The 55,029-nt window shown below is 56.4% G+C and carries 59 protein-coding genes and 1 tRNA gene (1 of these 60 only partly in view); 21 read left to right on the forward strand and 39 right to left on the reverse strand.

Translation table 11 applies throughout. The features are described 5' to 3' along the window. The 5 genes from FC75_RS13260 to FC75_RS11185 all read right to left on the reverse strand — a co-directional run. On the reverse strand, positions 1 to 92 hold a 92-nt coding region (locus tag FC75_RS13260; RefSeq protein WP_420843325.1), incomplete at its 3' end, for a helix-turn-helix domain-containing protein. After that, positions 89 to 502 (reverse strand): helix-turn-helix domain-containing protein, encoded by a 414-nt coding sequence (locus tag FC75_RS12745; protein ID WP_156403621.1) that lies wholly within the window; start codon positions 500 to 502, stop codon positions 89 to 91. The genes FC75_RS13260 and FC75_RS12745, both read right to left, overlap by 4 nt. Before the next feature lie 107 nt (positions 503 to 609). Then, positions 610 to 1,263, reverse strand: coding sequence for a TetR/AcrR family transcriptional regulator (locus FC75_RS11175; protein WP_054662939.1), 654 nt, complete (start codon positions 1,261 to 1,263; stop codon positions 610 to 612). 8 nt (positions 1,264 to 1,271) lie between these two features. Then, positions 1,272 to 5,537, reverse strand: coding sequence for a 2-hydroxyacyl-CoA dehydratase (locus FC75_RS11180; protein ID WP_056989929.1), 4,266 nt, complete (start codon positions 5,535 to 5,537; stop codon positions 1,272 to 1,274). 22 nt (positions 5,538 to 5,559) lie between these two features. Continuing rightward, positions 5,560 to 6,006 (reverse strand): flavodoxin, encoded by a 447-nt coding sequence (locus FC75_RS11185; RefSeq protein WP_056989930.1) that lies wholly within the window; start codon positions 6,004 to 6,006, stop codon positions 5,560 to 5,562. 460 nt (positions 6,007 to 6,466) lie between these two features. On the opposite strand from FC75_RS11185, the gene FC75_RS11190 reads away from it, so the two are divergent. After that, entirely contained in the window at positions 6,467 to 7,288 is an 822-nt protein-coding gene (locus tag FC75_RS11190) for a Cof-type HAD-IIB family hydrolase (protein WP_056989931.1), read from the forward strand. 48 nt (positions 7,289 to 7,336) lie between these two features. Here FC75_RS11190 and FC75_RS11195 read toward each other — a convergent pair whose 3' ends face one another. The 7 genes from FC75_RS11195 to FC75_RS11225 form a co-directional block, all read right to left on the reverse strand. Further along, positions 7,337 to 8,026, reverse strand: coding sequence for an ABC transporter ATP-binding protein (locus FC75_RS11195; RefSeq protein WP_225350712.1), 690 nt, complete (start codon positions 8,024 to 8,026; stop codon positions 7,337 to 7,339). Positions 8,027 to 8,049: 23 nt separating this feature from the next. Then, complete coding sequence (locus FC75_RS11200; protein WP_056989932.1) at positions 8,050 to 9,165, reverse strand: hypothetical protein; 1,116 nt, start codon at positions 9,163 to 9,165, stop codon at positions 8,050 to 8,052. 12 nt (positions 9,166 to 9,177) lie between these two features. Next, entirely contained in the window at positions 9,178 to 10,302 is a 1,125-nt protein-coding gene (locus tag FC75_RS11205) for an ABC transporter permease (RefSeq protein WP_056989933.1), read from the reverse strand. Then, entirely contained in the window at positions 10,299 to 10,550 is a 252-nt protein-coding gene (locus FC75_RS11210) for a hypothetical protein (protein WP_054662925.1), read from the reverse strand. The genes FC75_RS11205 and FC75_RS11210 overlap by 4 nt, the downstream gene beginning before the upstream one ends. Before the next feature lie 167 nt (positions 10,551 to 10,717). Next, a complete protein-coding gene (locus FC75_RS11215) occupies positions 10,718 to 11,191 on the reverse strand; it encodes an S-ribosylhomocysteine lyase (protein ID WP_054662922.1) in 474 nt (157 codons plus the stop codon). A gap of 30 nt (positions 11,192 to 11,221) precedes the next feature. Then, entirely contained in the window at positions 11,222 to 12,082 is an 861-nt protein-coding gene (locus FC75_RS11220; RefSeq protein ID WP_056989934.1) for a MetQ/NlpA family ABC transporter substrate-binding protein, read from the reverse strand. 334 nt (positions 12,083 to 12,416) lie between these two features. Beyond that, entirely contained in the window at positions 12,417 to 13,367 is a 951-nt protein-coding gene (locus tag FC75_RS11225) for a hypothetical protein (protein WP_056989935.1), read from the reverse strand. Between the two features lie 140 nt (positions 13,368 to 13,507). Here FC75_RS11225 and nrdI point away from each other — a divergent pair, with 140 nt between their 5' ends. Next, positions 13,508 to 13,972 (forward strand): class Ib ribonucleoside-diphosphate reductase assembly flavoprotein NrdI, encoded by a 465-nt coding sequence (gene nrdI, locus FC75_RS11230; RefSeq protein WP_054662916.1) that lies wholly within the window; start codon positions 13,508 to 13,510, stop codon positions 13,970 to 13,972. On the opposite strand, the gene FC75_RS11235 is transcribed toward nrdI, so the two are convergent. After that, on the reverse strand, positions 13,969 to 14,889 hold the full coding sequence (locus tag FC75_RS11235) for an alpha/beta hydrolase (protein WP_056989936.1): 921 nt from the start codon (positions 14,887 to 14,889) through the stop codon (positions 13,969 to 13,971). The two genes, nrdI and FC75_RS11235, sit on opposite strands and share 4 nt — an antisense overlap. A 99-nt stretch (positions 14,890 to 14,988) precedes the next feature. Here FC75_RS11235 and FC75_RS11240 point away from each other — a divergent pair, with 99 nt between their 5' ends. Then, entirely contained in the window at positions 14,989 to 15,429 is a 441-nt protein-coding gene (locus FC75_RS11240; protein WP_054662913.1) for a MarR family winged helix-turn-helix transcriptional regulator, read from the forward strand. A gap of 110 nt (positions 15,430 to 15,539) precedes the next feature. On the opposite strand, the gene apf is transcribed toward FC75_RS11240, so the two are convergent. The 6 genes from apf to FC75_RS11270 form a co-directional block, all read right to left on the reverse strand. After that, positions 15,540 to 16,250, reverse strand: coding sequence for an aggregation-promoting factor (apf, locus tag FC75_RS11245; RefSeq protein ID WP_054662910.1), 711 nt, complete (start codon positions 16,248 to 16,250; stop codon positions 15,540 to 15,542). Positions 16,251 to 16,527: 277 nt separating this feature from the next. Next, positions 16,528 to 17,181, reverse strand: coding sequence for an HAD hydrolase-like protein (locus tag FC75_RS11250; protein WP_056989937.1), 654 nt, complete (start codon positions 17,179 to 17,181; stop codon positions 16,528 to 16,530). Beyond that, a complete protein-coding gene (locus tag FC75_RS11255; RefSeq protein ID WP_056989938.1) occupies positions 17,178 to 18,344 on the reverse strand; it encodes a cation:proton antiporter in 1,167 nt (388 codons plus the stop codon). Before FC75_RS11255 ends, FC75_RS11250 begins: the two co-directional genes overlap by 4 nt. 12 nt (positions 18,345 to 18,356) lie before the next feature. Continuing rightward, positions 18,357 to 18,875 (reverse strand): GNAT family N-acetyltransferase, encoded by a 519-nt coding sequence (locus FC75_RS11260; protein ID WP_054662907.1) that lies wholly within the window; start codon positions 18,873 to 18,875, stop codon positions 18,357 to 18,359. Between the two features lie 125 nt (positions 18,876 to 19,000). Further along, positions 19,001 to 19,321 (reverse strand): hypothetical protein, encoded by a 321-nt coding sequence (locus FC75_RS11265; protein WP_054662904.1) that lies wholly within the window; start codon positions 19,319 to 19,321, stop codon positions 19,001 to 19,003. An 83-nt stretch (positions 19,322 to 19,404) separates the two neighbouring features. Beyond that, positions 19,405 to 20,304, reverse strand: a complete 900-nt coding sequence (locus tag FC75_RS11270) for a proline iminopeptidase-family hydrolase (protein ID WP_054662901.1) — start codon at positions 20,302 to 20,304, stop codon at positions 19,405 to 19,407. Between the two features lie 128 nt (positions 20,305 to 20,432). Here FC75_RS11270 and FC75_RS11275 point away from each other — a divergent pair, with 128 nt between their 5' ends. After that, positions 20,433 to 22,778 (forward strand): cation-translocating P-type ATPase, encoded by a 2,346-nt coding sequence (locus tag FC75_RS11275; protein WP_056989939.1) that lies wholly within the window; start codon positions 20,433 to 20,435, stop codon positions 22,776 to 22,778. Between the two features lie 48 nt (positions 22,779 to 22,826). On the opposite strand, the gene FC75_RS12840 is transcribed toward FC75_RS11275, so the two are convergent. From FC75_RS12840 to FC75_RS11290, 3 genes are all read right to left on the reverse strand, one after another. Next, positions 22,827 to 23,276, reverse strand: a complete 450-nt coding sequence (locus FC75_RS12840; RefSeq protein ID WP_054662898.1) for a universal stress protein — start codon at positions 23,274 to 23,276, stop codon at positions 22,827 to 22,829. Positions 23,277 to 23,412: 136 nt separating this feature from the next. Further along, positions 23,413 to 23,760, reverse strand: coding sequence for a hypothetical protein (locus FC75_RS11285; RefSeq protein WP_054662895.1), 348 nt, complete (start codon positions 23,758 to 23,760; stop codon positions 23,413 to 23,415). Positions 23,761 to 23,860: 100 nt separating this feature from the next. Then, positions 23,861 to 24,355, reverse strand: a complete 495-nt coding sequence (locus tag FC75_RS11290; RefSeq protein WP_054662892.1) for a flavodoxin domain-containing protein — start codon at positions 24,353 to 24,355, stop codon at positions 23,861 to 23,863. A 139-nt stretch (positions 24,356 to 24,494) separates the two neighbouring features. Here FC75_RS11290 and FC75_RS11295 point away from each other — a divergent pair, with 139 nt between their 5' ends. After that, positions 24,495 to 24,995 (forward strand): thiol peroxidase, encoded by a 501-nt coding sequence (locus FC75_RS11295; RefSeq protein WP_054662889.1) that lies wholly within the window; start codon positions 24,495 to 24,497, stop codon positions 24,993 to 24,995. Positions 24,996 to 25,158: 163 nt separating this feature from the next. Here the strand turns inward: FC75_RS11295 and FC75_RS11300 are convergent, their stop codons facing one another. From FC75_RS11300 to FC75_RS11310, 3 genes are all read right to left on the reverse strand, one after another. After that, positions 25,159 to 26,652 (reverse strand): metallophosphoesterase family protein, encoded by a 1,494-nt coding sequence (locus FC75_RS11300; protein ID WP_056989940.1) that lies wholly within the window; start codon positions 26,650 to 26,652, stop codon positions 25,159 to 25,161. 221 nt (positions 26,653 to 26,873) lie between these two features. Further along, a complete protein-coding gene (locus tag FC75_RS11305) occupies positions 26,874 to 27,860 on the reverse strand; it encodes an AEC family transporter (RefSeq protein WP_054662881.1) in 987 nt (328 codons plus the stop codon). A 2-nt stretch (positions 27,861 to 27,862) separates the two neighbouring features. Continuing rightward, entirely contained in the window at positions 27,863 to 29,521 is a 1,659-nt protein-coding gene (locus tag FC75_RS11310; RefSeq protein WP_054662878.1) for a malolactic enzyme, read from the reverse strand. 266 nt (positions 29,522 to 29,787) lie between these two features. On the opposite strand from FC75_RS11310, the gene FC75_RS11315 reads away from it, so the two are divergent. Continuing rightward, the gene (locus tag FC75_RS11315) at positions 29,788 to 30,672 is read left to right on the forward strand and encodes a LysR family transcriptional regulator (protein WP_056989941.1); all 885 of its coding nucleotides are present in this window, start codon (positions 29,788 to 29,790) and stop codon (positions 30,670 to 30,672) included. Then, entirely contained in the window at positions 30,672 to 32,042 is a 1,371-nt protein-coding gene (locus tag FC75_RS11320; RefSeq protein WP_054662875.1) for a class II fumarate hydratase, read from the forward strand. The genes FC75_RS11315 and FC75_RS11320 overlap by 1 nt, the downstream gene beginning before the upstream one ends. On the opposite strand, the gene FC75_RS11325 is transcribed toward FC75_RS11320, so the two are convergent. Both FC75_RS11325 and FC75_RS11330 read right to left on the reverse strand, forming a co-directional pair. Next, positions 32,033 to 32,974, reverse strand: coding sequence for a magnesium transporter CorA family protein (locus FC75_RS11325; RefSeq protein WP_054662872.1), 942 nt, complete (start codon positions 32,972 to 32,974; stop codon positions 32,033 to 32,035). The genes FC75_RS11320 and FC75_RS11325 overlap by 10 nt on opposite strands. A gap of 58 nt (positions 32,975 to 33,032) precedes the next feature. Then, positions 33,033 to 33,965, reverse strand: coding sequence for a magnesium transporter CorA family protein (locus FC75_RS11330; RefSeq protein WP_056989942.1), 933 nt, complete (start codon positions 33,963 to 33,965; stop codon positions 33,033 to 33,035). 125 nt (positions 33,966 to 34,090) lie between these two features. On the opposite strand from FC75_RS11330, the gene FC75_RS11335 reads away from it, so the two are divergent. From FC75_RS11335 to FC75_RS11350, 4 genes are all read left to right on the forward strand, one after another. After that, complete coding sequence (locus FC75_RS11335; protein WP_054662864.1) at positions 34,091 to 34,447, forward strand: DUF488 domain-containing protein; 357 nt, start codon at positions 34,091 to 34,093, stop codon at positions 34,445 to 34,447. Continuing rightward, complete coding sequence (locus FC75_RS11340; RefSeq protein ID WP_054662861.1) at positions 34,447 to 34,989, forward strand: 5-formyltetrahydrofolate cyclo-ligase; 543 nt, start codon at positions 34,447 to 34,449, stop codon at positions 34,987 to 34,989. The genes FC75_RS11335 and FC75_RS11340 overlap by 1 nt, the downstream gene beginning before the upstream one ends. A gap of 62 nt (positions 34,990 to 35,051) precedes the next feature. Continuing rightward, positions 35,052 to 35,996, forward strand: a complete 945-nt coding sequence (locus tag FC75_RS11345; protein WP_056989943.1) for an AEC family transporter — start codon at positions 35,052 to 35,054, stop codon at positions 35,994 to 35,996. 7 nt (positions 35,997 to 36,003) lie between these two features. Continuing rightward, positions 36,004 to 36,480, forward strand: coding sequence for a hypothetical protein (locus FC75_RS11350; protein ID WP_056989944.1), 477 nt, complete (start codon positions 36,004 to 36,006; stop codon positions 36,478 to 36,480). Between the two features lie 47 nt (positions 36,481 to 36,527). Here the strand turns inward: FC75_RS11350 and lexA are convergent, their stop codons facing one another. Both lexA and FC75_RS11360 read right to left on the reverse strand, forming a co-directional pair. After that, on the reverse strand, positions 36,528 to 37,154 hold the full coding sequence (lexA, locus tag FC75_RS11355; protein WP_054662855.1) for a transcriptional repressor LexA: 627 nt from the start codon (positions 37,152 to 37,154) through the stop codon (positions 36,528 to 36,530). Between the two features lie 122 nt (positions 37,155 to 37,276). Beyond that, complete coding sequence (locus tag FC75_RS11360; RefSeq protein ID WP_054662852.1) at positions 37,277 to 37,468, reverse strand: hypothetical protein; 192 nt, start codon at positions 37,466 to 37,468, stop codon at positions 37,277 to 37,279. Between the two features lie 219 nt (positions 37,469 to 37,687). Here FC75_RS11360 and FC75_RS11365 point away from each other — a divergent pair, with 219 nt between their 5' ends. Together FC75_RS11365 and FC75_RS11370 are read left to right on the forward strand one after the other, a co-directional pair. Next, positions 37,688 to 38,866 carry an AI-2E family transporter gene (locus FC75_RS11365; RefSeq protein ID WP_054662849.1) on the forward strand — a complete coding sequence of 393 codons (1,179 nt, stop codon included), beginning with the start codon at positions 37,688 to 37,690 and terminating at the stop codon, positions 38,864 to 38,866. Continuing rightward, positions 38,863 to 39,333, forward strand: coding sequence for a hypothetical protein (locus FC75_RS11370; RefSeq protein WP_056989945.1), 471 nt, complete (start codon positions 38,863 to 38,865; stop codon positions 39,331 to 39,333). The genes FC75_RS11365 and FC75_RS11370 overlap by 4 nt, the downstream gene beginning before the upstream one ends. Before the next feature lie 67 nt (positions 39,334 to 39,400). On the opposite strand, the gene FC75_RS11375 is transcribed toward FC75_RS11370, so the two are convergent. Then, positions 39,401 to 39,835, reverse strand: a complete 435-nt coding sequence (locus FC75_RS11375) for a hypothetical protein (RefSeq protein WP_054662846.1) — start codon at positions 39,833 to 39,835, stop codon at positions 39,401 to 39,403. A gap of 85 nt (positions 39,836 to 39,920) precedes the next feature. Between FC75_RS11375 and FC75_RS11380 the strand changes: the two genes are divergently transcribed. Further along, positions 39,921 to 40,946: a zinc-binding alcohol dehydrogenase family protein gene (locus FC75_RS11380; protein WP_056989946.1), complete on the forward strand. Its 1,026-nt coding sequence runs from the start codon at positions 39,921 to 39,923 to the stop codon at positions 40,944 to 40,946. A 44-nt stretch (positions 40,947 to 40,990) separates the two neighbouring features. On the opposite strand, the gene FC75_RS11385 is transcribed toward FC75_RS11380, so the two are convergent. The 3 genes from FC75_RS11385 to FC75_RS11395 form a co-directional block, all read right to left on the reverse strand. Continuing rightward, a complete protein-coding gene (locus tag FC75_RS11385) occupies positions 40,991 to 41,284 on the reverse strand; it encodes a hypothetical protein (protein WP_054662840.1) in 294 nt (97 codons plus the stop codon). A gap of 27 nt (positions 41,285 to 41,311) precedes the next feature. Then, positions 41,312 to 41,731: a GNAT family N-acetyltransferase gene (locus FC75_RS11390; protein WP_056989947.1), complete on the reverse strand. Its 420-nt coding sequence runs from the start codon at positions 41,729 to 41,731 to the stop codon at positions 41,312 to 41,314. Positions 41,732 to 41,809: 78 nt separating this feature from the next. After that, positions 41,810 to 42,166, reverse strand: coding sequence for an iron-sulfur cluster biosynthesis family protein (locus FC75_RS11395; RefSeq protein ID WP_056989948.1), 357 nt, complete (start codon positions 42,164 to 42,166; stop codon positions 41,810 to 41,812). A 522-nt stretch (positions 42,167 to 42,688) separates the two neighbouring features. On the opposite strand from FC75_RS11395, the gene FC75_RS11400 reads away from it, so the two are divergent. Genes FC75_RS11400 through FC75_RS11415 form a run of 4 tightly spaced genes read left to right on the forward strand, consistent with a single transcriptional unit; the run spans position 42,689 to position 46,474 of the window. Continuing rightward, the gene (locus tag FC75_RS11400; protein WP_054662834.1) at positions 42,689 to 43,135 is read left to right on the forward strand and encodes a LytTR family DNA-binding domain-containing protein; all 447 of its coding nucleotides are present in this window, start codon (positions 42,689 to 42,691) and stop codon (positions 43,133 to 43,135) included. After that, on the forward strand, positions 43,135 to 43,899 hold the full coding sequence (locus FC75_RS11405) for a LiaF transmembrane domain-containing protein (RefSeq protein ID WP_056989949.1): 765 nt from the start codon (positions 43,135 to 43,137) through the stop codon (positions 43,897 to 43,899). Before FC75_RS11400 ends, FC75_RS11405 begins: the two co-directional genes overlap by 1 nt. Before the next feature lie 9 nt (positions 43,900 to 43,908). Continuing rightward, the gene (locus FC75_RS11410) at positions 43,909 to 45,189 is read left to right on the forward strand and encodes an MFS transporter (RefSeq protein ID WP_054666131.1); all 1,281 of its coding nucleotides are present in this window, start codon (positions 43,909 to 43,911) and stop codon (positions 45,187 to 45,189) included. A 19-nt stretch (positions 45,190 to 45,208) separates the two neighbouring features. Next, on the forward strand, positions 45,209 to 46,474 hold the full coding sequence (locus FC75_RS11415) for an MFS transporter (RefSeq protein WP_056989950.1): 1,266 nt from the start codon (positions 45,209 to 45,211) through the stop codon (positions 46,472 to 46,474). A gap of 59 nt (positions 46,475 to 46,533) precedes the next feature. On the opposite strand, the gene FC75_RS11420 is transcribed toward FC75_RS11415, so the two are convergent. The 3 genes from FC75_RS11420 to nrdD form a co-directional block, all read right to left on the reverse strand. Beyond that, on the reverse strand, positions 46,534 to 47,238 hold the full coding sequence (locus FC75_RS11420; protein WP_054666123.1) for an amino acid ABC transporter permease: 705 nt from the start codon (positions 47,236 to 47,238) through the stop codon (positions 46,534 to 46,536). 30 nt (positions 47,239 to 47,268) lie between these two features. Then, entirely contained in the window at positions 47,269 to 48,066 is a 798-nt protein-coding gene (locus tag FC75_RS11425; protein WP_054666120.1) for a transporter substrate-binding domain-containing protein, read from the reverse strand. Between the two features lie 178 nt (positions 48,067 to 48,244). Further along, on the reverse strand, positions 48,245 to 50,431 hold the full coding sequence (gene nrdD, locus FC75_RS11430) for an anaerobic ribonucleoside-triphosphate reductase (protein ID WP_056989951.1): 2,187 nt from the start codon (positions 50,429 to 50,431) through the stop codon (positions 48,245 to 48,247). Between the two features lie 269 nt (positions 50,432 to 50,700). Between nrdD and FC75_RS12750 the strand changes: the two genes are divergently transcribed. Continuing rightward, on the forward strand, positions 50,701 to 50,871 hold the full coding sequence (locus FC75_RS12750; RefSeq protein ID WP_156403622.1) for a hypothetical protein: 171 nt from the start codon (positions 50,701 to 50,703) through the stop codon (positions 50,869 to 50,871). Between the two features lie 643 nt (positions 50,872 to 51,514). On the opposite strand, the gene FC75_RS11435 is transcribed toward FC75_RS12750, so the two are convergent. From FC75_RS11435 to FC75_RS11440, 3 genes are all read right to left on the reverse strand, one after another. Further along, positions 51,515 to 51,587, reverse strand: a tRNA-Ala gene (locus tag FC75_RS11435). 12 nt (positions 51,588 to 51,599) lie between these two features. Next, positions 51,600 to 51,875: a hypothetical protein gene (locus FC75_RS12755; RefSeq protein WP_156403623.1), complete on the reverse strand. Its 276-nt coding sequence runs from the start codon at positions 51,873 to 51,875 to the stop codon at positions 51,600 to 51,602. A gap of 3 nt (positions 51,876 to 51,878) precedes the next feature. Then, entirely contained in the window at positions 51,879 to 53,036 is a 1,158-nt protein-coding gene (locus tag FC75_RS11440) for an MDR family MFS transporter (protein WP_056989952.1), read from the reverse strand. Positions 53,037 to 53,231: 195 nt separating this feature from the next. Between FC75_RS11440 and FC75_RS11445 the strand changes: the two genes are divergently transcribed. Continuing rightward, positions 53,232 to 54,071, forward strand: coding sequence for a hypothetical protein (locus FC75_RS11445; RefSeq protein ID WP_056989953.1), 840 nt, complete (start codon positions 53,232 to 53,234; stop codon positions 54,069 to 54,071). After that, on the forward strand, positions 54,064 to 55,029 hold the 5' portion of the coding sequence (locus tag FC75_RS11450) for a hypothetical protein (RefSeq protein WP_054666516.1). The gene runs 87 nt beyond the window's last position; only the first 966 of its 1,053 coding nucleotides appear in the window; it begins with the start codon at positions 54,064 to 54,066; its stop codon lies beyond the right edge, outside the window. The genes FC75_RS11445 and FC75_RS11450 overlap by 8 nt, the downstream gene beginning before the upstream one ends.

The raw sequence follows: 55,029 nt of genomic DNA on the forward strand, positions 1-55,029 counted from the left end.
TCTTTGGCCTTGAGTACCCAGGAACGAGCCTGCTGGTAGGAGACCTGGAAATGCTCCGCAGCTTCGCTGTAGGAGTGCTTATACTTAGTCACATACTGACCACTTCAATTCGCTCTTCGAATGTTGTTTTCCGACTCATAGTGGGGACCTGCTTTCTGAACGGCGATGCCGTCAAAGTCTTGTCCTCATTATACTTGGAAAGCCATCTGCGGAGTTGTGCCGACGAGCGAAGACCGAAACGCATGGTCAGTTCAGTCAACGTACCTTCACCAGCTTGATAAGCCAACACCGCTGCCAGTTTGAGCGATGATGTATAGTGCTTATTCTTCCTAGCTTCACTGAGGCCTTCAAGACCATCACGCTCATATCGCTTCTGCCATCGAGCTAGCAGGCAATGACCCAGACTGTGTTGACGCTCAAATGTCGTGGCTCCAAGACCTGACTGTCTGGAATCGTCCAGAAGAGCTAACTTCTCCTCTGCTGTGTACCTTGATCTAGGCATACAAATATCCCTCCATGATTGTCAGATGAATTATGATATTTCATCTGACAACCACAAAGGGATTATCGCAGCCGCATCCAAACGGCGCGAGATTTTTTTGTCTACGGTTACGCCTGGCCGCCGGTGAATGCCGGCAGTAGCGTCGCAACAATTTCTGCCGTGGTTTGCTCCACATCCAGTGACTCCTCAGACAGCATGATATTCGGCATGACATAGCCCAGCGCCAGACCGGAGACGCTGCGCACGATCCGCATCGTCGGCCAATCGTTCAACTCGCCGCTCTGGCGAAAATGATTCAGGATCGCATCCAGGCGCTGCTCGATCAGATCCTGCAACCGTGCCGTCAGCCGCGTGAGAATTTCCGGGTGCTTGCTGATTTCCTGCCCCATCACCCGCAGCGCCTCACGGTTTGCCATCGCAAAGCTCAGGCGGTTTGCCACGGCGTAGGAGAGCAACTCGGCAAACGATAACTCGGTGTGTGTCGCGAGATCCGTCAAAAACGCATCGGTCGCCTGTGGCAAAATCTGCGCTTCCAGCGGCGTCAGAATCACTCGCAGAATGCCTTCCTTCGTCTTGAACCGTTTCAGGACCGTGCCTTCGGCAACATGCGCGGCGCGCGCAATGTCTAAGGTCGTGGTGTTGGCAAACCCCTTTTGGGCAAACAAGGTGAGGCTGGCCTGAAGCACTGCCTGCTGTTTTGCCGATAACTCGCCAACAGTACTCGCAACGCTGCACGGGGCCACGATTTCTTGTTCTGTCATGATTCCTCCTACTGCGCCTGAGCCAGCGCCTGCTTCTTGGCAGTGGCCAGCATGAGGCGGATGCGGTTGAGCTGGTTCACAACGCTGGTGCCAGGATCGTAATCGATCGGGGCAATGTTGGCGCCAGGAAAACGGCGCCGCAGCTCCTTGACCATGCCCTTGCCGACCACGTGGTTCGGCAGGCACCCAAACGGCTGCATACAGATAATGTTGGGCGTGCCGTGCTTGAGCAGCTCGATCATCTCGCCAGTCAGGAACCACCCTTCACCCGTTTGGTTGCCCAGACTGAGCACCTTGCTAGCGTCATCGGCGATGGCATCAATGGCCTCGATGCCGTCAAACCGTTCAGAGGCGGTCAAGGCCTGCTGCAGCGGCTTTTCGCACCAGTCGATCAGCTGCATGGCAAACTTGGCGAACCATTTTGCTTTTGCGCTGGCCCCCAGGTGATCATAACGGTACAGCTGGTTGTACAGCGAGTAATTCATGAAACCGACGATGTCCGGCACGACGACTTCCGCGCCTTCACGTTCCAGCAGGTGGACCACGTCGTTATTCGCGATGGGCGAGTACTTGACCAGAATCTCGCCGACAACCCCCACGCGCGGCTTACGCCCTGCCTTGAGCGGCACGGTGTCAAAATCACGCACGATTTCGGCCACGTTGTGCTTGAACGCCTTGAAATTCCCCGCTTCGATCGACGGCCGCACCAGCTTCAGCCAGCCGGCGTGCATGTGGTCGATCGTTCCAGGCACTTTTTCATACGGCCGCGTGCGGTACACCACGCGCTCAAACAGGTCCCCGTACAAAAAGGCAATCGCCACCCGTTTCAGCAGTGGCAGAGTGAAGCTGAAGCCTGGAGTTTCTTCGACCCCTTGGTTGCCCAGCGACAGTGACACCACCGGAATTTGCGGGAAGCCGGCGTCCGCCAGCGCCTTGCGAATCAGCGGAATGTAGTTCGTCGCGCGACACCCGCCGCCGGTTTGCGTCATCATCACGGCAGTTTTGTTCAGGTCATACTTACCGCTTTGCAGCGCCTCCAGCATTTGCCCAATCGAAATGATGGCCGGATAGCAGGCATCGTTGTTGACGAAGCGCTGGCCGACGTCAACGGCGGCACGGTCATCTGCAGGCAGGTTCACCACGTTGTAGCCTGACGCCTGCAAGGCGACATCCACCAGCCCCTGCTGATGAATCGGTGACATCATCGGCAGCAGCAGCGTGTAGCCCTGCTGTTGCATCTGCGGGGTGTAGTTGACCGGCGCCGGTGCTTCTGCCAGCACCTGTGGGCGAATGCGCCGCGTTTCGCGCTCACGCACCGCCGCCTTCAGGGAGCGCAGACGAATCCGAATCGCACCCATGTTAGTGCCTTCATCGATTTTCAGGCAAGTGTAGAGGCGGTTATGCTGGGTCATGATTTCTTCGATTTGATCGCTGTCGATGGCATCAATGCCGCACCCGAAGGAATTCAGTTGCACGAACTCCAGCTGGGGGAATTTCGCCGCGATTTCCGCCGCGGCGTATAGGCGTGAGTGGTACATCCACTGGTTGACCACTCGCAAACCCTTCACATCGCCGAGGTGCGCGATCGAATCTTCCGTCAGCACATGGAACCCTTCGGCCGTCATCAGCTGCGAAATGCCGTGATTGACTTCCGGATCCAAGTGATAAGGGCGCCCTGCCAGCACGATGCCGTGTTCGCCGGTTTCCTGAATCATGCGCAGGGTGTCTTCGCCGCGGTCTCGCGTCACCTGTTTGAAGTGTTCAAGTTCGGCAAACCCTGCATCCAGTGCCTCTGCAACTTCCGCCTTGGTGACGCCGAGGTCCTTGAAGCACTCGTATAGATTCTTCGCGGTTCCCTTACGATCGGCTAGGTTCAAATAAGGCGAACGGTAATCGACACTGCCGTTCACGATTTCGTCCACGTTATTGGCGATCACCGCCGGGTAAGACTGGACAATCGGGCAGTTAAAATGATTCTGGGCGGTTTTATCCTCGTTCACTTCGTAAACCACGGCCGGGTAGAAGATCCGCTTGCAGCCGCGATCGATCAGCGCCTGAATGTGCCCATGCACCTGCTTGGCCGGGTAGCACACCGTGTCGCTGGGAATGGTTTCCATGCCTTTTTCGTACTGCTTCTGGCTACCCTTGGGCGACAATTCCGCCCGGATGCCAAGCTTGGTGAAAAAGGTCTGCCACAGCGGGTAGTTCTCGTACATGTTCAACACCCGCGGCATCCCCAGCGTGCCGCGAGTCGCCAGCTTGCGGCGCAGCGGCCGGTACGCAAACAGGCGCTGATACTTTTCCTGCACCAGGTTGACCTTACCGTTGGACTTCGGCACGCGCAGCTTAAGCCCGCGCGCCTCGCCGCGCTCGCACCGGTTGCCGGTGACAAACCGGCGGCCGTCGTTAAACACGGTAATGGTCAGCGCGCAATTGTTCTCACAGCCGCCGCAGTGCATGTATTCCTTGTTGAAACTGAGGTCATCCATGGCGGCAACGTCCAGCATCGTGGTCTGATCGCCGGCCTGGTAATTTTCTTGGGCAATCAGGGCCACCCCGTACGCACCCATCAGTCCGGCAATGTTCGGCCGCACCACCTCAACGCCGGCGATCTGCTCAAACGCGCGCAGCACCGCCTCGTTGTAAAAAGTACCGCCTTGGCAAACAATGTGCTGCCCCATGTCCTCGACGCGCCGCATTTTAATGACCTTAAACAGGGCGTTTTTGATAATCGACATGCTCAGGCCGGCGGCAATGTCACCGATCGTCGCGCCTTCTTTTTGCACCTGCTTGACCTTCGAGTTCATGAAGACCGTGCAGCGACTACCCAGGTCGCTCGGGTGCTTGGCCAGCAGTGCCGCCTGGGCAAAGTCGCGAATGTCGTAGTTCAAACTCGTCGCAAAAGTCTCTAAAAACGACCCGCAGCCGCTGGAGCAGGCCTCGTTCAACTTAATCGTTGAAAGAGCCTCATGACTGACGGTCATCGCCTTCATGTCCTGACCGCCGATGTCGAGGATAAAATCGACATCCGGCTCAAAATACCGCGCGGCCTTGTAGTGGGCGACGGTTTCCACCTCACCGATGTCCACATTCAACGCGTTTTTGATCAAATGCTCGCCGTACCCAGTCACGGCGACCTTGCCAATGGTGACCCCGGCCGGGAGTTTTGCGGTCATATCGCGCATAATTTGCTTGGTTTTCGCCAGCGGATCGCCGTCATTGGAGTCGTAATAGGTGTAAAGCAGCTTGTCGTCTTCGGAAATCAGCGCCACCTTGGTGGTCGTCGAACCCGCGTCAATCCCAAGAAACGCGGTGCCGCGATAGCTGGCCAAATCACGCGTGGCCACTTGAGCCTTGGCGTGACGCTTGCGGAACGCCGCCAGCTCTTGGTCGTCTTTAAACAGCGGCGGCAGGGAATGCGCCGGCTTCATCGCCGAGTCATCCCCATTTTCGAGGCGGTCTAATAACGTCGCCAGCGTGACCTGCGGTTGGTCATTGGCGTACAGTGCCGCGCCTTTCGCCACAAACAGCTGGGGATCGGCGGGAAAAATGACTTCGTCCGGCGTCAGGTTCAGCGTCTCAATGAAGCGCACCCGCAGCTGGTCCATGAAGTACAGCGGCCCGCCAAGAAACGCCACGTGGCCGCGGATTTTATGGCCCGCCGCCAACCCGGAAATGGTTTGGTTGACCACTGCCTGAAAAATGCTGGCCGCGATGTCGGCCTTCGCCGCGCCGTCGTTGATCAGCGGCTGCACGTCGGTTTTGGCAAACACCCCGCAGCGGCTGGCGATCGGGTAGATTTTGGTCGCGTCCTTGGCCATGTCGTTCAGACCATTGGCGTCGGTTTTCAGCAGCGTCGCCATTTGGTCAATGAACGCACCGGTACCGCCGGCGCATGAGCCATTCATCCGCTGTTCCAAGCTGGCGCCAAAGAACGTGATTTTCGCGTCTTCGCCGCCCAGTTCAATGGCCACATCGGTTTCCGGGATCAACGTTTCTACCGTCTTGGTGCAGGCGATGACCTCTTGGATAAACTTCAGCTGCAGCAAATGCGCCAGCCCAATCCCGCCGGAACCGGTGATCGTGCACTGCACCACCGTCTGCGGGTCAAGCTCGGTCATTGCTTCCTTCAGCACACGGGCACTGGCCGCCTTGACGTCCGAGTAATGGCGCTCGTACCGCGCAAAAATCGTTTCGTGCTGGGCATTCATGATGACCAGTTTGACCGTGGTCGACCCGACGTCGATCCCTGCAACATACGACTCTTTTGGCATTCGACTACCTCATTTTCCGTGACTACAGCGCAACAATCGCACTGACGACCTGATCAAGTTGGGCAAAATCTGCCGCGTCGGGCTCAAGATCGATTTTGACTGACGACGCGACCTGCTTGGCCCCGGTTTGTTCAAACGCTGCGGTAAATAGATCGACGGCTGTGCAGAACTGGTCATAAGTTGAATCACCGCTTCCGCACACCGCATACTTGAGGTCCGGCAGTTCGAGTTCCTCTAGGTCTTCGTAGAAATCCATGGCTTCTTCAGGCAATTCGCCATCGGTCACCCCAGAGTAGGTATACGACGCCACCACAGCGACGTCATAGTCGGCTAAATCGTCGGCCAGCGCCTGACTCATTTCTTCGACGTCAACGTCAGCGCCCCGTGCCTCCAATTGCGTTTTTAAATAGTCGGCAATGGCTTCATTATTACCAGTCAAACTTGCGTACACGATTTTAACTTTCGTCATCTTATCCTCCAGGCAATGTAATGTGAGTACTCACTCATTAATGCATGTTGAGCAGTGATTTTTCAAGCGAAATGTCTCACAATATCATGTGGCACAATTGATGGCGCAGCAATCGATAACAAGCATTCCCGTCGACTGCCACATCCGCATCGCCCGTCTACCGGATTGTCCATGCGCTCACAAATGTTTTTAAATTACCTGGTGGGATCCGTCGACAACATCCTGTAACACAAAAATAATCTAGGGTGCTGGCACACCTAGACCGAGGTGAAAAAAGGGTTTCCGTGGTTGGTATCGCCTTGCCTTTAAAAAATGAGGACGAATGCGATTGCCCCACGGCGCGATTCTTCCTGGCTCGCACCGGTGGCATTGCGTTTGAACCGCGCCAATCGCACTGGACTTTAGTATAATGAAACCGCTTAGATTTGTACCCACAACAATTGTTAAAGGAAGGTCACTCATGTCACCTTACACTGTTTTCATGGATATCGATGGGACGCTCGTTGGCGAAAGCCAGTATCCCAGCAAGCGCGTTGTCGAGACCATCGCCAAATACCGCGCGCAGGGGCACCGCTTCTTCATCGCCTCCGGCCGGCCGCTGTTTTCCGCCACCATGATGGCCGACCGCATCGGTCCGGACCTGGACATTATCTGCTCCAACGGCACGGTCACGCGCATTGGCGGCAAGGTCGAGGCCCAGCACCTATCGACTAATGCACTGGAGGGGATTTGGCGAGTCGCCAAGAAGTACCAACTGCCGCAGTACTTTTTCACGCTCGAAAAAGTACTTTACTTAACGCCACTGCCTGCCGCCGTCTCCGCTGACGGCAAAAACCGCATCGCCGGCGAAGACCCCCACAAATACGTGGCCATCGACACTCTCGAACAGCTGCGGGCAAACAGTGGCAAGATTATCAACGCCATCGCCATCGACCCCGACCTGGAAAAAATCGCCCGCGCTCGCGTCGAGATGAACGCCCTGCCCGATGTGGATGCCTCAAGTTCCAATATCGACAACATCGAAATCACGGCTCACGGCGTCAACAAGGCCACGGCAATCATGCGCGTGTGCCGAGAGCTCAACCAGCCGCTGGCGCGCACCATGGCGTTCGGCGACGGCTCCAATGACCTGGAAATGTTAAAAACCGTGCACTACGGCATCGCCATGGGCAACGCCAACGACCAGGTGAAGGCCGCCACCAAGTTCCACACCGTCGACCTGGCGCATGATGGCGTGGCGGTTGCGCTGGATAAGTTTCTCGGCAGCCAAGAACAAAATTAATTTCAGTATCATAAAAGCCCGGCAAAATCGCTGGGCTTTTTGTTTACTCTAAGGTTCGAGCAGCTTCTCATCCACGGCGAAGAGCTCATCGTACTTCTGCTGCAGATCGATGGCCGCCGTCTGGAAGGTCTGGAGGTGAGCGTCCTTCAGGAACATCACGCTATCGGCCATCGTGGTCACGTTACCCAGCTGATGCGAGGACATCAGGATGCTCTTACCCTGCCCCTTCAGTTGCGAAAAGACGCGCGTGAACAGCTCGATGCTGGTTGGATCTAGGCCGTTCAGTGGCTCGTCAAACAGCAGAAGGTCGGCGCCGGAAATCAGGTACATCCCCAGCAGCACATGCTGCTTCATGCCCAGCGACATGCTGGCCACCCGCTTCTTGCGGTACTTGTCCATACGCAGCACCTTGACGACACGGTCGACCGATAGCTGCCCGCCCCACACGTCCTTCACGTAGCCAAACAGCTCGTTGGGATTGAGACCCTCGTATAGCCTAGTGGAATCCTCTAGGAAAAAGAGGTGCTTCAAAAACTCCTGCCGGTCGTGCCAGGAATCGTGGCCAAGCAGACTGACAGTACCGTGCTTAGGACGCAGCAACCCGGTCACATTGCGCAACAAAGTGCTTTTCCCGGTGCCGTTCGGGGCCACGAGGCCAACGATGGTGCCCGCCTCGATCGTAAAGCTCAGGTCATCGAGGATCGGCTGCTTACCATAATTAAAGGAAAGGTTTTTCACTTCAAGCAAGAGACTCACTCCTTTCACGCGGCCTGGCGCCGGTAGACGACAACGTGGCCGGCAATCAGGAAGACCGCCGCCCAGGCGAATAGCACCGTTAGTCCCAACAAGCCCTGGCCACCGAATGGCCCGGCAGGATAGGTCTCCTGACTATCCATTAGCATCCAACTGATGTCGGTGTGACTGCCAGGCAGAACCTGCAACACCCCTGAAAGGGACGGCAGCCACTGCATGACAGTCCGGCTCGGCAGCATGACCACGGCGGCCAAGGCGAGCACAGTGGTGATCAAATTGGCGTGCCACTGCTTGAGCAGCAGCGCCAGCCCCGTCAGCATCAAGCTCACCGCAAGCAGGCCCAGCAGGTAGAAGGCCAGCGCCTTGAGTACCGGCACGATGATGGCACGCGTATCAGCTTTAAAGTCGACCCCAGAGCCCGAGAAGAATGCGGTCTGCCACGAGCCCATCCCACCCCGCGCGATGACGGGCACCGCCATCAGCATCAATGCCAGCAGCACCATGCCAAACGTGGTCAGGCCGATGACCACCTGCTGATTGAGCAGCACCCGATTCGCGCGCATGGGCAGAAGGGCGGCGAACTCGTCACGTTTGCCGCGCCCCATGGTGGTCAAGAAGGCGACCAGCACCGCAAGCGCCAGCACGATGTACGTGCTGTTACCAAAATACATCACTTGGTTCAGGAGATAATTGGTGAACGGCGTCTGGGTATCAACAAAATCATAGAACGGGACGTGATGCGCTGCAAGGTACTCGTACTTGGGGGCGCGCATGTCAGTAGCGGCGAAAAAGGCGGCCACTGCCTTGGGATAGGCGACCCGATCGCCCGCGTTGACCGCCGCGGTCACTTTTTCCGCCAACGGCAAGAGCTTCTTGGCCTGCTGGTAGTTCATGACCGTGGGCGGCGCCTTGGGGCCGGCTTTAATCACGCGCCGGATCGTCGCTAAATCGCGCGATTCCATCACGGTGATGGCATCGTCGCGCAGGATGGCAGCGGGAGTGCCTCGGGCCACCATCGACCCGCGCAGCATCGGCATTAAGAAAAGCATCGTCATCACCAGCGGAATCAGCCAGATCGTGGGCCGCTTTAGGGCGAGCAGCCACTCCCATTTTTGTTGTTTCATCGCGTTCTCCTTCTATAGTCGTTGTCGCCGCGTCGCAACAATCAAGCTCAAACCGCCCAGCACTGCCGCCCAGCCGGCCAGGATCAGCGGCCCCCAGCCCGGGGCAAGAATCCCCACGGTCCCTTGAGGCAACAGAGTCGCTGCGGGGTCCAGGTACGGGAACGGCGCCCAGGGGCCAAGCTGAAGCGTTGGGCCAAAAACGCACAACCCCGCGAGCAGCAGTAACACCACAAAGTAATTGCGGATGAACTGCTGCAGCAAACTGTTCACTGCCGCCATGAAGGCCAATAGCGCCAAAATGCTGAGCAAAAACAGTAGCACAAACCGGCCGGCCGTCATCACTTGGACGGCTTGGCCCGCCGGGGCAAAGGCCAGCGGATAGCGCACATCCCCAAAGCCACTGGTGAGCACAGGAATCACCAGCGCCAGTGCGAACACGGCAATCGTGGTCACAGCGGCGATAAACCAATAAACCAGTTGCTTGGCCAAAAGGATCGTTTCCTGCCGCACTGGCACCAGCGCCGTGACCTCACCGACGCGGCTGCGCTTATCCCAAATCAGATAGTAACTGCTCCACACCGCGATAAACAGCAGCAGCCAAAGTGCTGGCACCCCGCGCTGTAGCGTGCGCGCAAGGGCCAGGCTAGCCGGCAGATTAGTCGCGGCCGCCGGCATAAAAACTTGATGGCGTTCAATCAAGATTTTTAGTACCGCATAGTCTTCTCGGGCCGGCAGTACGTCTATCGGTGTGCCACCGGTGTCGACATAGACCCGGCCGGCCTTGATCTGCGCCACCATCGACCGGCGCAGGCGGTACATCAGCTGAGTGAGGCGCCATGGCGACGCCTGGTTCTCAATGGCCGAAGTCAGCGCATAAAGCTGGTCTTGCTCCTTGCGCAGGTCCTCCTGAGTCGGCCGGGCCCCTTTTGCATCGGCTTTGTCCGGTGCCTTCTTCTGCAGCTTGGTATCCGCCTTCATCAGTTCTTGGAGTGCCGGCACTTCCACGTCGTAACCACTGCTTGGCGCCAGGCGCGCGGTGTTGGGCCACATGAGAAGTAAGGCGAACACGAGCGCGAAGCCCAGCCAGCCCCAGTCGCGCACCACGCGCAGCCACTCAAAGCGAATTTGTCGGCTCATTGCAGCCGCCTCCTTTGACCGAGGCTTAGCCATAACCAGGCTACGGCCAAGATTCCGACGGTCCAAGTCAGCAGCACTGCGATGCCACCGCCAACTGAAAGCTGAGGCCAGCTCGCATCACGAAGTAAGAGCGGCGCCGACTGCCATTGCCGCAACGACACAAACAACACCAATAAATCCAGCAACAGGCCGACCAGTCCCCGCTGCCAAGGTTGCTTCTTCCATTCCAGCCCCACCAAATGTGTCATCGTACTTCCCCCACTGACCGCGTGCCCCAAAAACTAAGAATTTTTCTCATTATACTACGATTAATTAATCATATGCTCATTTTCGTAAAAAGTATTAAGCGCTTACAGTCCGGGATAAAAAATGGCGCCACCGCGAACGGTGACGTCTGCACGATAACAACTGGCTGTTAAACTTCGTGGCGCTCGAACGGATCGTCGGAGATGCCGCGGCTGAGGATCAGCTTCGCCCATTCCTTGGCGGAAAAGAGGCTGTGATCCTTGTAGTTGCCGCAGGACTTGATGGTCGTGCCTGGCACATCGTCCCAGGTCACGTCGTTCGCGATGGCTTCCAGACTGGACTTCAGGGCCTTGGCCACTTCCGTCGTGCTGTGCTCGCCCCAGGTGATCAGATGGAACCCGGTGCGGCAGCCGAACGGCGAGCAGTCGATAACGCCGTCCATGCGGTCGCGCAGCAGACTGGCCAGCAGGTGCTCGATGGTGTGCAGACCCGCCGTATCGATTGCGGCCGTGTTCGGCTGCACGAGGCGCAAATCGTAGTTCGAAATTGTGTCGCCTTTTTGGCCGTGCTCCTCAGTAATCAAACGGACATAGGGTGCCTTGACCTTCGTGTGATCCAACGTGAAACTTTCAACTTTAGCCATAAATAATGCCTCCTAATATTTTTAGAACAGTCACTCGAGCTCACTGATCGGTTCTTTGACCTCAACTTTGGTGCCATCAAACTTTTGCTTCAACCAAGACTGGATGGCTGGCTTGCGGAACAAGGTGACTAACTTCTGGTACTGCTTGTTGTCCTTTTGGCTGGCGCGGGTGGCCAAAATATTGACGTTGCCCTTAGTGGTCTTGTCAACCTTCTCATGGTACAACGAGTCTTTCAGAACATTCAAGCCGCCTTGGAAGGCAATGGTGTTATTGATCAGCACCAAGTCCAAGTCCTTCATCACGCGTGGCCCAGTCGTATCGTCGATTTCTTTGAACTGCAACCCCAACGGATTTTTCGTCACGTCTTTAATGGTGCCAAGCGCGTTGAACCCTTTTTTGAGCTTGATCAATCCCGCCTGTTGAAGCAGTAACAACTGCCGCGACTCGTTTGCCGGGTTGTTCGCGATACCGACCGTTGCGCCATGGGGAATCGCCTTCAGGGACTTGATCTTTTGCGAATAGATCCCGGTGGGCTCCATGTAGGTCGTCCCTAAGGCGACCAGTCGTTTACCCTTGGCCTGGGTCCGGTTGAAACTCTTGAAGTAATCCCACGACTGGAACGCATTGACGTCAATCTCACCTTCCTGCGTGGCGCGATTCAACTGCACCCCATCGCTGAAGGACTGCACTTGAATTTTTAACCCTAACTGCTTAGCCGCCTGACTCTTGGCGATGTGCTGCCAAGCCGCGACATCTGATCCAACTGAGCCCACCTTGATCACTTTGTCTGCGCTGCCAGTTGCTTGCGCGTGGTGCTGCTGAACGCAACCAGCTAGCAGCACTGTCAGTCCGGCGGCTAGGACCAGCAAAGGCCTGACCCATTTCTTCATCTTGTTTCCCCCTTTGCAACAGTCTTTCATCGCAAGTTGATTTCTAACCGCGCGCAAAAAAACGCCCCTTGATCCAACGTTCAGTTAGACCAAGGGGCGATTGATCGCGGTGCCACCCTTGTTTGCGAAAAAGCTTCGCCTCTAGATACCTGTTGATACCCGGCAATGTAACGGTTGCACCCGGCCCCACGGCGTGAACCGTGAAGCAGCTATTTGGAGCTCATCTTCGTCAACTTGCGACGCACCCTTTTACACCGGCCGGGTTCTCTAAATCGCCGCGCAATGACTACTCTTCTCCGCAAAGCACATAGTAGAAATCAACTTTAGGGCCATACTAGCCCCGTTTTTTCATCGTGTCAACAGCGTTTTCTAATTTTTTTGCCACTTCTTCTGCACGCCGGCGGGCGGTCATGCGCATGATTGCCGCCGCGATCGACATCGCGATCCCGATGATCAATATCACGCCTGCCAAGATGCGCCAGGTCGGCGCGGCCGCCGCCTGAATCTGCTCGATGACAATCTGACTGATCCCACCAAGGCGAATGTACTGCGCAAGCGCGGGAATTGAAGCGACCAGCGCACCCAGCCCGGCCAGGATGGCAATGCTGTAAGTCAGGCGGCCGGTCACGCGCAGCCAGCGCTCCCAGGAATGCGAACAAATCCGCATCACCGTTAAGACAATGACTCCTAAAATTGCCCCGACGATGGCCGCGGTTTGACAAATCAGCACCATCATTGGGTACGCGATGCCGACCCCGTGCATCATCATCGTGTCGAGAATCATTTCGTTGTAGTGCGCGGCGATGGCCTTTTCAACGGACACGCGCACCTCACCGGAATACTTAGGATCAACGTGCTTGGCCGCGACCGCCAGCCGCTGGTTCAGGGGCTTGAGCAGCGGCTCCAGGGTCATGTTGCTGGGGTCAGCCTTGTTAATGTACGCCGGGTCGACCCATTTGCTGTGAGCCGGCACGTCGCCGAAGTTGGCGCTGATGGCGAGCCCGGTTTCCAGCCCGTGCTTGAGCGCCTGCGGATCGATCAGCTGCGTCGTTTGGGGCAAATCAACGCCGGCCTTGGCCGCCTGTTTCAGGGCGCTTTTGTTCATCGTCTCCTGCAGGTTGGTCAAGCTCTGCCGGTTGGTGACGGCCTGGATCATTTTATCCGTGTTGCCAAACGTCATCGCAAACCCTAGTCCCACGCCAAAAATGACGAGCACCACGCAGTAGATTAAGCCAAAAAGCATCAGCCAGCCGCGACTGACCGCCGTGTACCGATTTCGTGCCATAAATGTCCCTCCACGACCATTATACCGAAGTCGGCCGGTCAATGTCGGACCACATATAGTGTTCACAGTGGTCCGCCGCCACTACCCGTTGGGTTCGATTCGTGTTACATTAGACGCATAGCGAAATTAACAAAGGAGCCCTGACTGTGATCAACCTCTTATACATCTCCATTTCCGGCAATACCAGAGCGTTCGCCAACCATCTTGCCGAATACGCCAAAACGCAGCACCAGGCAAACGCGGAACAACCACTGATCCATTTGGAGGAGGTCTCCGACGCCACCCAAAACGAAGGCGAAACGGCGCCTTACTTTGTGATGATCCCCACGTACTTGGACGGCGGCAACGGGATTGACAACGGCTTTCACGAGCTGATGACCACGGCGATGGGCGACTACCTGCGCGAACCCGGCAACGCCGCGTGGTGCCGCGGCATTATCGGCTCGGGCAATCGCAACTTTAACGAGCAGTACTGCCTGACGGCCAAAGAATACTGCAAGGAATTTAATGTTCCGTTCCTGGCCGACTACGAGCTGCGCGGCACCGATAAAGACGCCAGCCGCATTTACGCCATCCTAGTCAAAGTCGCCCAGGCTGACGCTTAACGCCAGTGAGCATTGAACCAGCCCACCACGCGCGCCTGGTAACGCTGCGGTTGCATTTTCAGACTCTGGGCATGCCCGGCTTTGGGCACGATCCAGAGCTTTTTCTCGCTATGATCGGCGGCGTATTCACGATGCACCATGCTGGTTGGCACGAAGGTGTCCTTGGCCCCGTGGATGAAAAAGATGGGCCGACTGTTGTGGTTCAGCGCGGCGATAGTCGAGGCGGCAAACACGTTGTACCGGCCAACGCTTGCCGTCAGCGCCACCGCGGGAATCAACGGGTAGCGCGGCAGGGAAAACAGTTCCCGGCCCTGGGCCGCCAGCTCGTCCATGATACTGGTGTAACCGCAGTCCTCAACAATGGCGACCACCTGCTTGGGCAATTTTTCACCGCTCAGATACATCACCGTTGCCCCACCCATCGAGACGCCGTAAAAACCGATTTGACTGTTGGGGCCCACGCGCCGGATCACCCGGTTGATCCACTTCAGGTAGTCCAGCCGGTCCGCGTAGCCATACCCAATGTAATTGCCTTGCGACTGGCCATGGCCGCGGTCATCCGGCGCCAGAACGTTGAAGCCCGCTTCATGAAAGAATTCGATCTGGCGCGCCATGTCCTCCTTAGTATTCATGTAGCCATGGGCGACGACAATCGTTTTGGCGGTCGCCTGTGTTGCGGGGACCCAGTCGGCAACCAGTTGCAGGTTCGAGCCAGCGGCCGTTTCTCTCCAAGTTTGCTTATTGATGCGGTGCAGCCAGTTCTGTGCCTGCGCCACTGCCGGCTCAGTCTTGTTACTGAGAAAAGTTTTGCGGCTGGGAACAAAGGCATAGTTGTAGAAGTATAGCGACGCACCGGCCATCGCAGCAACAATGACCATCCCGAGGCTGCTCAAGAGAATTGTCCATTTGCGTTTCATTATGGGTCTCCAATCGATCAAATTTTCCAGCGATAATGGTTGGCGAACAATGCAATTTACGTTAGACTTATGGTAATGATACGGAGGAGGCACCAACCCATGAACGAAAAAGCGTTACGCGCCGGCTTCATCGACATTTACTTTGGTCTGATCAAGCACGTTGAGGCGGATCTTTCCCGCCCGCTGGAAGACTTTAAGCTATCGTTTGAACAATACCAGATAATGACCGACCTTGCCAACAACGAGGCCACGACGCTAACTGACATCGTCAAACGGCGCAAGGTGACCAAACCGGCAATTGCCCGGCAGCTCCGAGTCCTGCGCGACCTGGGTTACGTCTCCCAAACCACTGCCAAGGACGACCACAGGCGCCGCATTCTCCAGCTCACGCCCCTTGGCAAGCGCATCGAGGCCGAGGCCACCAAGGCCTCCAATGCGGCCTTCGACCAGTGGGTCCAAATTCTCGGCGAGGATAAGCTGCTTGCGCTGCTCACCATGCTGCAAGACGCCGAGAATCAACTTCATCAGACGCAACATTAAACGCAAAAGACGCGATCTCGCTAACTGCTGGGATCGCGTCTTTTATCTTGGCAGCAAAAACACCGAAACCCATAACCGGTTTCGGTGTCAACTTAAGTGGCAAATTAAGCTTAGTACCAGCCGTACGCGTTGGAGTGCGCCAAGGCGTTGGACCAGCTGCCGTAACGGCTGGCCACGTACTGATCAGCGACGCGTTCCTGATTTGCGGCAGAGTAATCGCCGTGCAGGTATGAATTGCTGAGCTGATACTTGCCAATATACTGGCCGTTGCGCGCGCCGTATGAACCACCGGATTCACGCTGGGCAATGGCGGCCTTAGCGGCGGCTTCACTGCCAGTGGCAGAGCTAGAATAACTGGTTGCCCGCGGCGTGGTGCGAGGTGCGCTGTAGGTCTTTGACACCGTGGCCGTGCGAGGCTGCGGTTGCGCCGCCTGCGTGGTTGTTCTCGCGGCAGGGGCACTGGTTGAAGAAGCAGCGGTCCCAGTCAGCTTCAGGACCTGGCCCACAATCAGCAGGTTAGGATTTTGAATGTTGTTGAAGCTGATCAGATTTGACTGACTAACACCAGTGCTGGACGCAATGTCCGACAGCGTGTCGCCGGCCTTAACGGTGTAAGTCTTAGGCGCGGCTGGCTTGGCTGGAGCCTTCGTCACAGTCAGGACCTGGCCGACGTGGATCAGGTTCTTATTCGCCAACTGATTGGCGACAGCCAGCTTGTCGGCGTTTGTGTTGATGGCTGCGGCAATCGCAGACAGGGTGTCACCCGCTTTAACCACGTACTCATCGGTGGTAGCCGCATCAGTGGTATTGGCGTGGCCCATGACCACTGCTGTGCTTAGTGCTGCTGCCGTTGTGAAGAGCCATGCTAAATGTGAGTTTTTGATAATTGTTCACTCCTATATGTTCGTCCAGTAACAATTCAACATTTACCATGTTAACGACTTAAGGTCACAGGGAAGCCACAGGAATGTTACGATTAATCGTAAATTTGTCTTATTGTCATGAAAATGTCGCATAACTGGGTCAAAATTCAATTTTTTGCCTCAAAAACGCAAAAAAGCGCCTGCCCGCAATGTGACAGACGCAAACCCAATTCTGTTACAAAAGCGCGGCCACCCCGCTAGGCAGTTCGGCCGGTGCAGCGATCACAGCAGTGGCGTGGGCCTGACGCAATTCGGCCAAATCGCCGAAGCCGTACGTCACCCCCAGCGTTTTGACGTGGTTGTTGGCCCCACCGATCATATCAGTGTCACGGTCGCCAATCATCAACGACTGCTGGCGGTCCGCACCACTTTCCTGTAGTGCGTATTCCAGTACCGCTGTTTTGGAGGAGCGCTCCCGCTCGTCCATCGTGGCGCCGTACAGCCCAGTAAAGTAGCGGTTCAGCCCAAAGCGCTCGGCAATTTGGGTCACCATCGGTTCGGGCTTCGCCGACGCAATATTCAACTGGTACCCCGCGTGCAGCAACCGGTCCAAGGCGTCCAAAATCCCGGGGTAAAGCGTCTGTTGAAAAATGCCTTTTGCCAGGTAAAACTCGTGATAATACTGAATCGTTTGGTCGACCTCGGCCGCCGACAGCGCCGGATAGTATTTGTTAAGGCTACTGCCCAGCGACGGGCCGATGAACTGGCGGTAAGTGTCGTCATCAAGCAGCGGCAGGTGCTGTTTTTGAATCATGTAATGAATACTATTGATGATTCCTTCCTGAGAATCGGCAATGGTGCCGTCTAAGTCAAAAAACAGAGTCTTCAAGCATTTTCCTCCTGTGCACGGTGACGGTTCAAAGCATCTTTCAGCATGAATGGCGCAATCAGAGTGGTCAAAATGATGACAATGATCACGCTGGAATAAAAATCGCGGTGCAGCAAATTTGCGTCAAAGCCAATTTGGGCAACAATCAGCGCCATCTCACCCCTGCTGACCATCCCCGCACCAATGATATTGGCCTCGTGCCAGGACATCCCAGATAGCTTCGCCCCGGCGCCGCAGCCGACCCACTTGGTCAAAAGCGCCAACACGGTCATGATGAGAATGAACCAGAAATCCCGGCCGATGCTGTCCAGGCGCATGTTCATGCCGATTGAAACAAAGAACACGGGAATGAATACGGCGTACCCGATGGACTCAAGCGCCTTGTCCACCTCGGCGCGGTACTTGGTTTCGCTGACGGCGACCCCGGCAAAAAAGGCGCCGATGACCGCGGACAGGCCGAACAAATCCGCCAGGTAGGCCATGCCCAAGCACAACAGCAGTGACCCAATCGTCACCGACGAGCTGGGCAGCAGGCGCTCCGCGAGGTGCATCACAAACGGTGCCAGCCACTTGACCACCAGGAAAATCAGCCCGAAGTAAACGACTTCCTCCAGCAGCGTCAGCCACAACGGGGCCGTGCTCTTGGCGTTGCCGGTGCCGAACACGCTGACGGCCACGCTCAGAATGATCACCGTCAGGATGTCGTCGACCACCGCAGCGCCCAAAATTGTGGCGCCGCTTTTGCTATCTAAGGCATCCAGTTCCTTGAGCACCTCCACCGAAATCGAAACCGACGTTGCGGCGTAGGTAATGCCCAGAAAAGCGGCGGCAACAAACGAGAAGCCCCACAGCTCGGCAAACACGAAGATGGTCACGACCGGGACAATGACGCCGATCACCGCCACCAGCACCCCAGGCCGAAAATACTTTTTCAGCAACGTGAGGTCACTTTCTAGGCCGGCGATGAACATCAGCAGCACCACCCCGATTTCCGAGAACTCGCTGATCATGGTGCTGGGATGGATCCAGTTGAGCACCGCGGGGCCAAACAGGATGCCGGCAAGCAGCTCGCCGATCACCGCCGGGATCCCGAGCTGTAGACTAAAATGGCTTAAAATCAGCGTGGCAAACAGGATCAGCGCCAGTGTCCCCAAATAGCCCATATGTCCTCCTTATTACGGCAGTAGTAGCTGGTAAGCGTTGCGCTCCGGCACGGGTTCGTCCAAGTACACGACGCCGCGGTAAGTAAACCCGTTGCCTAAAATGACGTGCTGCATGATCTGGTTCTGCGCGTGCGTGTCAATGCGCAGGTCGCGGAACCCCCTGCCGTAAGCCTCGGTGATGAGATTCGACATGAAGAACTTGCTGAGGTGCTGACCGCGAATCTTGGCCGAAACAGCGAAGCGGTGGATCATCATGTACGGTGCATTGCCCTGCCAACCGGCGCCATCAATTTTGCCGTAGAACGGGTCGGGTCCTTCCAGCAGGCTGGCATTGCCGGCCACTAAGTCATCGACCATTAGCAGCCGGTTGGTCCCCTTTTGAATGTCGGCTTCGACCGCGGGCTGGTCCGGGTACGTGCCCTGCCACTGGTTGATGTGCTGGGCATGCAGGAATGCCCGCGCGTCATCGATGATCCCCATGATTGCCGGAATATCTGCCTCTGTGCCTTTACGTACGTAAATAGTTGCCATACTGTGCCTCCGCCCAAAAATTGTAATAGTAGATTTATTGTCGCGCAAATCCGCCCACTTGGCAATTTAACTGCGCGCAGGCACCAAAAAAGCCGCTTGCAAGCGCAAAGACGGCTTTATCAGGCTTATTCAGTTGGCAGTTCGTGATGCGCCATCAGTTTCATCGGTGGCTTGGGACCGTGGTGCCGGCCGCAGTGTGGGCCGTGGTGCGGCATCATCGCGCGCAGCTTAGCCTGCTTGGTCCGTTCTTTTTCGGCCTTCAGCTTCTGGTGGGCCAAGATCACTTGGGTGGTGCCAATGATCATCAGTGCGATCGGCACCACGTGAATGACAGCCAGCGGGACCACCAGATCAGGATTTTCTTTGATCGTGTTATCAAACGTGTGCAACGGTTCTGACGCGGTATCTGCAAGTTTGTTCACAAGTGCCTTGGTGTCCTTGAACATGTGCATCGCCTCCTGAGTCCATCATACCAATCTCGCCGCTAAATGTAACCGCTAACGCCTGACTATTTTAACAGTCATGCCGCCTAGCGATTTTGCGCCGCCAGCCACTCACCCAGGTGCTGGAAGTAATCCACCGGGTTGTCGAGCATCTGGCCGTGGCCAGCATTCGGGGTGATGTGCAGCGTTGCGTGCGGAATGGCTTTTTGCATGCGCTGAGCCGCCGCCAGCGGCATGGTTTCGTGGCCGCCAAACGTCAAGTACGTCGGCACCGTGATCTTACCGATATCCGCACGCCGGTCCCAATCCTTCAGTGCGCCCACCATAACGAACTCATTGTCGCCCTGGAAGTAGTTGTACACTGCTGTGGCCATGGTCGAAATCAGATGGCGCGGCTGCGGGTCGGCGGCATGATGCAGGTAATGCTCGCCCAACTCGGCGACCAGCTGCTGGTACTTCGGATCGTCAAAAGCATGATCAGCTTCGATGTGCTTCATGTAAGCCACCTGGGCCGGCGAAAACATTTTCTCGCGAATGGCGTTAATGTGATCAATGTACTCGGCCAAGTTGTCGATCATCGAGCTGAGGATCAACCCCTTCAGGTGGGCACCGTACTTCAGGGCGTACTCGATGGCGAGCACCCCGCCCCAGCTTTGGCCGAGCAGGTAAAAGTGATCCAGCCCCAGCTGCTTGCGGACTTCCTCGACCTCATCCACGTAATAAGGAATGTTCAAGAATTTTTCCCGAACGGCCGGGTCGGTCCAGTCGGGCTGATCCGAGTACCAAGAACCCAGCTGATCGTAGCGCGTGACTTGCACGCCATACGGGGCCAGGCGCTCGGCGAAGTTTTCAAACACTTCGTTCGTGCCACCCGGGCCGCCGTGCAGCGTCATCAGCTGAATCTCGCCTTGGCCGCGCGTCTGCGTCCACAGGTGGTAGCCGTTCGCCAACGTCACAAAATGGGTCCCGTTTGGTGCTGTTTTCATTGATCATCAACTCCTCTGCAATCAATTATGCACCTTTTTGCGCGCGATAAAAATCTCTTAAGCAAGGGTAATTCACCGTCGACTTGGCCCCAATTCGGTAAAATAGAGAAAAGGAAGGAAGTGGCTCAATGGCTTTTGAACCCACGCCCTTAACCGGGCTGACCAGCCAGCAAGTGAAAGAAAAAATCGCGGCCGGCGAGCACAACACCAAGCCGGTCAGTTTGACCCGCTCCCCCAGCGCCATCATCAAGCGCAACACGCTGACCCTGTTCAACTTCGTCAACCTGGCCCTTGGGGTGCTGATTGCCACGACGGGCAGCTACGCCAACTTGCTGTTTCTGTTCGTTGCCATCATCAACACCGCCATTGGGACCTTCCAGGAACTGCGCGCGAAGCGGCAACTCGATAAAATGACGATCCTGGCCGAAACCCCGGCCCAGGTCATGCGCGAGGGCCAATTAGTTGCCATCCCGCAGGAAAAGCTTGTGCTGGGTGATTTGATCCAGCTGCACCGCGGCGACCAAATTCCCGTCGACGGCAAGGTCCGACAAACCGCCGGCGTCGAGGTCGACGAAAGCCCCTTGACCGGCGAAGCCAACGCCATCGATAAGCGCACGGGCGATGCCCTGCTGTCAGGCAGCTTCATCGTGGCCGGGCAAGTGCTGATGCAGGCCACTGCGGTTGGCCAAGCCACGTTCGCCGCCAAAATTACGGATTCGGCCAAGACCGCGCGGCATCCCCAGAGCCAGCTGCTCGCCACCATCAACCGCATCATTCAAATCCTGACTTACGTGCTGATCCCACTGGGCGCGGTCTACTTCACCGTCGCCATGATCCGCCGCGGCAATTACAACCGGGCCATCCTGTCCACCGCGGCCGCGATGATCGGCATGATTCCCGAGGGCCTAGTGCTGCTGACCAATGTCGCGCTGGCGGTTTCATCCATGAACTTGGGCCGCAAGCGCGTGCTCGTCAGCGCGCTGCCAGCAATCGAGGCGCTGGCCCGCGTCGATGTGCTTTGCCTAGACAAAACCGGCACGATCACGTCTGGCCAGCTCCGCGTCGCCGGCGTCTATCCCGAAGCGGGTGAAACCGAGGACACCGTCAGTGCCGCGGCCTCGGCGGTGACTTACGCGCTAAACGATGACAACGAAACGGCGCTGGCCATCAAACAGGCGTGGCCGCAAGCCCCGAGTGTGACCACTGTCAGCACCGTTCCCTTCTCCTCTTCACGCAAGTGGTCCGGGGCCACGTTTGCGGACGGGCACAGCCTGCTGATGGGCGCACCCGAATTTATCTTCGGTGCCAGCCTGCCTGAAGCCAGTCGGCGCCGAATTGAAAAAGCCACGCAGGCCGGTTTTCGGGTCCTGGCGGTTGCGGCAACCGACCAAGGCCTTCAGCCGCCTCTGCAACAGGTGCGCCTGCTGGGCTTTATCACCATTGCCGACGAGGTCCGTCCCGCTGCGGCCGAGACCCTCGCATTCTTCGGCACCCAGGACGTGACCCTGAAAGTCATCTCCGGTGATAACCCGCTGACCGTCGCCAACGTGGCACAGCAAGCAGCGCTGCCGCACGCAGACCGCGCCATCGATATGAGCACTGTCCCTGACGACACGGATTTTACCTCCCTTGCCGAGCAGTACACCGTTTTTGGCCGCGTAACGCCGCCGCAGAAAAAGCAGCTGATCGCCGCGCTGCAGCAAGACGGCCACACTGTCGCGATGACCGGCGATGGCGTCAACGACGTGCCGGCCTTGCGCCAGTCTGACTGCGCGATTGCGATGGCCAGCGGCGCTGAGGCCGCCAAGTCGATTGCGGACTTCACCTTGCTGGACTCAAACTTCGATGCCATGACCGGTGTGCTCAACGAAGGCCGCCGCGTCATCAACAACATTGAGCGGGTGGCCTCGATGTACCTGATCAAAACGATTTTCTCGGTGATTCTCACGGCAATTTTCGTCTTTTTACCGCTGGATTACCCAATCACGCCAATCAACCTGACCCCGGTGTCGGCGATCTGCGTGGCGCTTCCGTCGTTCTTCCTCACCCTGGAGCCAAACTTCACGCGGGTCACCGGCCACTTCCTGCAAAAGGTGATGACCGTAGCTGCCCCGGCCGCACTGGCAGTCGTCCTGTACACGCTGCTGCTGACACGCTTTGAGTACGTGTTTAACTGGTCGTTTGGCCTGACCTCCACATTGGTGGTGTTCATGATCGGCGTCATTGAGTACCACGTGGTGCTGCTGGTCGCGCGGCCGTTCAACCGGTACAAAGCGGCCATGGTGCTGCTCGTCGCGGGGCTGTTCTTCCTGACCTTCTTCGCGGCCAACCACCTCTTCGCTTTAGCGAACCTGTGGGACTGGTCACGGGCCATATTTTACCTGCCGCTTTTGGCCTCCAGCTTACCGGTATACATGCTGCTTCAGGAATTTCTGGGACGGCGCATCTTGTCCAGAATCAACTGGCGCTTCTAGCGTGCAAAAGGCCATCGCAAGAAAAATTGCGATGGCCTTTTGAGTTATCTAAGCGTTGGGGTTGGCGACGATCAGCACATCACACGGCGCGTTTTCAGTGACGAAGCTGGCCACCGATCCAATGAACATGCGCGAGGTCAGCCGCTTACTGGAGCGGCCGAGGATGATGAGACTGCTGGCATAATCTTTGGGCGCATCAAGCGCGACCACGGTGCGCGGATTGCCAAAGCGCAGGTGCGTGCGCACTTCGATGCCCCGCGCTCGCAGCGGCTTGGCCTGCTCTTCCAGCTCGATTTCCGCCCGCGTTTCGGCGTTGTACAAAATCGTGCCGTCCACGTCAGGCTGCTGAGAAAAGCCGACCTGGTAGCTGCGCGTGTCGATCACATACAGCAGGTCGATGCTGGCGTCGGCCACGTCGGTGATTGCCACCGCCTTTTCCAGCGCCGCGACGCCGGCGGCAGAACCATCAAACGCCACTAAGATCCGGTCTTTTGTCATCTGGACCACTCCCTTCCCCTTATTTGTACCATATCCAGGCGAACTGGCGGGAACAATAGGGGCCGGCGTCACATTATTTTTTGACCGAGCTAAAAAGGCCGTCACCTGCAGTTCCAGGTAACAGCCTTCAGCCAGTTTAATAGTACCGGCTGTGGTTAAAGAAATTGAGCTTAGCGACCACGGTGTTCTCGTCGCTGTATGGTTGTGGGACCACGAACAGCCCCAAGGCGTCGAGGTGCTTATGCACATTGTTGGTCACCGCAATTTCAAGCTCGGCCGGATCCAACTGCGGCGCGGTTTTAGCCGCAATGGCCATCAACTCATCTAAGTCGATGATAATGGTGTCGACAAAATGGTCGCTCAACTGCGTGTAAACCGCCGCGACCTGAGCGTCTACGTAGTCCGTGACAGCCTTGAACAAATCGGCGTTTTTTGCCTTCAAGTTGTAGTAGCGGGTCACCAGCTGGTTGTTATCGATTGTCATAGTTACCTCCGGGTTTCGTTTGGCTTTAGTGTACCAAATTTTCCAGCCACCTGCCGGCCGCTTCCGGAGTGCCCACACAGCAAAACTTTTTTTGCCAGCGCTAAATTGCCCCGCTGGCCTCCAGCCTGGCCACCTCGTCAAGCAGCGGCCGCACCGCCCCAACGCCGCCAGCCGGGGGCTTTTCCTTGAGCTTGCGTTTTTGCGAGTAGTACGGCAGCTTGATGCGCAGCGGCATGGTGTCGGGGTTCATTTCGCCGTCAAAGTAAAACAGCTGCGGCTGCGTGTGACAGCTGCGAAATGTGTGCTGGCGCAACTGCTGCAGATCAATTTGGGTCGGCGGCAGAAGGCCCGTGCCAAAAACGATCAGCTGATGCGGCAGCGCCAACTGATACTGCTGGTAGAAAGGCCGAAAGCCGGCCACGCCGCCGCGCTTGGTGGCGTGCGCGCCGTAAATCACCAGCCGCGTGTGGATCAGGTCATCCGGGGTGACAAACGCGACATCAAGCACTTCACAGTGCAGCACCCGCGCGATCCACAGCGCGTATCCCTGTGTGAAGCCGGTCTGCGACGAATAGACAATAACTGTTTGGCCCATGATGTCCCCCTCCTTATCAGATTACCCACTGGTACACGATAATTGTAGCAAGACGCCCCGTCTGTCGGCCACTCGCAGGGCCTGCCAAACTGAAGTGGATATGCTACACTGGGGGTAGATTGCAAAAGGAGGCTACATCATGCAAATCACTCGTCATGGCGAAGCACAAGAGACAAACGGCCAGCCACCATTGATTGGACACGTACTGCCACAGTTCAACGTGACCACTGCCGCTGAGACGCCGTTTGACCAGTCCCACCTCAAGGGCCGCTACAGCCTGATTTCGGTGGTGCCAGACATTGACACGCGCGTCTGCAGCATTTCCACCAAAAACTTTAACCAGGCCGCCGACCGGTTCGACGGTATTAACTTCTACACCATTTCCACCAACACCACTGCCCAACAAAACGACTGGTGCGCCAACGAAGGCGTGAAGAATATGCACCTGCTTTCAGATGTGGACGGCAGTTTCGGCAAAGCGATGGGCCTGTATGTGGCGACCAATAACACGGACGCCCGCAGTGTCTGGATCACCGATCCCGAGGGCAAAGTCGTTTACCGTGAGCTGATTTTAGAACAAACCAATGAACCTGATTACGATAGCGCGCTGGCCTACCTTGAGACCCACGCAAAACACTGATCTCTGCTAAAAAATGAGGCTGAGACACAAAGCGGTTTTAGCCCAAAACGCAGGCGTCCCTGCATCACGATTCGCACTTCGAATCGAGATGCAGGGGCGTTTGCGTGTCTGGGCGTTGCTTTGTGGAACGCGACTAGGCTAATTTTGTCTAAGCCTGATTTTTTTACGGTGCTTTCAACGCATTTAGCTGCGCCACCATGCTGTCGACGGCTGGCTGAGTCGCCGCCCGGTCCTTCAGCAGGTAACGTGCCTGGGCCAGTAGCAACCGGCTGGCTGCATCGGCCCCCTGTCCGTGTGCGGCGATGGCTGCCTCGAGGCCCGTGCGGTCAATTCGAGGAAAAACGCCTACTAACAGGCGCTGCGCCTCGTCCACCAGCGCAGCCAGCTGCGCGTCGCTGAACCTGATCATTTGCGGGGTCACCTCCGCCAGCCGCGCCTGGACAAACTGCCGGGTCAACCGGGCCTCCACCGAGGCCTCAGCGGCCTGACCATGCGTCAGGTTTTCGCTCAGCCGCCCCAGCGTCTCAGTTGCGTCGTCACGCCGGGCAAAGTACGCGTGGTAAGGCTTGAGATCTAACGGAGGGCAGAGTGGCCGCCGCGGCCGGGCATTGCCAATCAGTTCGGCCACCTGAGCCTGCACCGACGGGCCAAACAACTGCTGTGCCGGCGCGTCCGGCGTGGCATCGGTGCGCGGATCGTCAAAAGTGGCGGTCGCATAACTGCGGTGCAGCAGCTGCAAAGCCCGGACCCCAGCGGCCGCGTCCTGCTTGGCAATACTTGGCAGCGCCGCCGCAAGCGTCGTTGTTTTCAGGCTCAAATCGTACTGCGGCAGCGGCCGGTTGATGGCCAGATCCCACGCCGCAAACTTCATTGTTCGCGCGGTAAACGTGCAGTAATACGCCAGTCCGGCCCCATCATACCCGTTTTCACTCAGCGCAAACGCAGGCAGGTCGATGCACGTGCCAAAATCGCGCGGGATGGCCTCCGCCACGCCAAACCCATTGTGGATGTGACCGGACAAAATGAAGGTGTTCGGATGCCGACGCAGCACGTCTTTGATCACGGCATCCTGAATGCCAAAGCCACCGCCAAAATTACTGCGCCAGTGCGTGTCCCGCAGCGCCTGGTGGACCAGCACCAGGTTTTTCTGGCCGCCGTCCTCGCCGGCCTGTAGTTCGTCGTCGAGCCAGGCCACCTGCTGGGCAGAGATGTAGGCGCCATCCTTAAGACCCTTTTCGGAGTTCATCACAATGAAGTGGTAATCGCCCAGGTCCACCGTAAAGTATGGCTGCCAAGGCTTGGCCCCTGGCACGCGACTCAAATAGTGCGCCTGATACTCTGGCATGGTGACCTGCCGAAAGTATTCGGGGTCACTTTCCTGGTCGTTGTCGTAATCCAGCTGATGCGGGCCGCGGACATCATGGTTGCCCAGGCAGACGATCAGCTGATCGGCAGGGACGCGCTCCAGCGAGGACCACGCGTCCTGGAACTGCGCCGGGTCTCCCCAATCGGTCACATCACCGGCGATCACCAAGGCCGCATTGGGATCAAGGCGGTGCATGTTGACCAGCGCGTGATGAAAGGCCGCGGTGGTGTGGCGCGTGCTGCCCAAGTGCAAATCAGCGAGGATAAAAAGGTGCAGACTGCCCAGATCCATTGACGAAGCGCTCCTTTCGCTCATGTCCAGCCAGGGGTAACGAGGCTGGCAATTTGTCGACGAATTGTCGACCGTTCGCATAAGTTTGTTAATTTCTAGGGTACACCCATGCTCAGAATTATGAAAGCCTATTCAAGACGCAGGCCTTTTCTACCGCATCAAAACGACGCAATCGGGTAGCCGATTGCGTCGTTCGGTAACTATTTAAATGTGATCACCAATTACATGCCTTGAATCAACAGCATGATGATTGGCACCACAATAACGAATAGCACTGTGGATAAGGTTACCACGTTGGTCGCGTACTCGACATCACCGTGGCCTTCAGTGGCGAGAATCGGCAGCACAGCAAGGCCAGGGGCAGAAGCCTGAACGATCAGCGTCTTGGCTTCAAGACTCGGCACCTGGAAGCCGGCCTTAAGCCCAATCGTGATCAGCGCGAAGATCAAAAGCGGTGCGACCACGAAACGACCGAGCAAAGCGACCACGGAATCGCGGTCAAACTTGATGGTCTTGAAACCGGCCTTGGCCAGAATGATCCCGATGTAAATCAGAGACAGTGGGGTTACCAGACTACCGACATACGTCATCGCGTTAACCACAAAGCTGAGCCAGCCGACGTGAACGAACGGAATGTTGAACAGCAGGAAAACCAGTGCGACCAGGAACCCAACCAGTGGGGCTGGCAGGAGCTTTTTCCAGTTGAAGCTGGCCTTCGTGCCGATTTCACCGGCGACCTTGGTCGGGTCATCCCAGCTCATCAAAAACGCCCCCAGCGTCCAGGTGGACACGGTGTTGACCACGTAGTACATCAGGAAGTACGCGGTCGCCTTGTCACCGAACAGCGCCATGTTAAGCGGCAGGCCAATGAAGATGGTGTTAGCGTTGACGAACATGTTGATGAACGTCCCGCGCCGCCCCGGGCGTACTTTAAGCAGCTTGACCAGAATGAAGGCGACAATGTAGCCCAGCGCCACTGCGCCGAAGCCGTAAACCAGCCCGGAAGACAGGCTGATCAGCTTGCTGCGGGTCAGCCGCTGCAGGACCTGGATGAAGATGGACGCTGGCAGCGCCACCTTCATCAACAGGTTAGAGATCGTTTGACCGAACTTTTCATCAAACCAGCCGTTGTGCTGGAGAATGTAGCCTAGCGCGATCATCAAAACAATGGTTAAAACACTTTCGATACTCGTGTATAAGGCAGTCACAATTAGTCCTCCACTTCTACATCGGTGAGGTCGCGGTATTCAGGGGACCACTGCATGTCAGCGACCGCCTGTTTAACGTCAGCGATCGGTTCTTCGTTCAGGCCATCCTTGACGGCCTGAGTCGCCACCGCAATCGCGACCGTCTTGCTGAACTGATCCAGCTTGGAGACTGGCGGCAGCACGGCAGCGCCGGCCTTGTCAGGGTCAACCAGACCACCCAGGCTGTGGGCAGCGGCAGAGATCATCGCGTCAGACAGCAATTTGCTGGTTGCGGCAATCGTACCCAGGCCCAGTCCTGGATAAACCAGGGCGTTGTTGGCTTGGCCGATGGCGTAAGTCACGCCGTTGTAGTCAACGTCAGCGGCCGGAATGCCAGTCGCAACCAACGCGCGCCCCTCGGTCCACTTGATCAGGTCTGCCGCTTTCGCCTCCGCCAGCTTGGTCGGATTGGACAGTGGGAAGATGATCGGGCGTTCAGTGTGCGCTGCCATTTCGGCGACGATCGGCTGCGTGAAGCTCCCAGGTTGCGTCGAGGTGCCAACCAGGACTGTTGGGTGCACGGCCTTAACGGCAGCTTCCAGAGACGTCAGCTCAGCCGCGTTTTTGAACTCACTACGGCTGCGCGCAAACGGCTTTTGCGCCGGGGTCAGCGTGTCGTCATCGTCAAAGAGCAGGCCCTGCTTGTCGACCAGGTAGAAGTGCTTCTTGGCTTCGGCCGGATCCATGCCCTGCTGCAGGAACTCGTCGTACACGCGCTGGGTGATGCCGGCGCCGGCAGTCCCGGCCCCAAAGCTCATGTACACCTGGTCGGTCAGCTTTTGCTTGGAGATGTTCATGGCCCCAAACAACCCGGCCAGCACGATGATCCCTGTGCCTTGGATGTCGTCGTTGAAAGTCGTGATCTTGTCCTTGTACTGATTGAGGATGTCAGCTGCGTTGGCGCGGCCGAAGTCCTCAAAGTGCAGGTACAGGTGTGGGAACAGCTTCTCGGCCGTCGCCACGAACTTGTCAACGAAGGCGTGATACTTTTCGCCGTAGATGCGGTCGTGACGCACCCCAAGGTACAGGTCATCTTCCAGCAGTTCCTTGCGCGTGGTGCCGGCGTCTAAAACGACAGGTAGGACCTGACTCGGGTCGATGCCAGCGGCGCCGGTGTACACCATCAGCTTGCCGACCGCAATGTCGACGCCCTGCGTGCCCCAATCGCCGATGCCGAGGATGCCTTCCCCGTCGGTGACCACAATCAGTCGAATGTCACGACCGTTGGCACTGCGGCGCAAAGCCGCTTCCATGTCATCCTGCGCGTCAATGCTCAGGTAAGTCGCGTTTTGCGGCTCGATGAACAGTGCGGAGTAGTTTTCGATGAAATCGGCAATGGTTGGATCGTAAACAATCGGCATGAATTCAACAATGTGCTCAGAGAACAGTTTGTAAAACAGCACATGGTTCACATTGAACAGCTGCATCAAGAACTGACGCTTGGCGACCGGGGTCGGCTTACTTTCCAACTGGGCGTAAGCTTGAGTCACCTGCTGATCCAGCGTCTGGATGGCGCTTGGCAACAGGCCATTCAGCCCATACTTAGCGCGCTCTTCGGCGGTGAAAGCCGTGCCCTTGTTTAAAAATGGATCGTGAAGCAATTGTTCTGGTGTGTATTTCATGTCGTGTTCCTCCTATTTGATTACAGGAGTCACTTTACGCGGCTAACAAAAATATAGTCAAACAGCCCAAGAGCCATACGAGTTGATTATATGACCGCTATTCACCGGTGCCGATGCCTGCTCACTTGATACGCCGCGCCGTTCGGCCGAAAACTTTTTCGTCTATTTTCTGCTGAGGGCGTCGACAACCAGCTTTCATCGCCTTTTCATTTTGCCAACCCCTTTTTGTGTTAATCTTTCGTTATATGAGAAAAGGAGCGCTGAGCATGAACACACGCGATCTGGAATACTTTGAGGCCCTGACCAAGATCAAGAACTTCTCCCAAGTGGCCGCCGAGTTTGGCGTGACCCAGCCGACCATCACGATGGCCCTGAAACGACTTGAGACCCACTTCGGGATCCAGCTGATCGACCGAGACCAAAGCCACGCTCGCATCACCGTCACCCCGGCCGGCGAAAAGCTGGCTGGCCATGTCCAGGTGATCACCGCGGAGCTGACCGCCGCCGAGGCCGAGCTCGCCCGGGCGCGCAGCGGTAAGATCCGCTTTGGCCTGCCGCCGATCATCGGTAACTACTATTTTCCTACGCTGGCACCGGCGCTGATGCAGGCCGGCCTCATCGATCAGCTGCAAACCGTGGAGGACGGCTCGCAAAATCTCCTGGCGGACCTGCGCGGCGGCCACCTCGACGGCGCCTTGCTGGGGTCCACCGGGCCGCTCAACGCGCCGGCCTTGAAGGTGCAACCGCTGCGGCGCGTCCCTTTCACGTTAGTGGTGTCGCCGGACCACCCGTTAGCAATTAAAAAGCAGCTCAGTTTTGCCGAACTGGCGGCGGAGCCTTTTGTCACCCTGGCCGAAGGGTTTGTGCACACGAAAGCCTTCGAGTGGTTTACCCACAATGCCGGCATTCAGCCCAGCGTGGTTTACCGCACCCAAGACGTGGCGCTGCTCAAGCACATGGTACAGGCTAAGGTCGGCGTGGCGCTGCTGGCTCAAATCGCGGTGCAGCCCGCCGACCACTTAGTGACTATTCCGCTGACCGATCCGGGCCAGCCCACGTTTGACATTGCGCTGGTCACCAGCCGCACCCTGCAGCACACGCCTGCGACTGACCAGCTGGCACAATTATTATTGGAAGAAGGAGAACAGTAATGCGGATTGAAAAAGATGCTTTGGGCGCAGTGGAAATTCCCGATGACGTGGCGTGGGGCCCGCAAACCGAGCGCTCTCGCCACAACTTTCCCACCGGCCCGTTAATGCCGGCCGAGGTGATTCGGGCCTTGCTGACGATTAAGGCGGCGGCTGCGACTGTCAATATGAATCATGGTCTCGACAAACCGGTCGGCCGGGCCATCATCACCGCTGCGGACCACCTGCAGGCCCTGCCAGATGACCAGCTAATGGCCGATTTTCCGCTGCACGTCTACCAAACCGGCAGCGGTACGCAAACCAATATGAACGTCAACGAAGTGCTCACGCACCTCGCCAGCTCGGCGTTAGGCCGCCCAGTCCTGCCAAACGATGACGTCAACCGCGGGCAAAGTTCGAATGACACGTTTCCCACCGCACTGCACATGGCCGCCTACCCGGCCGTGACCAAGGTCTGCCAATCCGCCGAAGCCATGATCGCGACGCTGAAGGAAAAAGAGACGGCCTATGCCAATGTCGTCAAACTAGGCCGCACGCACCTGCAAGACGCCACTCCGCTCACCTTCGGGCAGGAAGTCTCCGGCTGGCGCGCGACCCTTGAAGGGGATGTGGCCACCTTGCGCCAGTTGCAGCCGCAGCTCTTGACGCTGGCGCTGGGTGGCACCGCCGTGGGCACCGGCCTGAACACGACCTCGCAGCAAACCGCAGCGATGGTCGCGCAAATTGCCAAGCTGACCGGTCTGCCGTTCAAGGAAATGCCCAACAAGTTTCACGGGCTGGCCTTTCACAGCGAGCTGACGGCCATTCACGGGGCCTTGAAGACGCTTGCGGCGGACTTGATGAAAATCGCCAATGACATCCGCTTCCTAGCATCCGGCCCCCGTGGTGGGTACGGCGAGCTGACCATCCCCGCCAACGAGCCCGGCAGTTCGATCATGCCAGGCAAGGTCAACCCCACGCAGGCCGAGGCCCTCACGATGATCGCCACTCGGGTCATGGGCAACGACACGACGATTGCCGTCGCCGAAAGCCAGGGCAACTTTGAACTCAACGTGTACAAGCCGGTGATTGGCGCCACCGTGCTGGAAAGCTGCACGCTACTGGCCGGGGGCATCACCCAGCTTGACCGGCTGCTGCTGCAAGGGCTCACCGTAAATCAGGGGCGGATGCGCGACCTGGTCGACCGCTCGCTGATGCTGGTCACGGCGCTTTCGCCGCACATTGGCTACGCGCAGGCGGCGAAGCTTGCTCAGACGGCACAAAAAAACGGCCAGTCCCTGCGCGAGGCAGCAATTGCCTCAGGCGCGGTGACGGCCGAACAGTATGACGCATGGGTCGATCCGCTGAAAATGACCAACCAAGCTCAAAAGTAATCCTTGCAATGCAGCCACCAGGCGACGGCCGCACTGATCCCCAGAGCAATCGCCAACGTCAGCCAGAAGCCGACCACCGGCCCATCTTTCCAAGGAATCCACGTCTTTTGCCCAAAGATACCGGAAACGATGGGCGGAATCGCCAGCAGGATCGACACGGACGTCAGCATTTTCATGATCAGGTTCAAGTTGTTGCCAACCACAGACGAAATTGCGCTGTTGTATTGATCCAGGATCTCCTCGGTGCTTTCGACCGTGGTCAGGATCTGCCTGACTTTCACGTCCAGCAGGAACAGCACCCGGGCGTCACTCGCTGCTTGAAAGTAGCAATCGCTGCCGCGAATATCTGCTACCAGCGATTGGGTGCGCGTTAGGGCCGCGTTGAAATAAACGAGGCCTTTTTCTAGACTCATGACTTCATAAATCAACGTGTTTTTAGCTGAGTTTTTGACCTGTTTTTCCATTGCGTGGGTGCTGTCTGCCATGTCGTCAATATCCTTGGTGAAGCAGTCCAGCACCCGATCAACGATGCGCAAGGCGAAGCTGTCGGCGCTTTCAACTTGGTCTAACGCCTGCAGATAGTCATCCATGAGCCGCGGCTTAGCGCGACTGATGGTGACCAGCTCATCCTCCAGCAAGATCAAGGCTAGGGGCATGGTCGCGTACGTCCGGTAGCCAGTGTCACCCTCGTAAGCAAAAGGTTCGCGCACCAAAATGAACCCGGGGGCCTCAGCCCCCTGGCTCAAGGCCTCACTGCGCGCATCCTCGTGATCGTCAAGCGCGGCCTCAACGTAGCCGTCTGGCAACTGGTACCGGTCTTTGAGGGTCTGCAGCTCGCCTTCGGTGGGGTCAAAAATGCAGTGCCAGCACGCGCCGCTGGTTTCCTGGGCGCTGGTGGTTTGTGATTGCTTGATCGCGTAGTCTTTTTGCATGGTGCACCTCCACCTTTAATTGTAGAGAGGTGCGGCCACCCAATGCACGTCAGGCGCTTTAGAAGAAATCCTTCTTGTGCAGCCAGTACCCGGCCGCCACGCACAACACAATGGTGGCCACGATCAAGGTCCAAAAGCCCCAGATGCTTTGCTGCCACGGTACTCGGGTGTTCATCCCCCAAAGGCTGCCAACGATGCTGGGGATGGTCATGATAATCGACACCGAAGTCAGCATCTTCATGATCAGATTGAGGTTGTTCGACACCACTGAGGAAACCGTGGAATTATACTGATCTAGGATCGCTGAGTTGGCCTCTGCCAGCGTTTTCGCCTGGTGAGCGGTGCGCTCAGCGATTGCCAGCTTACGCCGATGCGCCGGGTCAACCGAGAAATAGGCTGATTCTTGCAGCTGGGCCCAAATGCCCTGAGAGTCCGTGATTGCAGAGGTGAAAAGTACGAGACTTTTTTCAACTGCCATAATTTCGTAAAGCAGCGTGTTGTGCGAGGCCTTACCGACCCGAACTTCCATACTCTGGGTCTGCGCGGCGAGCTGGTCGGTGTCGTTCAGAAACTGGTCGAAAACTAGATTGACCACCATCAGTGAATAGACGATTGGATCGGCTGTCCCGGTGCTGGCCTGCAAGCAGCGATTATGAATCGTCAGCTTTCGCGGACTGACCGTGGTCACCAAATCATCCTGAATAATGATGGCCAGGGGACTGGTGCCGTATGTGCGCTCCCCGTTTTTGCTGATGGTTTGGTATGGGCACCGCACCAAAATCAGCCCTGCACCGCTTTTATCGTCCATCCCTTCCACCCGCGGGTTCTCGTGCGGATTGAACACCGGCGTCATGTAGTCGATGGGGATATGGTACTTGGCCGCCAGGTCGTGGCATTCTTCCTGGCTCGCCTCCTGGACAGACAGCCACTGCGGAGCGGTGGTTGCGGCCGCCTGGTTACCCTTCACGCCAAGTGCAGTTAGTAGATGCATCTCGTGCCTCCTTGAGCTTTATGGTTTCAAGTTTATCACTTCAAGGCCGTGCCAACTGGCTTGACCCGCGCTCGGAATAGGCCTTTAATTTGGTTATTGGTAGTTTTCAGAAAGGAGTCTTTACGATGGAGTTCATTCCCGTTAGGATTTACGCGCACGAGCAACCTGAGGGTTACCGACTGCTGGTCGATCGCGTTTGGCCGCGCGGCGTCAGCAAGGTCAACGCTCGCCTTGACGACTGGGCGAAACAAATCGCCCCGTCCACTGAGCTGCGCAAGTGGTACGCCCACGACCCGGCCAAAGCCGAGGAGTTCAACCGGCGCTACATTACCGAACTCGACAGCAATCCGGCCACCCCGGCTTTCCTGCAAAAAATTCGGAGTCTGGACGCTGATAAAGTGTTGTTACTTTTCGGTGCCAAGGATGAGGACGACAACAATGCCACCGTCTTGGCAGACTACCTAAAGGAGAAAATCGGCTAGTGCAAACCAAACCCGAATTCCGCAAGGCGCAGCTTAAACGGCTGACCGCCGCAGCCCCTATCACCAAACAGGAAAGCGCTGGCCTGATTCAGCAGCTGCTGGCACTGCCGCAGTGGCAGGCGTCGCGCACGATTGCCACCACCGTCAGCGGGCCGATGGAAGTTGATACCACCGGCATTATTCAAGCCGCGCAGGAAGCTGGCAAAACCGTGCTGCTGCCGCGCGTGATGCCGCATCGCCAAATGGCCTTTTTGAAGGACCCTGGCGCAGCCCACCGGATCACCAGCAAGTTCGGCATTCCCGAGCCGCCTTACGAGGCGACAAACGTCAATCAGCGCCCCGACCTGGTGGTCGTCCCGGGGATCGCATTTGTGCCGGCAACCGGCGCGCGCATCGGCTTCGGCGCCGGCTACTACGATCGCTTCTTGGCGCAGTACCCAGGCGCCACTGTGACGCTGGTGCCCAGTGCGATGAACTTCGCCGCGCCGGCGTGGCCTGTTGAGCCGTTTGATGTGCTGATCCAGACTCTGCTGACAGTTTAGCCGGCAGCGGCCTCGCAAAATTTCAGCGGTAATCCTTTTTGCCGCATGTTAGGAGTAATTTTTTGACTGCTTTTCTCTCAAGTTTAGGCGGGGTCGCTGAAATCCTGATCCTGGTCGCGATTGGCTACGGGCTGACCGCCATTGGTTGGTTCGATGATCACTCCAGCCGGGTGATCGCTAAGGTCGTCACCCAGGTGGCGCTGCCCGCATACATGATCGACACCATCTGCTCCCGCTTTTCGGCGCACGAACTCGCCACGCTGCTTCCCGACCTCCGCTTTCCGGTGCTGTCGATGGCGCTGCTGTTTGCCTTGTCCTTCGTGGTGGCCCGCGTTATTCGCGTCAACCCGAAGCGGCGCGGCCTGTTTAAATCCATGTTTTTCAATTCAAACACCGTGTTCATCGGGCTGCCAGTAAACCTGGCGCTGTTTGGGCCCAAGAGCCTGCCGTACGTGCTGGTGTACTACATGGCCAACACGACGATTTTTTGGACCGTCGGCGTGTACCTGATCCAGCGCGATGGTCCGCAGGCGGCCCACTTTGACCTCAAGCAGACCCTCGGCAAAATCTTCTCCCCGCCGCTGCTCGGGTTCATGCTCGGCGTGGTGCTCGTCCTGCTCCACGTCCAGCTGCCCAGCTTTCTCATGGCGACGCTGGGCTACGTCGGGGATCTGACCATTCCGGGGTCCATGTTCTTCATCGGCATCGCCATGTACCAAGCCGGCATCAAGAACATCCGCTTCGACCGGGAGATGCTTGGTGTCTTCTCCGGTCGCTTCGTCTTTGCGCCACTCATTATGTACGCCCTGGTCGTCGCCGCCCCGGTCCCACTGCTGATGAAGCAAGTCTTCATCCTGCAGTCCTGTATGCCGGTCATGACGAACGCGCCAGTGGTGGCCAAGCTGTACGGCGCAGACTCGAAAAATGCCGCGATCACCGTTTCAGCCACCACAATGTTTGCCATCATTGTGATCCCAATTGTGATGACGCTTGTGCAACACCTGTGAGGTAGCCATGTTGAAAAAGCTCATGCTTAGCACCACCCTGCTACTGCTCTTGGCTGGGTGCAGCGGTCAAAAAAAGGCCTCATCGGCCAGCACCAGCAGCGCCGTTAAGGTCAGCAAGAAAGCCGTCCCCCAAAAGCGCCCTAACACCAATGCGGGCATCGATGATCTGATCGGCCATTACTGGATCAATACCACTGATTCCAACCAGGTCCTGCAGATCACAGCCTCGACGGATGGTTACTTTGTGGACGTACAGCGCTACTCAACAGCTCAGGCCGGCTACGTGACGACTGATGCCGGCGTGTTTGCGGCCCGCCTGGCGCTCGGCAAGCACACCTATACGTTCACCGGCCGTGCGCAGCCCAACTCACCGACTGGCACCTGGGAGTTTCAAAAACTCAGCGCCACGACTATCAGGCAACTCCCAACCGGGCCCGAATTTCAGCGCGTTAAGCACGACGACCTTAGTACCATCAAGCATTAACAAAGCGGCGCAACCAGAAGACTGGTCGCGCCGCTTTGGCGTTTAACCTATTTCACTTCGCTGCGGTAAAGCCCCACCACGATGCCAAGGATCGAGACGTCGTCGAAGTACATGTCCGACATGGAATCATTTTCAGGGTGCAACCGCACGCCGCCGTTTTCGCGGTAAAAGCGCTTGACTGTGGCCTCATCGTCCTGCGTCATCGCGACGACAATCTGACCGTTCTCAGCAGTTTCCTGCTTCTTGATGATCAGCTTATCCCCATCCAGAATGCCGATCTTGATCATGGACGAACCTGACACTTCGAGGATGAAGAGATCATCCGCAATGTACTCCAGGTCATCCGGAATTGGGAAGTACCCGTCGATATTTTCAATTGCGGTGATCGGCACCCCGGCGGCAACCGTGCCGACAATGGGAATGCCTTCCTCGGCGATGCCGATGTATGACAGCCCCGCCTTGGTGAGCATCAGTGTGCGCGGCTTGGCCGGGTCCTTGGCAATATAGCCTTCCGCCAGGAGTCGATCAAGGTACGCCGCCACCGTGGAACTGGAACTCAGCCCCACGCTCTTACCGATTTCCCGCACTGTCGGCGGAAACCCGTTTGTTTGAATCGAATCATGAATGGTGTGTAGGATCTGCTTCCAACGTTTCTGACTTGCTTGGGATGGCATGGCCGTCCGCCTCCGCTCTCTAGTTTTCTTTATCATACCAGTGGGAACGCTTGTTTGCAAGTAAAAGCACTGCTCGCCGGGCCCAAACAAAAAGACTGCCTCAGCAGTCTCTTGGATGATGATTAGAATCGGTGCATGAGGTCCAGCCGGTGCAGCTGCCGGCGATCGCACTTATTGCGCTGCATCAGGTAGACGCCGCCGAACACCATGTCGACCACGATCAGTCCAATGCCGAAGACGGTATTGATGACCAACAGGACGACGGTCACTGCGACCAACACCCGCAGTGTCCACTTCAAGATTGTCATGCCCATTGTGCGCCCCCTCTCTTCGTTTTGATGGTTTTAATTATACCCAATTCTCGTTTTTTGTAAAGGTTCTGTATATAGTTCGTTTACAAACGACCCGATTAGGTCGGCATTCCTGGTTGATGGCCTTTACAATTCACAAACAAATCAGCCTTGCGCCGGATTCGCTTTCACCCCGTGGATTAGGTATCATAGAGGGAGTAGACAAATTAAAGGGGTGCGCGCATGCAAACAAAACGCTCACAATTTTACCAGCGGTTTTTGAACAACAAGTTTGCCGTGATCCTAGTTGACCTGGTGCTTGGCCTGCTGGCGATTTTTATCTTCACGAAAATTGCGTGGGTGTTCCAGCCGGTGCTGAGTTTTCTCAGCATTGTCGCCCCACCCTTCATTCTTGCTGGCATTCTCTTCTACATGCTGAACCCTGTCGTCAACTGGCTGCAGCACCACGGGTTAAAGCGACTCCTCGCCATCGCCTTGGTGTTCCTGCTCCTGATTGGCCTGATTGTTCTGGCCATCACCCGGGTGGTGCCACCGATTGAAAGCCAGTTGCGCAGTTTTATCAATGCCACCCCGACTTACTGGGACGACCTCGTCAAATGGGTCACCGCGCTAAACAACCAGCAGAATATTTTTAGCGACAAGCAGCTCAGCCAATTCGCCACCGAGATTCAGACCTGGGTGTCCAAGCGCGGCTCAACGATTCTGTCAGGGACCCTGTCGTCGCTGTCATCGATCATCTCCACGGTCGGCACCGTGGTGGTCACCGTGGCAACCGCGCCGATCATCCTGTTCTTCATGCTCAAAGACGGCAACAAGTTCACGCCGATGGTGCTGCATCTAATTCCCACCAAGCAGCGCAAGAGTTTTGGCGACATGCTGCACGAAATGAACGTCAAGGTCGGCTCGTACGTGCAAGGACAGCTCACTGTCGCCATCGCCGTCGGGATCATCTTCATGGTCGGCTACTCGATTATCGGGTTGCGCTACGGCCTGATTTTCGGGATGCTGGCAGCGCCGTTAAACCTGATCCCGTACTTCGGTTCCGCACTCGCGATGGTGCCCGCACTGATCATGGGGGCGATCCAGGGACCAAAGATGTTCATCGCCGTGATCGTCGTCTTCTTCATCGAGTGGTTACTCGAGACACAATTGATCTCACCATTTGTCATGGGGAGTAAACTAGAGATGCACCCAATCACGATTGTCGTGGTCCTGCTGACCGCAGGCTCCATGTTCGGCCTGATTGGGGTGATCTTGGGGATTCCGGGCTTTGCAGTGATCAAAATCATCGTGGTACGCTTGTTCAAGTGGTACCAGCAGGTCTCCGGGCTTTACCCAAGTGATGTTTCAAATGATAACCTGCAACCGACACCGCAGGAGAAAGTAGATAATCTAAAATGAACGCTTTTCTAATTATTCTTGATGCCGCATTGATTTGCCTCGGCGGTTATTACCTTTTTTGGCAAAGTAAAATCGACGTGCGCGGCGCATACTCGACCTTCCAACTGGTGATGGCGGTCTTCTTTGGCTTCTGGTTCGTCAGCACCGGTGTCGGCAACATGTATTACGTCGTGTTCATGGCCGCCTTCTTGACCCTGACCGTGATGACCGGCAGCACCGGCCTGACCCCGACGCGCTTGATCAATGTGGGCCTGTTCTCGCGGGTCATTCCCTACACACGGCTCGTCGGGGTGACCCTGACGCCGCTGCAGCTGCCAAACGGCCAGTCGATGGTCGTCGCCGTGTTCGGGCTGTCTGCTCGCCGCTTCGTGCGGCTAACGTTCCGCAGCGATTTGCAATCGCTGATTAGCATTCTGCGCCCGCGCGTGCCGCAAAACATTGAGATCCGCATCCAGCAGGTCCAGTAACCCAAGTTCGATTACTGAAAAACCGCCTGGCATCTGCCAGACGGTTTTTGCGTGGACCAAAGCGCGCTTACTTGCTCTTGCTTTGATCATGTTCCTCTTCACCAAAGTAATCCGGGGGCATTGGCCCGCGGTCAGCAGCCCGATTCGGCTTGCGCAGCGCAAACAAGCCGGCCAGTGCGGCAATCACCAGCACCACCGCCACAATGACCTGCCACATCACCACAAGGCCGATCAGGTACACGTATAGCAGGGCCACGATGGCCAACCCCAACCCCAGGTCGACGAAGAATCTGCCCCACCGCGTGTGGGTCGCGGAATCAAAGTACGCTAACAGGCCGACGAGAATCACCGTGCCGAAGCCAAAGCTCAGTGCAGCGGTCATGGCCACCGGCGTTTGCGGTTGAGTCACGTACCAGGCAAACCAGCTGAACAAGCAGCCAAACACAAATAAGAGCAAGTTAATCCAGAGCTGGGTGCGGGACCCTTTACGATTGCTGCGCATAGGCGGCCTTCTTTCGCAAGTTTCATCAATTATTGATCAAAAACGGCTACAATAAATATAGCACAATCGAAGGGAGTCGTATTCTATGTTCGAAAACCTTGGCTTTGCCGCGTATGACGGGGTCGCCCTGGATGATGCCGCCAGCTTGGTCCCCATCGACCTGAAGCGCCCCAACCCCGGCACTGACGATGTTGTGGTTCAGGTCCAAGCCATCGCGCTGAATCCAGTTGACGAAAAGCAGCGCGCGGCGCTGAACCAGCAGCAGGCCCCACGGATCCTGGGTTACGATGCGTGCGGTGTGATCACCGCCGTTGGCAGTGGCGTCTCCCGGTTTAAGCCCGGCGAGCGCGTCATGTACGCTGGTACCACCAAGCGGCCTGGCAGCTTTGAGCAATACCAGGCCGTGGCCGCTGAGCTGATCGCTCAAGCGCCTGCAAACCTGACGGCAGGTGACGCTGCGGCCCTGCCCCTAGTTGGACTGACCGCATGGGAACTGTTGTTTGAAAAGATGAACTTTGTCCCGGCAGCCCAGGCGAACAAAGGTAAAACGCTGCTGATCATTAACGGCGCAGGCGGCGTTGGCTCTATGCTCAGTCAACTCGCCCACTGGACAGGCATGACGGTGCTGGCCACCGCTAGCACCCGGCATTTCGACTGGCTTGCCCGCCACGGCGTCGATGTGCCCCTAAACTATCATGAGGACCTCATCGCTGCCGTTCACGCCGCCGGCTATCCGGTTGTCGACGCCGTGGCCATCTTGTACGCGACTGAGCCCTACCTGGACCTAGCCGCCCAGCTGGTCGCCCCGTTCGGCCACGTGGGCGCGGTCGCAACGCCGCAGGGGCCGCTCGACGTGACCGCACTGAAACCAAAGGGCGCCAGCCTTGACTTCGAGTTCATGTTTGCCAAAAGCGACTTCCACCATGACATGGCCAGCCAAGGCCACATCCTCTCACAACTGGCCACACTGGCCGCTGTCGGCTTGATCGACCCCAGTGTCACGACGCGGTTTGACAAGATCAATGCGGCCAACATTAAGACCGGCCTAAGAACGTTGATGGCAGGCCATCAAGCCGGCAAAATTGTGCTAGATGGCCCGTTTGAGGCCTAACGAAAAGCAGCGTGAAGAATGAATCTTCACGCTGCTTTTGCTGATCACTTGGCAAAGCCCAGCGCCTTTTGCAACACCGCCTTCGCCTCCGCCTCGGAAAAGCGCTCCGGATCGTAAATAATCGAACCGGGACCCATGTAATAGTGGAACAGTTTCAATTCGCCGCGCGGCGTCAGCGTGCGCAGCCGCAGCTCGTCGTTGACCTGCTCCAGGTACTCGTGACACCACTGCTCGTCCATCATGGTTGGCTCGTCGCGCTCGGTAATATACCCCTGCTCAAGCAGCAGGTTCGCCCCTTCGGCCTTTTGCTCTCTCGTGACGTTTTCTGTCGGTTCCATGTCTGCCTCCCTGACGTTTAGCGCCGGTTAAAACTTCGGCTCAAGCAGTTTGCGTGGCCGCACAAAGGTGGCCACCTTCGTATCACTGCCGCGCTGGAAGCCGGCGTGTTCGTAAAATGCCGCCATGGCTTCATTGGTCGTGACGATTACGATGCGGTCGACCTGCTTGAAGTACTCGTCAAATTGGTCCAGCAGCTCGGTGCCGATGCCTTGATGCTGGTACTCGGGCAGCACAATCAGATCCTGCACAAACACAATGGTATGCATGTCCGAAACGCCGCGGATCACGCCGACCAGCTTGTCGCCATCGCGCGCCGTGAGCAGCGTCGAGTTGGCGATGCCCCGCGCCGTTTCCGCTGGGTCGTTCAGGTAATGCGTCATGTGAACCGCGCCATACAGCGCTTTGATTTCATGGATCGTCAATGCCGATTCAAACGTGTAATTCAAAATTTAACCTCCCGAATTCAGTTGCCAGGTTAAATTTTAACCCAAGCGGCACTTAATTCAAGAGAAAGAAGCCTCAACCTATTTCTTTTCAGTAAAATCCAAGAACCCCATGTCGCTGTCGATGACGCCGCCATCCCCGCTGAGCTGCATGGTGTTCAACGTCTTGTTCAGGTGAACGGTCAGGTGTTCATCCAGGTCTTCAGCCGAGTAGTCCTTGATCAGGATCGGTCCCAGGTTCGAGTCGACCACGACGTTATACCCGTCAGTGGGGGCAGTTTGGGCCACCACATTCAGCGTGAATTGGATCATCATGTGAATCATGGCATGCTGGGAGTACTGGCCGACCCCATCCTCAAACGTTAATAGTAATTTCTTATCTGGTCCCAAGTGCGGCTGGATTTTTGCCACCGCCGCGTCGTCAAAAGTTAGCTCCATTTGATTCACCTCCACCCTCAGCCTAAGCTCTGATTTTAAAAAGGGCAATTAATTGCGCTTGCCCCAGCAAATTTTTTTGATTAGGGTCGTGAACGTCACAATTTCTTCACATTATGGGATTAGATTAACCAGTATAGAGATGAGCCACCCACTCATTTCCATACCCATACCCAACTTTTTCATTTTTACTCCTCCAAAGTAAAAATCGCGAAACGGCCGCCCAGCCGTTTCGCCAATCCTTACTCCTTGGCCATCACCCACCCAGTGATGGCCTTTTTTTGCGCAGTCTCTTAGCGCTTTAGCGCTTAGAGACTGCCACTCGACGCCAGACCGCAACGCGGTCTGGCTAGAGAGCGCACTAAAACACAGCCCCGCTTAGAGCACCAATATTCTCAGAAACCTTTGATTCCTTTCCGCGTGCCTAACCAGTCACGCGGTTTTTTTGACCGGATACGTACAAGGTATTTCACTCAGCGAATTTTAATGGTCTAATAATGAAGTACCAAGCGAGGAGGTGGGGCAATGAAAATCAAAATTGAAACTGATCCGGACCTGAAGGAACCGGAACTGGTCATTCGGGCCAAAGATCAGGAGGCGGCTGCCGCGGTGAAAAACGCGCTGGCCGCACCCACTGCCCCCACCCTGCCAGTGTTCCAAGACACGCTTGAACGTTTCCTGCCGCTGCCGACGATTCTGTTCATTGAAACGCAGGACCGCACGCTTCAGGTCCACACTAAGGACGACATTTTCACCAGCAAGCAAAAGCTGTACGAGCTGGCCGAGTCGCTGCCTGGCAGTTTCATGCAGGTGGCCAAGTCGGTGATCATCAACTTAAACCAAGTTTCAGCAATCAACCGTTCGCTATCAGATTGCCTAGTGGAGTTTCAAAACAGTCATAAACAGGTCTACGCATCGCGGCGCTATTACAAAGCGCTAGTCGACCGCTTAAACGAAATGAGGGGTTTGTAATGGAAACCAAACAAGTTAAATGGGGTCATTGGTTCTGGGGATTATTCTTCGTGGTCTGCGCGGCCATCTTAGTGCTGAGCCAGCTCGGCCTGTTCACCTATCACTTGCGCTTTTGGACACTGGTCCTGGTCCTGATCCTGGTCGCCGCGGCCATCAAGAGTCTTGCCAGCCTGTCGTTCGCGGGGTTCTCGTTCAGTCTGGCGTTTCTGGCGATGCTCTTCGCCAAACCGCTGGGCATCCAGCAGTTGGTCCCGTGGACGATTCTCGGGGCGGCGGTGCTGCTATCGATTGGGCTGACCCTGTTGTTCAAACCGCTGAAAAAACACCACTTCAGCGTTGTCACCATTAATGACAACCATTACTCACTCAGTGATCTGCGCCAAATGCAAAAAGACGCCAAGAAAGCACCGAGCTACGTGCCCAGCAGTGAATCCGCCGACGTCACCGTCAACGTGAAGCTCGGCAGCGCCACGCGCTACGTCCAGCAAGGCGACTTCCGCCACGCGGTGATTCACGTCAATCTGGGCGACGCCAAGGTCTTCTTTGACAAGGCGACCATCATCAACGAGCCGGCCCTAATCGAAGTGCTCGGTCAGTTGGGCGACATCAGCCTGTACATCCCCCGCGAATGGAACGTCCAACCCAACCTAGGCAACTTGGCGGTCGACTTCAATGAAAAAGGCGAGACCCCGACCAAAACCGGTCCGCTTGTGGTGCTGGCCGGCGATTTTAAAATGGGCGACGTCACGATCCACTACATCTAGGAGCACGTTATGAAAAATTTCACACCTCAAACCATCAAGATGCTGGTACTGAAATTTGCCGGCACCTTCGGGTCAAGCATGCTCTCGTTTGCCATTGGCCTGTACATTCTCCACCGCACCGGGTCTGCGCTCAGCATGGGCGTCACCATGATCACCGGCCCTATCGTCTCTTTGATTCTGACTCCGTTCGTTGGGTACGTGGTCGACACCATGAACCACCGGCGCATTATGATCACCGCGCAGGTCACCACCAGTATTGCACTGGTGCTGTTCGGCTTCGGCTTTCGGCTCTGGCCGACGCAGTATTACCCGGAGATGATTGCACTCATCATCGCACTGCAAGTGACCGACAATTTTCTCAGCACAACGCTGACGGCCAGCCTGGTCCAGCTGTTTGCGCCCGAGGAGCTGCAACGGGTCAATTCGCTCAACCAATCTATTGCCAGCCTCGCCATGTTCCTGGCCCCACTCATGGGGGCAATGCTTTACACGCTGGTGCCCATCGACACCTTTGCGTTCATCGAAGTGCTGTTCGAGCTGACCGCCCTAGCCGCCATCCTGCTCCTGAAGTTTCAACTTGGTCAGACTGCATCGCAGAAGACTCCGGGTGAGGCACCAGAATCTGTGTGGCACAACTTCAAAACCGGCTTTGCATACCTGAAAAGCCAGCAGCTGATCTTCATCCTGACCGTGTCCTCGGCCTTTCTGAACTTCCTCTTCGCCGCCGTGAACGTCGGCCTGCCGTACCTGCTGATCCAAACCATGAAAATGACCAACAACCAGTACGGATTCGTTGACTCGGGCTTTGCCATTGGCATGTTTGGCGGTGGCATCCTGCTGTCGCTGCTGAAAATGCACACCCACCCAATCAAGTTCTCGTTCTTTAACATCATCCTGCTGGCGATTCTCTTCACCTTCACCGGCCTGCCTGCCGTGCTAAGCTGGACGGGTCTGCTGAGCACCGGCTACTTCTGGATTCAAAACATCGTCAACGGCGTCTTGATCGTGCTGATCAACACACCGATCAACACCTTCATGCAGCAAGTGATTCCACATCACTTGCAAGGCCGTGTGTTCTCACTTGACGGCACGATTTCGCAGATGCTAGCGCCGCTGGGCACGCTGATGTTCGGGGTGCTGTTTGATCACCTCGCCGCCCCGCTGCTGTTTGGCGTCACTGGCATCGTCCTGATCATCTTCACCCTGATTGTGACCGGCCTGATCAGGCGCAGCCATCTATATGACAAGCCTGAGAACCAGGTGCCACCAGTCACTGCCTCAGCCAACTAAACCTCACTAGGAGTTTCTCTTGAAAAACCTTACGCCGCAGACCATCAAAATTCTCATCTTAAAATTTGCCGGCACGTTCGGATCCAGCATGCTGTCTTTTGCCATCGGCCTGTACATTCTGCACCGCACCGGCTCCGCCCTCAGCATGGGCGTCACGCTGGTCACCGGACCGGTGGTGTCACTGCTGCTGACGCCGTTTGTTGGCTATGTCGTGGACACCATGAACCACCGGCGCATCATGCTGAGCGCCCAGGTGGTCACCAGTGTGGTCCTAGTTGCGTTTGGCTTGGTATTTCGGGTGTGGCCCGCGCAGTACTACGCGGAACTGATCGCATTGATCATCGTGCTGCAGGTCACCGACAATTTTCTCAGCACCACGTTGACCGCCAGCCTGGTGCAGCTGTTTGAGGGCAGCGAGCTGCAGCGAGTCAACTCGCTGAATCAGTCCATCACCAGCCTGGCCGCCTTCCTAGCGCCGCTGATTGGTGCGTGGCTCTACACGCTGGTGGCCATCGACACTTTCGCCTACGTTGAGGTGCTGTTCGAACTGACCGCGCTGGTCGCGATCCTGCTCCTGAAATTCCGCCTGGTCACCCAACCTGCTACGCCGCAGCCGCGAGAGTCCGTCCTGAACAACTTCAAGACCGGGTTCGCCTACGTCAAAAATCAGAAGCTGATTCTGACCATCATGATTTCCTCAGCCGCGGTCAACTTCCTGTTTGCGGCCATGAATGTTGGCCTTCCGTATCTGCTCATTCAGACGCTGAAGCTCTCCAACCAGCAATATGGGCTGGTCGATTCCGGCTTTGCCGTTGGCATGTTCAGCGGCGGCATTTTGCTGGCGGCCATCACCATCCGCACCCACCCCATCCGTTTTTCCTATTTCAACTTGTTCCTGCTGGGCGCTATGTTCACGACCACCGGTGTGCCGGCCTTGTTTTCCTGGCCCAGCTGGCTCAGCACCGCCTTCTTCTGGCTGCAAAGCATGCTCAACGGGATCCTGATGGTGCTGATCAACACCCCTGCAAACACCTTCAAGCAGCAGATTATTCCGCAAAATCTGCAAGGCCGCGTTTTTTCCCTCGACCTCACGATTTCGACAATGCTTGCGCCAATCGGCACGCTGGTGTTCGGGGCACTGTTTGATCACTTCGCAGCGCCTTTGCTGTTTGGCATCGCCGGCAGCGGCCTGCTGCTGCTGACCCTGGTCGTCACCACCGTCATCAGCCGGCAGCACCTGCTGGACCGGCCGGAAAATCAGGTGCCGAAAGCGGGTCAGAATTAAGGCAATCAAAATGGCTCAGAGCGTCGCACGACGCTCTGAGCCATTTTGATTGCCATCACTTATTGCCCTTCGCTGAGCAGGTAGCGGCTGGTGCGCTTTTCCAGCCAGCTCTGCACGCCGGTCAAGACCGTCGTCAGCATCAAATACAGGAACGCGACCAAGCTGTACGAGACCAGCGGGTTGTAGTAAAGCGCCGCAAACTGCTGGCTGACCTGAAACATCTCGATGATGGTGATGCCACTGGCCAGGCTCGTGTCCTTGATCAGGCTGATGAAACTGTTGGACAGCGGCGGCAACGCGATGCGTAGCGCCTGCGGAAAGATGACCAGCCGCAGGATCAGCGACTTTTTCATTCCCAGGGCTTTAGCCGCGTCCCACTGGGTCTTCGGCACCGATGAGATCGCCGCGCGAATTGTTTCCGAAGCGTAGGCCCCGGTGTTCAGCGAAAATGTCAGAATGCCGGCCGTCCAGGCGTTCAGCTCGATGATGGCATGACCATTCATCTTGAGGTACGGCAATCCGAAGAAAATCAGGAACAGCTGCACCAACAGCGGCGTGCCGCGGAAGACCCAGACGTAGAACCAGGTCAGGCCTTTCAGCCCGCGCATGACTGGCTTCTGCGACGGCGAGATCCGGACAAGGGCGACCAGCACCGCCAAAATCAGCCCTAACGCAAATGAAATCAACGTAATTGGAATGGTGTACTTCAGCATCGCTACCAGCAGTTCCGGCAGTGACTTCACAACAATTTGCCAGGCACTCATCAAATCCCTCCTTTACTCATCGCCGCTCGGTTACTTCGTGATGTCGCTGCCGAAGTACTTCTTCGACAGCTTTCCGAGCTGACCGTTCTTGCGCAACTTTTCAATCGCCTTGGTGACCTGCTTTTGCAGCGGACCTTCGTCCTTGCGCAGCAGCCCACGCGCCGGTGTCGTCTTGATCGCATTACCGACCGGGATCAGCTTGATGTCCGCGTTTGGCTGCTGCTTGAGGTAGGAGTGGAAGGACGCGGTGTCATTGACCGTACCGTCCGCGCGGCCCTGTTCGATCAGTGTGACCGACTGCGCAAAGCCGTCGACTGGGACAATGACCCCACCGAGCTTCTTCACGTTCGCCGCATTGTTAGAGGTGATACTTTGGGCCATTTTCTTGCCCTTGATGTCTTTAATCGACTTGATGGTCGTGTTGCCTTTCTTGACCGCCAGCTCCGACTTGCCTGAAGTGTACGGCACGGTGAAACGATACTTCGCAGCGCGTTCCGGCGTCTCGGCGACGTTGTTAAGAATCAGGTCGTACTTATCGACGTTCAGCCCCGCAATCAGCGAGTCCCACTTGGTCTCCACAAACTTCGGCTTCAAGTTGAGCTCGCCGGCAATCTTCTCGCCCAGCTCAACTTCAAAACCGGTCAGCTTGCCGTTTTCATGGTAGCTGTATGGCTGGTAGGTACCTTCGAGGCCAATGGTCAGCGTCTTGGGGGTGACCAGTTTGACGTTGTCGGTACCGGCCTTGCTACTGCTGCTTTGACTGTTGCCGCATGCGGCGAGCACGCCCACCATGAACAGACTAGCCAGCGCGATTAACCATTTTTTCATATAATTTCCTCCGTTTCTGAAAATCAGCATCACCAATTATACACGACTTACTTTTGGTAATCGAGTGCTTTTAATCAGTTTCTTCGAATGGTCAATCACTCGCTGCGTTCGCCGTCTGTGAGGCAACAGAAAACCCCACTTGCGCAGGGCGAGTGGGGTTCCTTTATGTGCGAAAAGATTAAGCCTGGCCAGCCAAATCATCGTTGCCGATGACCATGTGCTTCTTGCGGTGAAGGATTTCTTCCTGCCGCCCGTGGACCATCGGCCGCTTGTTCGGGTTGCCAAGGTAGCCGCAAAGGCGCTTGACGACATCACAGGTATCCGGGTTGTGATTCCCGCACTGCGGGCACTCGTACCCTTTTTCGGTGGCCTTGAATTCACCCTTGAACCCGCACTCGAAGCACTGGTCGATTGGGGTGTTCGTGCCGAGGTAGCCGATCTTGTCGTAGGCATAGTCCCAGACGGCTTCCAAGGCTTTCGGGTTCTGCTTCAGGTTTGGATACTCACAGTAATGAATGAAGCCGCCTGAGCAGTACTTCGGGTAGTCCTTTTCAAAGTCGAGCTTTTCAAACGGGGTCGGCGCCTTGCGGACATCGTAATGGAAGGAGTTCGTGTAGTAATCCTTGTCCGTAATGTCCTTGACCACGCCGAAGCGCTTCTTGTCCAGCCGGCAGAATGTGTCAGTCAGACTTTCAGACGGCGTCCCGTAAACGGAGAAGTGGTAACCATACTCCTTTTCCCACTTCTTGCAGTGCTCGTACAGATCCTTGACCACGTCGATGGAAAAGGCCTTGGCCTCCGGATTCTTCTCCCAGGCCGAGCCGTAAAAGACGGTGCCGACCTCGTACAGACCGATGTAGCCCAGCGAAACTGTGGCGCGCGAGTTCTTGAACAGCTCGTCGACGCTTTGGTCATCGTTCAGGCGCTTGCCAAACGCACCGTACTTATACAGGATTGGTGCAGATTCCGGCGTGGCCTGCTTGGCCCGTTCCACCTTGTACACCAGACCCTGCTTGCAGATGTCGAGGCGCTGCTCAAGAATCTTCCAGAATTTGTCCTTGTCGCCCTTGCTTTCCATGGCAACGCGCGGCAGGTTGACGGTGATGACCCCGAGGTTCATGCGGCCGGCGTTGACTTCCTCGCCGGTATCGGGATCCGTCCAGCCCTGCAAAAACGAGCGGCAGCCCATCGGTGCCTTGAAGGAACCGGTCAGCTTTTTGATCATGTCATACGACAGGATATCCGGGTACATGCGCTTGGTGGCACACTCGACGGCCAGTTCCTTGATGTCGTAATTCGGATCGCCGGGGTGCAGGTTCAGGCCCTTTTTGATGGTGAAGACAAGCTTCGGGAAAATCGCCGTGCGCTTTTCCTTGCCCAGTCCATCAATGCGAATCTTGAGAATGTCCTTTTGAATTTCGCGTTCCAGCCAGTTGGTACCCAGACCGAAGCCGACCGTCACAAAAGGCGTCTGGCCCTGGGTCGAGTATAACGTGTTGACTTGGTATTCCAGCGTCTGCAGCGCGTCGTAAATGTCTTTCTTGGTGCGGCGCTTGGCGTATGCCTCAGCTGTGGCAGCATCGATCGGCAGCTCCTTGGCCTCTTCCAGATGCTTCTCGTAATTCTTCTGGGCAAATGGTGCCAGCACTTCGTCGGTCCGATCCGACGAGCAACCGCCGTACTGGCTAGAGGCGACGTTGGCGATGATCTGCGTCATTTGGGTGACGGCGACCTGAATGCTGTGAGCCGGCTCTACCTCGGCGTTGCCGATGCAAAAGCCGTGATTGAGCATTTCCTTGAAGTCGATCAGGCAGCAGTTGGTCTCGGCCATGTAAGGCGTGTAGTCGAGGTCGTGCCAGTGAATATCGCCGCGCAGGTGGGCGTTTGCCACGGCCGGTGGCAGCATTTTCAGCCCAATGGCCTTGGCCACGGCGCCGGCCGTCAGGTCCCGCTGCGTGGAGAACACACGCGAGTCCTTGTTGGCATTTTCGTGCACAACGGTCGAGTCGCGGTCCAACAGTTTCTGGACGTTGTAGTTGACGTCGGCCTTCTTCGAGCGCTCGATGTCGCGCTTTACCCGGTATTTGGTGTAGGCCTCGCCCCAGTCGTACTGGTGCGCATCCAGCAGCGCCTGCTCCACAATGCTCTGCACCTCGGGAATGCGCACGTCTTTAGTGAAGCGCTCGGTGATCGTCGCGACCGCGGCATCCGAGATCGATTCGATCAACGTGTAGTCGGTCGGCGCAAGCTCGCCGTTCACCGCCTTTGCTGCCTTCGTGATCGCGGCCGTGATTTTGCTCTGGTCAAAATCGACGATCCGCCCGTCGCGTTTTTTTACGTTGATTTTTACTTTTAAATCGATCATGGATACCCTCTCCGTTCCTTTGTTCAGATTCGAACATCATAGAAACATTCTATCACGTTTAAGATTGGATGGGCACTATATATGGCAGAAAGACCGTCCAAATTGGCCAAAAATACTAGATATTGTATGGCGGACAATTTAATCATTATCGTGTCATTGCGTGAAAATATGGCCCGTCCACCTCAGTCCTCAGGCCGATTTTACGGTCAAACCGCGCGCTCGTCACCAGCCTTTGCTATACTGAAATTATCATCTCATGGAGGCTCACTATGGAAACTGCGCAATGGAAACAAATCGGCGTCATCGCCGTGATCATCATTTTGGGACTGATTCTGCTGCCGCTGGTGGCAGGCATCATCAGCCTGATTATCAAAATCGCCTTGTTCCTGGCCATCGTGGCCGGGCTATACTGGGCATATCTCACGTTTATCAAAAAATGATGTCACCTGAGCCGGCCATGCGCCGGCTTTTTGATTCATTTGACCGTCCTCAAAAATATTGACGACGCTGTCAACAATAACCTCGCTGATCACGCCAATACCCCGCTTTCAAGGCGAATCACCATCAGCTAGTCCGGCCATATGCTCGGCCAATTTGACTGATCTATCAGCCACGAAGCGCCGACAATCGGCTAAACGTCTAGGTGCCTGGTTATTCAGCCAGTCGTCAGACAACGGCGGAGAATAATCATACACAATGATGACTGACTCAAGCGGACCGTTTAGCGCATTCGAGATTTTCGCCATGTACGGGTAAAAGCTCAGATAGGGGGTAAATCGCCCCTAATATGTTAAGGACCATGGCTGCCGTCGTTAATGAATTCGTTCCAAGGCAAATGTCATCCGTGAGCGCTTTGTCTCCCGCTAGATTCTCTTTATTAATCGTAAAGAGCAACGCGAATAGTTTTGCCTTTTTTCTGTTCCAACTGGCATCCCCTTCTGGTCATCTCTGCGGTAATCATTTCATCATCCTTTGAGATAATCGGAAAGAGACCAGACAAACCGCGAAGCTTTCCTAAATACAATAAAACCGGCATTCTAAGGCCTTGCAAGCGCCTTGCGAATACCGGTTTTTTTACCCCTATGGATCCGATGAGATTCGAACTCACGACCTCTGCCATGCGAAGGCAGCGCTCTCCCAACTGAGCTACGGACCCAAAACACAAGTATTATTGTAGCATACCAAGACCGGCTGTAAAGAGGATTTTGCCGCGACGACCGGCTGGGCCATTGGGCTGGCCTTGGCGGCACCAAAAAGGCCGCTGAGTGAGCGGCCTGAGGAGTTGGCCAGGTAGTTTGGGGGACTGCCTGACAATTTTTACTTTGGAGGAGTAAAAATGAAAAATTGGGTTGGGGTAGAAAGGCTTGCGTCTTTCTATGTTCTTATAATATCCATAAGTTGTGAAGAAAATATGAACTTTTATAATATTAATGATGAATTGCATTAGTTATTTAACCGATGCTGCCCGCCAAGAGAAAATCGCGATCGACACGTACAAAATAATCGCCAGCGCGAGAAACAGCGGGTGGTAACCGACAGATTCGATCACCAGCGCCCCAGCCAGGGGGCCGACTGCCCGGCCGGCAGAGGCAAACATCTGCACATAGCCTTGGAACCGGCCTTTTTCTGCCAGCTCGGTGTACATGTCCACGTAGGTCGCCACAGAAGGCAGCGCCAGAATCTCCCCTAAGGTCAACACGCCCATCGCCAGCACGAACATCCAGTACGAGTGCGCCGGGATCAGGATCAGGAAGGCCGTGCCAAATAGCGCAAACCCCACGCCGAGACGCAGGCGCAAGTGCGCGGTCAGCCAGTCGTCAAACAGGGTCAGGATCGGTTGCCCCAGCACAATGAGCACCGCGTTAAACGTCCACAAGAATGAGTAATTGCGCACGTTCATACCCAGCGACAGCATGAAGGTGGAGATGTTACTTTGCCACTGCTCGTACGCCACCCAGGTCAAAAACAACGTCATCAGCAGCAACATGATGTTGATCAGGTGTGGATTCTTGCGGTTAGTTTTCCCCGCTTGGACTCGCTCAGCAGTCGGGCGCTTGGGAATATTGAAGTGCCCAAGCGCCACGCCGAAGAACAGCAAAAACATGACAAACGCCAGTGCAAAAATGTACGCGATCCCGAGCGGCAGCACGTAGCCGACAATCAGTGTCCCGATCACCAAGCCTAAGTTCTGCATAAAGTACAGGACGTTAAACACGTAGCTGGCGCGCCGACTGGTCGCCAGCGTGGCAAACGAGTTGATCGCCGTGTTCACCAGTCCTGAGCCAAAGCCCATGAGCACCAAAAATAACGGGTACGCCGGCCAGCCGTGCCAAAAAATGAGGGCCAGTGAGGTCCCGACGTCGAGCCCGATTCCAGTCAGGATGGTGCGGTACGGCGACCACCGATCAAACAACCGCCCACCGATCAAGTTTCCCAGCATCATCGCCACGGAATTGAAAAATAGCACGATCCCCGAAATTGTCAGGGACTCACCCAAGTACTCGTGCATGTAAATCGTGGTCAGTGGCCAGATGAACGAGATCCCGGTGTTGGTGATCAGCGAGCCGAGAAATAACCACTTCAGCGTCAGTGTCTTTTTTGCCATGCGTCCTTCCCTCCAAAGTCGGTCTGCAACTTATTCTATCCGGCCCGGCATCGTTTGTCCGCCTAAATGGGCACTTTCTCATTTTAAAAGCTCAAATTTGTGCACAATATAAGGAAACTTTTGATGGCACTGGTTTCACCGGTCCTGCGGTTGCGGTAAACTAAACGTATCAGTTAAGAAGCGAGAGGAAACGACATGACAGTAGAATCCAGCCTTAATTATCAAAATAATTTTTTTAAAACATTCGCTCAGGCCTGGGCTGACCGCTCGACCTATCATTTATATCAGGGCATCGATACGACCAGCGAGACGTTGCGTCTGACGCTGGCAGAAACCCCGGGTTACATTCTGGCCTACGACAAGGCCGCTGTGCGCGAGCTGCACGACTTCCTGCGCCAGGACTTCATCGCCTTCTTGCGCGAACACATCCCGTTCTTCGAGGTGTCCGACCAAGGCGAGGTCTACTTTGGCGACTGGTACCACCGCCGCCAGTTTGGCACGATTGACGTGTTCAGCCGCAGCATTGTACAGCGCACGGACGCCGAGCGCGAGATCCTGCCGCAACTGCGCGCGTTTGCCAAGGACCCCGACCATTTTCTCGATAATCAGCTCGAGGCCATGCGGAAAGACACCTATCAGGAAGTCGATCGCTTGCACCGCCAGCTGGAGGACGCCGAAGCCGATGCCGCCTCGAGTGATGCGGTTCAGCCTGAGGCCACAGGGTCACGGGTGCGCGGCTTTTTAAAGAGCTTTGTCGACCCCGATCAGGATCAACCTGCTGCCACATCGCACAAGCAGAGCGGCCCAGATCAAAGCCAGCTCAAGGCCCGCTTTGACTCCGCCAAGGCCAGCGCCGATGAAGCCTTCGACACGCAAAAGCGCCAGCTCCAAGTCGGCGCCGCGATCACGCGCTACGAATACCAAGCCGTCACTTCTAACTACAGTTCCGTCGACCAGTTTGAAAACATTCTGGGCAGCCTGCAGGATGACTTCATGCGGGCATTGGAGCTGAAGGAGGAGCAGGCAAATGCTTAATTTTAAAGATCACGAGTTAGTTAAAATCACCACCAGCGCGCTGAACGCGAAAGAGGCGCGCGACGAGATCACCATCGCTTACAGCAAGCGCATGGCCTTCCTGCGCAACGATCCGCTGTGGCAAGGCAATCTGCCGGCGATTCAGGCGGAAACACTCAGCTACACTGCGCTGATGGCTGATAAACTGCTGGAGACCCTGCGCGCCAGCAAGCAAATCGACACCACTTTTGCCGAGCGGCTGTGGTTCGAGCCCAAAGTGGGCGACGGTGACCACAGTACCATTACGGTTTACCTCGCCAGCCCCGACAAAAACACTGAACTCTTAACCATTGACGGTGCACTGACCCCCAACGGCCGGCTGATCGCCAAGAATCTGCCGACGCTGCTCCAAATCACCGCCAAAGACCCCGAACTGGGTTACACCGACGGCGAGCTGCAGGCTCTGGCGGCAATGATCAAAGTCCTGTACACGGCGGACCTCAGCTTTGCCACCATCGACGAAACCGTTCTGCAGCCGGTGGATGGTCTGAGCTTTGCCACCAAGTTCGACAACTCCAAGCCGCTATCGACCACAGTGGAAATCAAATCGTCTGGCAACATCAAGCTGGCCGTGCCGCTGGATCACGGCAGCGTGATCAGCTATCAGGTGCTCGATGACAACGGGCATGACTGGAAGGACCTCGGCGCCGACGATACGGTCGATGACACCCTGACTTGGGCCTCCACGACCATTCCGAACGAATTGGTCGGCGCCCACCTTCGCCTGCAGGTCAACGTGCGCGCCGCCGAAAATTCCCCGGCGCTGGACGAATTGTTCGTGATTGCCTCTAACAACGCGATCTTGATGCGCCAGGCTGGCCGTGGCGCCTATGCCCTTGACCTGCCGAACCACAACGTGCTCAGCATCAAGCTGGACACGGAGAACAACCGGATCGTCTTGCACTACCCGGAGAAAACA

The sequence above is a fragment of the Lacticaseibacillus camelliae DSM 22697 = JCM 13995 genome (assembly GCF_001436615.1).
Classification (GTDB): Bacteria; Bacillota; Bacilli; order Lactobacillales; family Lactobacillaceae; genus Lacticaseibacillus; species Lacticaseibacillus camelliae.

Excerpts from the sequence above, each read along its gene's own strand:
- FC75_RS11270 (WP_054662901.1), bottom strand. The coding sequence starts at position 20,304 with ATGAAAACAGCACCAAACGGGACCCATTTTGTGACGTTGGCGAACGGC.
- FC75_RS11260 (WP_054662907.1), bottom strand. The coding sequence starts at position 18,875 with ATGGCAACTATTTACGTACGTAAAGGCACAGAGGCAGATATTCCGGCA.
- lexA (WP_054662855.1), bottom strand. The coding sequence starts at position 37,154 with ATGCCATCCCAAGCAAGTCAGAAACGTTGGAAGCAGATCCTACACACC.
- FC75_RS11220 (WP_056989934.1), bottom strand. The coding sequence starts at position 12,082 with ATGAAGAAATGGGTCAGGCCTTTGCTGGTCCTAGCCGCCGGACTGACA.
- FC75_RS11180 (WP_056989929.1), bottom strand. The coding sequence starts at position 5,537 with ATGCCAAAAGAGTCGTATGTTGCAGGGATCGACGTCGGGTCGACCACG.
- FC75_RS11405 (WP_056989949.1), top strand. The coding sequence starts at position 43,135 with ATGGAAACCAAACAAGTTAAATGGGGTCATTGGTTCTGGGGATTATTC.
- FC75_RS11185 (WP_056989930.1), bottom strand. The coding sequence starts at position 6,006 with ATGACGAAAGTTAAAATCGTGTACGCAAGTTTGACTGGTAATAATGAA.
- FC75_RS11225 (WP_056989935.1), bottom strand. The coding sequence starts at position 13,367 with ATGGCACGAAATCGGTACACGGCGGTCAGTCGCGGCTGGCTGATGCTT.
- FC75_RS11400 (WP_054662834.1), top strand. The coding sequence starts at position 42,689 with ATGAAAATCAAAATTGAAACTGATCCGGACCTGAAGGAACCGGAACTG.
- FC75_RS11235 (WP_056989936.1), bottom strand. The coding sequence starts at position 14,889 with ATGAAACGCAAATGGACAATTCTCTTGAGCAGCCTCGGGATGGTCATT.
- FC75_RS12750 (WP_156403622.1), top strand. The coding sequence starts at position 50,701 with ATGGAAACTGCGCAATGGAAACAAATCGGCGTCATCGCCGTGATCATC.
- FC75_RS11285 (WP_054662895.1), bottom strand. The coding sequence starts at position 23,760 with ATGACAATCGATAACAACCAGCTGGTGACCCGCTACTACAACTTGAAG.
- apf (WP_054662910.1), bottom strand. The coding sequence starts at position 16,250 with ATGGGCCACGCCAATACCACTGATGCGGCTACCACCGATGAGTACGTG.
- FC75_RS11445 (WP_056989953.1), top strand. The coding sequence starts at position 53,232 with ATGACAGTAGAATCCAGCCTTAATTATCAAAATAATTTTTTTAAAACA.
- FC75_RS11175 (WP_054662939.1), bottom strand. The coding sequence starts at position 1,263 with ATGACAGAACAAGAAATCGTGGCCCCGTGCAGCGTTGCGAGTACTGTT.
- FC75_RS11360 (WP_054662852.1), bottom strand. The coding sequence starts at position 37,468 with ATGGGCATGACAATCTTGAAGTGGACACTGCGGGTGTTGGTCGCAGTG.
- FC75_RS11365 (WP_054662849.1), top strand. The coding sequence starts at position 37,688 with ATGCAAACAAAACGCTCACAATTTTACCAGCGGTTTTTGAACAACAAG.
- FC75_RS11335 (WP_054662864.1), top strand. The coding sequence starts at position 34,091 with ATGGAGTTCATTCCCGTTAGGATTTACGCGCACGAGCAACCTGAGGGT.
- FC75_RS11200 (WP_056989932.1), bottom strand. The coding sequence starts at position 9,165 with ATGAAACAACAAAAATGGGAGTGGCTGCTCGCCCTAAAGCGGCCCACG.
- FC75_RS11330 (WP_056989942.1), bottom strand. The coding sequence starts at position 33,965 with ATGCATCTACTAACTGCACTTGGCGTGAAGGGTAACCAGGCGGCCGCA.
- FC75_RS11290 (WP_054662892.1), bottom strand. The coding sequence starts at position 24,355 with ATGGGCCAAACAGTTATTGTCTATTCGTCGCAGACCGGCTTCACACAG.
- FC75_RS11255 (WP_056989938.1), bottom strand. The coding sequence starts at position 18,344 with ATGGGCTATTTGGGGACACTGGCGCTGATCCTGTTTGCCACGCTGATT.
- FC75_RS11190 (WP_056989931.1), top strand. The coding sequence starts at position 6,467 with ATGTCACCTTACACTGTTTTCATGGATATCGATGGGACGCTCGTTGGC.
- FC75_RS11240 (WP_054662913.1), top strand. The coding sequence starts at position 14,989 with ATGAACGAAAAAGCGTTACGCGCCGGCTTCATCGACATTTACTTTGGT.
- FC75_RS11205 (WP_056989933.1), bottom strand. The coding sequence starts at position 10,302 with ATGAGCCGACAAATTCGCTTTGAGTGGCTGCGCGTGGTGCGCGACTGG.
- FC75_RS12755 (WP_156403623.1), bottom strand. The coding sequence starts at position 51,875 with ATGCAATTCATCATTAATATTATAAAAGTTCATATTTTCTTCACAACT.
- FC75_RS11410 (WP_054666131.1), top strand. The coding sequence starts at position 43,909 with ATGAAAAATTTCACACCTCAAACCATCAAGATGCTGGTACTGAAATTT.
- nrdD (WP_056989951.1), bottom strand. The coding sequence starts at position 50,431 with ATGATCGATTTAAAAGTAAAAATCAACGTAAAAAAACGCGACGGGCGG.
- FC75_RS11310 (WP_054662878.1), bottom strand. The coding sequence starts at position 29,521 with ATGAAATACACACCAGAACAATTGCTTCACGATCCATTTTTAAACAAG.
- FC75_RS11300 (WP_056989940.1), bottom strand. The coding sequence starts at position 26,652 with ATGGATCTGGGCAGTCTGCACCTTTTTATCCTCGCTGATTTGCACTTG.
- FC75_RS11325 (WP_054662872.1), bottom strand. The coding sequence starts at position 32,974 with ATGCAAAAAGACTACGCGATCAAGCAATCACAAACCACCAGCGCCCAG.
- FC75_RS11420 (WP_054666123.1), bottom strand. The coding sequence starts at position 47,238 with ATGAGTGCCTGGCAAATTGTTGTGAAGTCACTGCCGGAACTGCTGGTA.
- FC75_RS11385 (WP_054662840.1), bottom strand. The coding sequence starts at position 41,284 with ATGGAACCGACAGAAAACGTCACGAGAGAGCAAAAGGCCGAAGGGGCG.
- FC75_RS11440 (WP_056989952.1), bottom strand. The coding sequence starts at position 53,036 with ATGGCAAAAAAGACACTGACGCTGAAGTGGTTATTTCTCGGCTCGCTG.
- FC75_RS11295 (WP_054662889.1), top strand. The coding sequence starts at position 24,495 with ATGCAAATCACTCGTCATGGCGAAGCACAAGAGACAAACGGCCAGCCA.
- FC75_RS11375 (WP_054662846.1), bottom strand. The coding sequence starts at position 39,835 with ATGCGCAGCAATCGTAAAGGGTCCCGCACCCAGCTCTGGATTAACTTG.
- FC75_RS11275 (WP_056989939.1), top strand. The coding sequence starts at position 20,433 with ATGGCTTTTGAACCCACGCCCTTAACCGGGCTGACCAGCCAGCAAGTG.
- FC75_RS12745 (WP_156403621.1), bottom strand. The coding sequence starts at position 502 with ATGCCTAGATCAAGGTACACAGCAGAGGAGAAGTTAGCTCTTCTGGAC.
- FC75_RS11370 (WP_056989945.1), top strand. The coding sequence starts at position 38,863 with ATGAACGCTTTTCTAATTATTCTTGATGCCGCATTGATTTGCCTCGGC.
- FC75_RS12840 (WP_054662898.1), bottom strand. The coding sequence starts at position 23,276 with ATGACAAAAGACCGGATCTTAGTGGCGTTTGATGGTTCTGCCGCCGGC.
- FC75_RS11380 (WP_056989946.1), top strand. The coding sequence starts at position 39,921 with ATGTTCGAAAACCTTGGCTTTGCCGCGTATGACGGGGTCGCCCTGGAT.
- FC75_RS11320 (WP_054662875.1), top strand. The coding sequence starts at position 30,672 with ATGCGGATTGAAAAAGATGCTTTGGGCGCAGTGGAAATTCCCGATGAC.
- FC75_RS11350 (WP_056989944.1), top strand. The coding sequence starts at position 36,004 with ATGTTGAAAAAGCTCATGCTTAGCACCACCCTGCTACTGCTCTTGGCT.
- FC75_RS11425 (WP_054666120.1), bottom strand. The coding sequence starts at position 48,066 with ATGAAAAAATGGTTAATCGCGCTGGCTAGTCTGTTCATGGTGGGCGTG.
- FC75_RS11215 (WP_054662922.1), bottom strand. The coding sequence starts at position 11,191 with ATGGCTAAAGTTGAAAGTTTCACGTTGGATCACACGAAGGTCAAGGCA.
- FC75_RS11210 (WP_054662925.1), bottom strand. The coding sequence starts at position 10,550 with ATGACACATTTGGTGGGGCTGGAATGGAAGAAGCAACCTTGGCAGCGG.
- FC75_RS11395 (WP_056989948.1), bottom strand. The coding sequence starts at position 42,166 with ATGGAGCTAACTTTTGACGACGCGGCGGTGGCAAAAATCCAGCCGCAC.
- FC75_RS11315 (WP_056989941.1), top strand. The coding sequence starts at position 29,788 with ATGAACACACGCGATCTGGAATACTTTGAGGCCCTGACCAAGATCAAG.
- FC75_RS11265 (WP_054662904.1), bottom strand. The coding sequence starts at position 19,321 with ATGTTCAAGGACACCAAGGCACTTGTGAACAAACTTGCAGATACCGCG.